This is a genomic window from Streptosporangium sp. NPDC005286 (genome assembly GCF_040607515.1).
GTDB lineage: Bacteria > Actinomycetota > Actinomycetes > Streptosporangiales > Streptosporangiaceae > Streptosporangium.
This window is the reverse complement of sequence record NZ_JBEXGU010000006.1, coordinates 1-57,080: the sequence shown is the minus strand read 5'-3', so window position 1 is coordinate 57,080 and position 57,080 is coordinate 1. Positions and strand designations below refer to the sequence as shown.

Here is a 57,080-nt window from a genome sequence, read left to right as displayed (position 1 = left end):
GCCAGGTCGGGGCGGCGGCCGACCCAGAACTCGCCGTAGCGGCGGTCGCGGTAGAACTCCTGCCCGGCCTGTCCCGGCGCCGACCGCACCGAGCGGGGGCGCAGGAACAGGACGGCCTCCCCGGAGGGCTCGACGACCAGCACGTCGTCGGGTTCCTGGTCACCGGTGAGGTAGGCGAACGCGCTGTGCGTCCGGAACCGGTAGTCGCTGTCGTTGCTACGCGCCTTGAGCGTGCCGGACGGGACGACCAGCCGCTCACCGGGGAAGCGGGCGGCGAGCGCGGCGCGCCGCTTGGCGGTGTAGGCGGCCTGTGGCAGCGCGGCCAGGTCGTCGCGGTGGGTGTCGGCCCAGCCGGTGTTCATGAACTCGGCGAGGGCGTCGGAGACCGGCAGGTCGTGGCTGCCGGTATTGAGCTTCTGGGTCATTTTGTCCCCGGGCGCGAAGGTCTGCGGTCCCTCCCACGCTAGCCCGGAGCGACGGGCCCCGCACCTTCGTCGCCGGGGGTGCGGGGCGCCGCCGTGAACCGCGGATCAGCCCACCGGGACCTGGTAGGTCTTGGCCAGGTCGGAGGTGGCGGCCTCCTTGAAGATCACCGCGCCGCCCAGGGCGTCCTTGTCCGGCTTGGCGACGTACGACAGCAGTGAGGCGGGCTTGTCGAACGTGGTGAAGTCCATGACGGCACCGAACTCCGCGCCCCAGGCCGACTGGCCGCGGTGCGCGGCGACCACGGCGGCCCGGGTCAGGTCCTTGCCCTCGCAGGCCTTCTTGAGCGCGTCGACGACGATCGCCGCCGCCGAGTAGCCGGCGGAGACACCGCTGTCGATGGCCGCGTCCGGATACTTCGCCGCGTAGTCGGCGGCCAGCTTCTTCATGGCCGGCTGGTCGGCGCTGATCGGGGTGCCGGCGGTGATGTAGTAGAAGTCCCTCAGCAGTGCGGGACCCGCCGGGGTGGGCAGCAGCTGCGGGGAGTAGGCCGAGTTGCTGCCGACGAACGGCACGTCCATGCCCTTGGCGAGCGAGACGCCGACGAGCGAGGCGGTCTGCCTGGGGCCGACGGAGACCAGGACGGCCTTGACGCCCTCGGCCTTGAAGGCGGCGACCTGGGCGCTCATGTCCTGGTCGGTGGCCTTGATCTTCTGCTCCACGAGCTTGAGGCCGAGCTTCTCCGCCGCGTACTTGGAGCCGTTCAGCGCGCTCTCGCCGTAGTCGCCCTCGAAGTACAGGTGGCCGATCTTGTCGCCGGACTTGATGCCCTTCTCCTTGGCGAGGAAGTCCACCCCGTTGATCATGTCGATGTCGTAGGTCGTCCCGGTGACCTGGATGGGCTTGCTGCCGAGCAGCCCGGTCGCCCACGCCTGCGGGATGGTGAGCATGTCGTCGGCCTCGATGCGCTGCTTGACCGCGTTGACCATGGGCGAGCCGACGACGTGGGCGAGGGCCACCACCTTCGGGGAGATCTCGGTGTAGGCCGCGACCGCCTTCTGCACGTCGTAGCCGTGGTCACGGACCAGAGCCTCCAGCTGCCGCCCGCACACGCCCCCCGCCGCGTTCGCCTGCTCGAAGTAGAGCTGCTGTGCCTGGGTCAGGCTCTTGCCGAAGGAGGCGTACGGGCCGGTGAGGTCGGTCATCAGGCCGATTGTGATCTTGTCGGCGGTGACGCCGGGGCCGGTCTTCACGCCGTCCCCCCCGACGGCGGAGGGGGCGGCCGCACCCCCGGTGGCCTTCTCGCTGGCGCACGCGGTGACGGCCAGGGCCAGGAGGGCGAGTACCGCGATTCGTCGGACCGGGGTTCTTGGAATTCCCATGTCAGTTCCTTGTGTCGGGGGAGGTGGAGGAGAGCGGGGTCTTCCTCGTCGCGGGGACCGGGGCGGGCCGCCGGGTCACGGCGAGGCGCAGGCGCCTGGCGAGGCCGAGCAGCCCGCCGGGCAGGAAGAGGACGATGACGACGACGGCGGCGCCGTACAGGATGCGGGACGCCTCGGCGGGTGAGACCCCGGCTGAGCCGGGCTCGGCCACCAGCGGCAGGGCGTCGCTGTAGCGGCTGAGCAGCTGGGGGAGCAGGGAGATGAAGAACGCGCCGATCACCGCGCCCGCGACGGAGCCGAGGCCGCCGATGATGATCATCGCCAGGTAGTCGAGGGAGAGCAGCAGGCCGAAGTAGTCGGGTACGGTGCGCTGGAAGACCAGCGCGATCAGGACCCCGGCCAGCCCTCCGTACATCGACGACAGCACGAACACCCCGGCGCGGTAGCGGGCCACCGGCACGCCCATCACCCCGGCCGCGATCTCGTGGTCGCGGATGGTGTTCATGGCCCGTCCCGGCCGGCCGCGTAGCACCCCGCGGGCGAACAGCGCCGCGCAGGTCAGCACGGCCAGCCCGAGGAACCACAGGCGCTCCAGCGACCCGAACGGCACCTGGGCGACCACCAGTTCGGGGGAGTCGGCGAACACGAATCCGAACAGTTCCATCGGCGGCACCGCCCGCCCGTTGTAGCCGCCCGTCACGGGTTCGGCGTTGAACAGCACGTGCTGGCCGACGAAGATCAGCGCGAGGGTGGCGATGCCGAGGTACGCGCCCTTCAGGCGTCCCGCGATGGGGCTGAACACCCCACCCGCGACACCCGCGGTGAGCACCGCGAGCAGTGCCGCGACCGGCGTGGGCAGGCCGAGGCCGCCGAGGGCGTGCGCGCCGCCCTCCGGTTCGGCGGCGAAGTAGACGTAGGCGTACGCGCCGACCGCGAGGAAGAACGCGTGGCCCATGGAGAGCTGGCCGGTGGCACCGGTCAGCAGGTTGAGGCCGATCGCCCCGATCGCCGCCGACATCGCGAAGAGCCCGGCCTGCAGCCAGAAGCCCTCCAGGTAGAACGGTACGGCGACCGCCACCGCGACCAGCACGACACAGGAGAGGATGACCTTCTTAGACACGTGCCAGCTCCCTCGTCCCGAACAGCCCCGCGGGGCGGATGAGCAGGACCACGATCATCACGAGGAACGGCGCGACGTCGCCGATACCCCGGCCGAGGAAGACCAGGTCGTTCTGGTAGCCGCTCATCATCGCCTCGGTGACACCGATGATCAGCCCGCCGGCCAGTGCCCCGGTGGTGGAGTCGAGGCCGCCGAGGATCGCCGCGGGGAACGCCTTCATCGCCGCGAAGGTGGTGCTGCGATCCAGACCCGGTGTGGGGAAGACGCACAGGAAGAGCGCGGCGACGGCGGCGAGCGCCCCGGCGACCGCCCAGGCCCCCATCGAGACCCGCCCGCGCCGCACGCCCATCAGCGCGGCGGTCTCGGTGTCCTCCGCGGTGGCGCGCATGGCGATACCCCAGTTCGTGTACTTGAACGCCAGCAGGAACGCGGAGATCAGGATCGCGGCGACGGCCAGCGCGACAAGCCGGGTCTCGGCGATGCTGACGCCTCCCAGATGCAGCACCCGGTCGCGCCACGGGTCGCCCAGGGCGAGCACGTCGGTGCCGATCTGCCTGGTGAGCTCGGTGGTCAGCACGATGTCGACACCGATCGTCACGATCGCGAGGACGCTGTGCGAGATGACATTCGCCCTGCGGATGATCAGGAATTCGATCAGGGCGCCCACGACCGCCGCGCCGGCGATGCCCAGCAGCAGCGCGGTCCAGAAGCCGATCAGCGGGTGCAGCCTCGCGACCACGAATCCGCCGACCAGCAGCAGCGAGGCGTGGGCGAAGTTCACCACCTCGGTCGCCTTGAAGATGATCACGAAGCCCAGGGCGATCAGCGCGTACACCGCTCCGACGGAGATGCCGTTCACCAGGAGTTCGAGAAAGGTGATCATGAGGTGACCTCCTCGGTCCCGCTCGCGGTCGTGCTCTCGGCCGCCGCGCCCAGATAGGCGCGGACGACCTCGGGATCGTTCTGCACCTCGCCGGGCGGGCCGTCCGCGATGCGCCTGCCGAAGTCCAGGACCGTCACCGCGTCGGCGAGCCGCATGACCATCCCCATGTCGTGCTCGACCAGCAGGATCGAGATGCCGAGGCTCTCCCGTACCGCGACGATCAGTTCGGCCATGTCGCGGCGCTCGCCGCCGTTCATGCCGGCGACCGGCTCGTCCAGCAGCAGCAGTCGCGGTTCCATGCACAGTGCCCGTGCCAGTTCCACGCGCTTCTGCACGCCGTACGACAGGAGTCCGACGGGCGTGGCCAGGTGCTCGGAGAGCCCGACGAACGCGGCGATCTCGGTCACCCGCCCGCCGTGCGCGGCGGCCTCGCGCCGGGCCGACGGCAGCCGCAGCCCGGCGGAGAGGAACCCGGCGCGGGTCAGCCGGTGGCGGCCGAGCATCAGGTTGTCCCGCACCGACAGCATCGGCGACAGCGCGATGTTCTGGAAGGTGCGCGCCACGCCCAGGGCGGCGATGCGGTGCGGGGCCAGGGCGGTCAGTTCCGCGTCGCCGAACCGCACGCTGCCCGAGGTGGCCCGGTAGACGCCCGACAGGACGTTGAAGCAGGTCGACTTGCCCGCCCCGTTGGGCCCGATCACAGCGTGCACACTGCCGGGCTCGACGGTGAAGCCGACCGCGTCCAGCGCGGTGAGCCCGGCGAAGCGCACCGTCACCTCGCGCACGTCGAGCCGGGGAACGGAGGTGTCCTTACCGCTCACGCGGACCACCTCGCCAGCACGGGACGGGCGTCGGCCGCCCCCGCGGGCGCGTCCGCGGGGGCGGCCTCGATGCCCAGGTAGCGGCGGCGCACCTCGTCGCTCGCGGCGAGTTCGGCGGCCGGTCCCGACAGGACCACCTCTCCGACCTCCAGCACGTAGGCGTGCGAGGCCAGGGACAGGGCCATGGCGGCGTTCTGCTCCACCAGGAGCACCGTGGTCCCCCCGGCGTTGATCTCGCGAACGGTGTCGGCGATCCGGGCGGCCATCATCGGCGCCAGGCCGAGGGTGGGCTCGTCGAGCAGGAGCATCCTCGGTCTGGCCATCAGCGCGCGGCCGATGGCGAGCATCTGCTGCTCGCCCCCGGACAGCAGTCCCGCGCGCTGCCCGGCGCGCTCGGCGAGCACGGGGAAGAGCGTGAGCACCTTCTCTCTCGCCTCGGCCGCCGACCGCCGGTCGGGCGCGCCGAGTGCACCGGCCCGCAGGTTCTCCGCCACGGTCATCCGGGCGAAGACCCGGCGGCCCTCGGGTACCTGGACGACGCCGCCGGCCACGACGGCCGAGGTGGTGGCGCCGGAGAGCCGCGTCCCGCCGAAGGTGACCTCGCCCGCGGTGATCCCGCCCCGGTGGAACCGGAGGGTGCCCGATATGGCGCGCAGCAGGGTGGACTTCCCCGCGCCGTTGCCGCCGAGCACCGCGACGACCGAACCGCGCGGGACGTCCAGCGAGACACCCCGCAGGGCCAGGACCGGGCCGTAGCTCACCGCCAGATCCCTGACGACCAGCCCGGAGTCTTCGGGCGGGCGAGGGTCGTGCACGTCCATGTGTTCCTCCTGTACAGCCGATGAACGCACCCAACCGAGGTGGTTCACCGGCGTCCAGAGGGCCAGGTGAAGTCGGGGCGGGCGCCCATGCCGGGCGGGGCGCGGTTGTGCGCGAGTACAACCCCGGATCACGAAACAGAACAGAACCTTGTTCCATTGCCTGACTTGCTGACACGATTCCCAGATGGGGACCCGGCCGGTTACGGATGACGAAGTACGCAGGATCATGCGCCTGGCCGCCCGACGGCTGCTGCTGAGACTTCCCGAGCTCACCGACGAGCTCGTCGCGAGGATCCGCGACACCGACGAGGCGTACCGCAGGATGGTGCCCACCGACGACCACTGGCAGAGCGTCTACGAGGCGATGCGGGACGGCATCGGCGCCATCCTGCTGCCCCGCCCCGAGCGGCGCGACCTGCCACAGGCCGAGAAGACCGCCCGGCGCAGGGCGGAGCAGGGCCTGCCCATGGACTCCCTGCTGCGCAGCTACCGGCTCTCCGCACAGGTGATGTGGGACGGCCTCATCGACGTGGTCACCGAGGAGGAGTCCGACAGCCTGCCGGTCCTGATCCGCAGCGCCACGAAGGTGTGGCACGCCATCGACAGGCAGGCGATCGCCGCCGCCGAGGCCTACCGACGACGGGAGGCCGAGATGTTCGGCCGCACAGCCGAGAGGGTCCAGGCCCTGCTCGACGCGCTCCTGGAGGACCGGGCGGACGCCGCCCTGGTCCGCAGTGCCGCCGCCGCGCTGGACCTGCCCGAGCTGGGCCGGTACGCCGTCGTCATCACCAGGTTGCCGGGCCGCCACGACCACGGGGACGACGCCCCACGGCCGACCGCCCTGGGCGCGATGCGGTTGCTGTGGCGGATGCGCCCCGACTACGAGGTGTCGGTGGTGCTGCTGCACGACGCGGACATGGAGCACCTGGCCGAGGAGCTGCGCCCGCACGTCACCGGCTGCGCCGGGATCAGCCCGATCGTCGAGGGACTGGCCGAGCTGGGCCGCGCCAGGCGGCTCGCCGAGCTCGCTCTGCGGACGTGCGTGGGCGACGGCCCAGAGATCGCCAGACTGGAGGACAGGCTGCCCGCCGCCCTGGTGGTCAGCCAGCCCGAGCTCGCGGGCCACCTCAGCGGAGCTGTGCTGCGGCCCATCCTCGCTCTCGACCAGGCGGACAGGGACGTGCTCCTCGGCACCCTGCAGGCGTGGCTGCGCTGCGAGGGCTCGGCCATGCGCGCCGCGGGGCAGCTGTACTGCCACCGCAACACGGTCTTCAACCGCATCCGCCGCATCGAGCAGCTCACCGGCCGTTCCCTGGCGCGCCCGCTCGACATCGTCGAGCTCACCCTGGCCCTCGACGCGGTCCGGCTGCTGCCCGTTACGTGACAGTCACACGTTTTGCCGTCTCGGTGGCTTAGCGTGAGGCCCGATTGGGCAGAGGAAAGGGATACCTGCGCCAGGCTGAACCGAGGTGGTGTCAATGCTGATCGGTACGATTCTGCAAGGCAAGGGAACAGAGGTGGCGACCGTACGCCCAGGTGCGACGGTCACCGAACTCCTGGCCATCCTGGCCGAGAAGAACATCGGCGCCGTGGTGGTGTCCGAGAACGGCTCCTCCATCGAGGGCATCGTCTCCGAGCGCGACGTGGTACGACGGCTGCACGACCGGGGCGCGCGCGTGCTGGACGACACGGTGTCGTCCATCATGACGACCGAGGTCCGCACCTGCCCCCCGGACACCGACGTCGATGACCTCCGCCAGACCATGACCACGCATCGCATCCGGCACGTGCCGGTCGTGGACGCCGGCCGGCTGGCCGGGATCGTGAGCATCGGCGACGTGGTCAAGAGCTCCATCGAGGCGCTGGAGACGGAGAAGGCCTACCTGGTCGACTACCTCCACCGCTGAGTGCCCGTTCCCCGAAGTTCCCGGTGAAGACCCGATGGGCCCGGCGCGTCGCGCCGGGCCCATCGGTCCGATATCCCCTCCCGCTACTGGACGACTATCTTGTCCACCTCGATGGTCACGCCCTTGACCTGCGGTGTCGACGTTCCCGTCGTCACCTTCCCGGTCCCGGCGCTGACACCCTTGATCTTCATCGTGTAGTTCAGGCTGCCACCCGGGGCGCCGGGCGTGCTGGTCACCCGGAGGTCCTCGGTCGGCGGGCCGGTGATCTGGCCGCCCGCGGTGCCGTCACCGTTCTCCGCTCCCACGGTCAGGCCGTAGCCCGCCGGGGGGTCGCCGGGCAGGTTGCCCGGGTCGTAGGTGTAGGTGATGTCCTCGGTCCCGTTCAGCCCGATCCACTGCTGGAACACCTTGGTGGCGGTCGTGCCGTAGAGGTTGACCCGCCACTCGATGACGAGCCAGTCGCTGACGCCGTCGGTCAGCGTCCCGGCGTAGACGCCCGGCGCGCCGGTGCCGTCCAGGTCGGTCCAGTAGGGGGCGAGCACGTTGTTCGGGGTCGAGGGGTCGGGCAGGGTCTGCGGTTCGAACGAGATGTCCGTCGACCCCGAGCTTCCTCCGGCGATCGTGTAGCCGTTGGAGACGATGCCGATCCTGGTGTAGGTCTTGCCCGCGTACTGGAACGCGGGGACCGTGAAGTTGATCGCCTGCTCGTCGCCGATCGGTGTCGGTGCGATGCCGAAGGCGTCAAGCGGCAGGTACGGGGCCGGCCCGATGCCCGGGGCGATGCCCGGCCTGTCCGGCTGCCTGGCCGCGAGGGTGGTCTTCGCCGTCGCGATCTGGGAACCGACCTTGGTGGCGCCGGTCACCGAGTTCAGGCGCAGCTTGCTGTCCAGCGTGCTGACCGCGGTGACCTCGGCGTCCTGGAGCGTGTCGTTCCGCACGGTGACGGTGCAGGTGGACTCGCCGGTGTTACGCGGGATGGTGGCCGGGGCGCAGGTCTGCTCCACCGGGACGGCGCCCTGCTTGCGGACGAACGCGACCGGCAGGTGCAGGTTGCGCGAGCCGCCCACCTGCTTGAGGTTCACCTGGCCGAAGTACTGCCCCTCGGGCAGGTCGGGCGCGGTGATCACCACGCTGAACTTGGCGGTCTTGCCCGCCTTCACGGTGAACAGCGGCGGTAGCACCGAGATGTTGGCGCCGGCCACGGTCGTGCCGGTGGCGGCGAAGGTGAGCGTCTTGTCCGTAACGTTGGTGACCGTCCGCTTGGCGGTGATGAGACCCGGCATGATCGGGGCGTTCACCGACGGCAGGTTCAGGTCGATGCGGTTCAGCGGGTCGTCGGCCGCGGCCAGGAAGTTCGCGCCCGTCTCGTCCAGGGTCAGGCCGGGGTCACCGGCCTTGGTCAGGTCGATGCGCCCGCCGCCGGTGTCGAACGGGTCGGCCGGGGTGACGCCGTCCTGCTTGGTGACCGAGGTCTTGGCCGTTGTCTCCAGTGCGGACTTCACCTGGCCGGGGGTCCAGTCCGGGTGCAGCGCGAACACCAGGGCCGCGGAGCCCGCGACATGCGGCGACGACATCGACGTGCCCGCGATAACCTGGTACAGGTTGTTCGGCGGGCCACCGGCCGGACCTTCCAGCACCGGCGTCTGTCCGGCCACGATGTGCAGGCCGGGGGCGGTGACGTCAGGCTTGAGGAAGTCGCCGCCGGGGCCGCGCGAGGAGAACGTGGTGATCCTGTCGCTCTGCCAGGTGGCCTTGGTGCCCTGGGTGAACGAGGCGGTCGCGCCGGGGTTGGCCGACAGGAACGTCAGCAGCGCGTCCGTATCGGGCTTGTCGATGTGAACCGTGGGGAGCCAGTGGTTGTCGGTCATCACGTCGAGCGGGCTGGAGTTGTACAGGATCATCCCGGCTGCGCCGCCCTGCCTGACGCTGAAGCTCTTCAGGACCCGGTTGGGACCGCGCTCACAGGCGACGATCTTCCCGACGAACAGGCCCGGGGGCGCGGGCGTGGTGCACAGAGCGTTGGAGTACGGCGGCGCCGAGGCCCGTACCACCGGCAGCGCGGAGGGCACGCCCCCCGTGATGGAGGCGCCCTTCAGCGTGGCCGTCGCGCCGCCGGAACCGGACAGCGTGATCGTCGACTGGAAGGTCCTGGGCTGGGTGGAGGCCGCCACCGTGGTCACCCACGGGGAGACGTGGTTGACCGTCGCCGCGCCGGGACCCGCGTTGCCCGCCGAGGCCGAGACGAGCACGCCGGCCGCGTAGGCGTCGAGGAAGGCCAGCTCCACCGGGTCGCTGTAGGGGGAGGTGCCGCCCGAGATCGAGAAGTTGATCACGCGGACGCCGTCGAGGATGGCCCGGCCGACCGCCTGGGCGGAGTCGGAGGGGAAGCAGCCCTCGACGCCGCAGACCTTGTAGATCGACACGTGCGCCGCCGGGGCGATGCCGTGAATCGGGCCGCGGCTGATGCCGAGCGGGTTGGCGTCGGCGACCGGACCGCCGGCCGAGGTGGTCGCCGTGTGGGTGCCGTGACCGTTGGAGTCACGGGCGCTGGTCGGGAAGTACTCGCCGGGGTAGACCGCGTTGTAGGTGTCGAGGAACGGGGCACCGCCGATGAGCTTCCGGTTGCAGACGAACGGGTCGGCCGCCGGGGTCAGCGGGTTGTCGCCGAAGTTGCAGACGCGCGGGATGCCGTCCCTGGTCGCCGGTACGGCGGGCAGCGTACCCGGGTCGGCGAACTGGGGGTGCTCGGGCCAGACACCGGAGTCGAGGATGCCGACGACGACGCCCTTACCGGAGGAGGAGCTACCGCCCAGCTTGTTGTAGATCGCGGGCGCCCCGATGAACTCGGGGCTGGAGTCGGTCAGCAGCTGCTCGGGCTTGTCCTCCTGGACGGCGGCCACCCCGGGCAGCTTCAGCACCGCGGCCGCCTTGTTGGCGGGGATGCGCAGCGCGATGCCGCCGTAGACGGTCCGCAGCTTCTGGCCCGCCGTGGCGCCCGGCACGCTTCTGGCCAGTTCGGCGAGGAAGGTGTTCTCGACGTCCTCGATGTGTTTCTGGTATTTCTTCGCGTCGCCGCTCTTTATGTCAAGAGCCTTCCCGGTCTTGGCCGGGCTCGTCGCGGGAAGCCCTTCGAGGCCGCCCTGATAGGCGGCGAAGGAGTCGTAGTCGAGCTTGACCATCACGCTGACCGTGGTGCCCGAGGTCGACTTCAGCAGCCCTTCGTCACTGCGGGCGAGCTTGCCGGTGGGGGACTTCGCGCCCTGGACCGGCTCACCCCCGGTCAGTGGGGTCGCCGTCCATTTGGCGGACGGCGCGGGGGTGGGGGTGGGATCCGCACTCGCGGGCGGCGCCATCGCCGCGACGAGCCCGAGGCCGGCGGCGACTACCGCCACGCGTCTGATCCTCGGTAAGTAGGGCTTCCTGGTCAACGAGACCTCCCTTTCGACACGCATGAACGGCTCACGTGGCAGGGAGGGGGGCCGTCCGTGCGCCCGGGGCAGGGCATGCCGGGGGAAGCCGTGACCCTCCCCGTCGGGTGACACGCGATCGGCCACCCGGTAAAGGCGGCCGATCATGACTGGCAGCCTAACTAGAGACCATTTATTTGCCTAGATCATGAAATTGACACAATCATGATTGGAATTGGTCAAATTTCATTGCAGACTGCACCGGGTGTTCTGGTTATCGCGGAGCCGCGGCTCGGCCGCTCTCCGTCCCCGAGGCACTTGTGGCCGGCGGAAGGGCACGACGGTCCACCGTGCGTAGACTGACCCCAGATGACACGCGGGAGGCCCGGTTGAAGCTCAAGCTTGATCTACACCCCATCTACAACCGGGGCGGGGAGATCGACAAGGCACTGCGGGGCATCATCGACGAGGCCATCAGGAAGAAGGCCACCGAGGTCGAGATCATCCCCGGCAAGGGCTCGGGCCAGCTCAAGAAGAAGGTCCTGCGCTTCCTGGAGCAGAAGGAGATCAAGGCCCTCTACCACCGCATCGACAAGGACGCCAAGAACCACGGCCGTCTCTTCGTCTACTTCCGCTACAAGTAAGAGGGGTAGGTCTCCGACCCGCGGATACCTCCCCTAGATCCCCTCTTTCCTTCTAGCGGTCGTCGCAACACCCCGGCTCGGGGAGTGCGATGGACTTCGAGATCCGCAAGATCTGGTCACCTCAGGGGCGCATGAAGCCGACCCGTGAGCGGGAGGAATACTTCCGGCTCATGGATCAAGGTTTCAGCAGCCAAGAGGCTTGCCGGATCGTCGGGGTCTCTCAGGTGATGTACACCTTGAAGCGGTAGCCGAATGAGGGGGAGCCCAAGCAGGGGCCGGTCGGGTCACCGTACGTGAGGACGATCTCTCGCTCCGCCAGACACTCCTCCAAGGTGGGGTAAGGGCCGAAAACAACCTCCCAGCGCTCAGAGGCGTTGGTTTGAGTGGCGGCGGAAGCGGGTGCGGCGCCGACCAGGGCGCTGATGCTCACCGCTGCCGCGAGTACGGCCGTGGTGTGGAGTCTGCGGATTTTCACTGTGGGTGGCTCCTCACGAATCCGTCGGGTGGGGAGAGCACCTCAAGGTGAGCATGGATCGCCGAAGGCGAGGAGCTACCGGTTCTCCATATTGCGGCTCGATGGTGCGTCTTCTCGCGAGTGCTTTCACGGGTTTTAACCTCGATCTGACGAACAGGACTGATCGTTCGTCATCGGATCGGTAGCCCGGAGACCTCAGGGAGGGCCGTTTGAGTTGGGGGCGAACCGGCTCCGGATGCCGGCCCTCTCACATCATCGGTGATCCTGGCCCGGCGGATGCAAGCCCCCGGCTCTAGTCCTGGCCGGCCGATTTGCGCTCTTTCAGGATCGCCACTTCGCTCGCCGGGGGCGCCTTGACTGTCACCCGGCTTCCCCATCCGGTGTAACGGGTCTCCACGCTGAGCCGCCTGTCCTCCCTCCCCGGTTCCGTCCCGCCATGGGTCCTCTGCGGATAAACGGTGACCAACCGCTGGGGGAGCCCGTTGGTGCCCAGAGTGAGCGTGAAGCGCAGCACTGCGGCCTTCTCCTCCTTGGACAGCCTGATCGGTCCGGCGTTCCGCAACCAGGGGGAGACCTTCTCCAGTGCGCCGAAGCTGATCGTGCCTGAGTAGGTGCGCCCCGTTCGCTTCCCCTTCGTGATCAATGCCTTCAAGGTCGCGGGCTCCTGTCGCACCTTGATCACGAACATGTCTCGCAAGGTGTTGCTCCACGGCCGATATGGAGCATGTAGAGGTGGCTTTCTTGAAACGCCGGGCCGCCTGTGGGCCGTCCAGGGCAGCGCCTCCGGCTTCGAACTTTATGCTCACTTTATTCGTCATATCCGGGGAAAAGGGGTTCATTTGGCGGGCAGGAGGGGGTAACGATCGACACGAGGCCGTCACTTACCGGGGGAGGGTGCGAGTTGTCGATCGACCGCGGGTCTCTGGTCGTCGACGTCTCCGGCCGATACCGTGTGCGACTGCCGCTCAGCGGCAAGGAGCGTGCGACGAGGCTCGTCCTGTACGGTCGCCCCTCCGGGAACAGGATCGTCTACGGTCTCGCGGTCCTGGACGAGGGCGGGAGGGTCATGCTCGACTCCCCGGGGTTCAGGTCCCGCCACCAGGTACAGACGTTCGCCGCCGCTGCCGGGCTGGCCTCCGAGTACCGGCGGTACGCCACGGAGCAGGAGGCGTATGCCGCGTTCGGGAACCGGGCGCGGCAGTGGTACACCACGGCGCACGAAGGGCTCCCCGCCAACCTCGCCGAAGAGGCGCCGACCGAGCTTCTGCCGTATGGCGGGGCGCTGGAGGGCACGCCCGCTCCGGCGACCGGCCTCACCTGGGACGACCGGACACTGGTCGCGACGGATTCGATCTCCGGGCGTTCGATGCGGCTCGCGCCCGCTGCCCTGTACCACTACCGGTACGAGCGCTCCGTCCTCGTCTCGGGCAAGAACTCGGGTAAGAAGGAGTCGCGTTTCCTCACCGGCCTCGCCGTGCTCGACGCCGACGGGCTGGTGCTCGCCGACCTGCCCGGCGAGTGGACGCCACCGGACGTGGCCATCTTCGCGGCGGGGAGGGGGGTGCCCGTGCGCGACGCCCTGATCGCACCGCCCCGGGCGGTGCGTGCCACCTTGGGCAGGCGAGCTCCCGGCTGGACGCGCCTCACCGGGCAGGCGCTCTCCAGAGCGTCCAGGGCGAGGACGGTCGCCACGGTCTGTGCCGGGGTGGCGGGCCTGTTGGCGATGGCCTACATCGTCTCGGCGAGCGGCTGGTTCGCGTGGCGGGGGCTGTCCGCGCTGGGAAGGGCGCTGCTGGACATCCTGGACGCCAAGTGGCTGGCGGTCTTCTTCGCTCCCCTGCTCGTCGTCCTGAACCCCGCGCGCCAGGCGTGGCACGGCCGGCGGATCCGGCGCGGCAGCGCGCTCGGGCCACCCGGCGGACCGTACCTCTCCGTCTGGCGCAAGAGTACGTTGCGCGTCTGGCTCGGCCCGCGGATGGTTCCCGACGACATCGCGATCGGGCCGGACGCGGGATGCGCGGCCGGCCTGATGACCTACCGCCATGGGAACCTGGCCGGACTCTTCGTGACGGGCGGCAGCGGCCGGATCCTCCGTCACCTGCCCGGACCCTGGTCACCGGAGGACGCGCACCGCTTCGCCACGCGGCACGGCCTCGGTTTCGAGGCCCGGACGCTGAGCCGCGAGGGGTATCTCGGCCTCACCGCCGACGCCTACGACGCCGTCCCCTGACGCGTTTTCCGAGAACGGCTCCGTCTTGGTGTTTTTGGACTGTTAAAAGCCCATATTGATGGATCGACGGCGAGCGGGTGGGTGCGGCACCATTATGTGACGCATGACAGCGATGTCCTCTCCGGCGATCGGTGGAGCCTTCGGCAGGGCGCGGATCGCGGCGGGGTGCCCGAGCGGGGGCCCGATTCCGGCTTGAACGATGTTCCGACGAGTTCAGCGCTGTCATCCGCGTACCCTCACCTTCTTCGAAAGGCCCCTCATGAGCGATATCAAGGCACTTCTCGCCCAGCGTGCCGAGCTGGACCGTCTGATCGAGGAACTCCAGTCCGGCGATCTGAAGGAGCGCGAGAACACCCTCGGTGACATCCTCGCGGCCGTCGCCAAGTGGGCGACCGCGCAGGGCCACGAGGCACTCAGGAGGGACCTCAAGAACTGGGAGTACGTCACCTTCGCCGGCATCGAGGTCGGCGTCGGCCACGACGGCGGCGAGCGCTGGGGCCTGCCGCCCAACTCGGTCACCGTGATGGACTCCGTCAGCGGGACCGATGTGGAGTTCGGGACCACGCCCCCGCCGATCCAGGCGGTCATCGGCCTCCTGGAGGGTCTGCTGGCCACGCGCTAGTCCCGCTTCGCGCATGCCCGTACGGACACCGGTCCCTCACGCGGAGCCCGGTCGCACGGCTTACCGGGACCCTCACGGAGTCCAGGCAAGCCGTGCGAACGGGCGTGGTTTCTCACGAGGGCGTCCCGCGGCGGGCCGCGGCGAGGTCACGCGCCGGGGGAGGTGGCGGCGGGTGGCGGCGCTGTAGGAGGATCTGCCCAGATCTCATCCCGTGTTGGAGGCGTCATGTCGGTGTTGCGAAACCTGGTGGAGAGCATCCGGAACGGCGGGATCGAGGTGATCGACCTGACGGCGCCGCTGTCGTCGGAGACGCCGATCCTGCGGCTGCCGGAGCCGTTCGGCAACACCGTCCCGTTCACGCTCAAGGAGATCAGCCGCTACGACGACCGCGGCCCCGCCTGGTACTGGAACGACATCGTGACGGGAGAGCACACCGGCACTCATTTCGACGCCCCCGTGCACTGGGTCACCGGAAAGGACGGCGAGGACGTCTCGCAGGTTCCGGTCGACCGGCTGATCGCCCCGGCAGTGGTCCTCGACTTCGCCGCGGAGGCGGCCGGAGACGCGGACTTCCTGCTGGAGATCGCGCACGTCAAGGCGTGGGAGGAGGCCAACGGGCCGTTGCCCGAGGGCGGATGGCTGCTCTACCGCACGGGCTGGGACGCCCGCTCCCACGACCAGGAGCACTTCCTGAACGCGAACGAGACGGGCCCGCACACGCCCGGAGTCTCGGTCGAGTGCGCCCGCTGGCTGGCCGAGGAGACCTCGATCGCCGGGCTGGGCGTGGAGACCGTGGGCACGGACGCCGGCGCCGCGCACGGCTTCGACCCGGCCTTCCCGTGCCACTCCTTCCTACTGGGCGCGGGGAAGTACGGGCTGACCCAGCTGCGCAACCTCGACCGGCTCCCGGTGACCGGCGCGGTGGTCGTCGCGTCGCCGCTGCCCATCGTGGGAGGCTCCGGCAGCCCGCTGCGGGTGCTGGCACTGGTCGAGAGGTGAACGTCGCCGAGGCCGTGGGCCACATCCTCGCCTCGCTCGGTGTGGACACCGCCTTCGGGGTGGTGGGCAGCGGCAATTTCCACGTGACCAATGCCCTGGTCGCGCACGGCGCGCGTTACGTCGCCGCGCGCCACGAGGGCGGCGCGGCGACCATGGCCGACGCCTACGCGCGTCTCAGCGGCAGGGTCGGCGTGCTCAGCGTCCACCAGGGGCCGGGGCTCACCAACGCGATGACCGGCATCGCCGAGGCCGCCAAGAGCCGTACCCCGCTCATCGTGCTGGCGGGAGAGGCGACGGAGCCCCGCTCCAACTTCTTCGTCGACCAGGCCGCGCTGGCGGAGGCGGTGGGTGCCGTCCCGCTGCGGATCTCCTCGGCGGAGACCGCCGCCACCGACACCGCCGAGGCGTTCCGCGTCGCCGGCGAAGGCCGCCGCACGGTCCTGCTCAACCTCCCGCTGGAGGTCCAGGGGCGACACGTCCCGGACGTGCCGGGAGCCTCGGTTGCGGGGGCCTCGGGTACGGGGGCCTCGGGCGGGAACGGTCCGAGGGGCGTACCGGAGGCCGGGGAGGCCGCCCGGCTGGCGGAGATCCTCGCGGCGGCACGCCGCCCCGTCTTCGTGGCCGGGCGTGGTGCCCGCGAGGCGCGGCGCGAACTTGAGGAACTCGCCGAGCGGGCCGGAGCGCTGCTGGCCACCTCCGCCGTGGCCAGGGGACTCTTCCGGGGCAGCCGGTGGGACCTGGACGTCAGCGGTGGTTTCGCCTCGCCGCTCACCGCCGAGCTCATCCGTGACGCCGACGTGCTCGTGGGCTGGGGGTGCGCGCTCAACATGTGGACGATGCGCCACGGCACGCTGATCGGCCGCGACACCACGGTCGTCCAGGTCGACCTGGAGGCCGCCGCGCTCGGCACCCACCGCCCGGTCCACCTCGGCGTGACAGGTGACGTCGCCCGCACCGCGCGGGAGGTCACCCGGCTGCTCGGCGACGACACGAGAACCGGTTACCGCTCGGCGGCACTGGCCACCAGGATCGCCGGGGAGAACCGCTGGCGGGACGTGCCCTACACCGATGAGAGCGGTGACGGCCGCATCGACCCCAGGACGTTGACGATCGAACTGGACGACCTGCTCCCCGCGGAACGCGTCCTCTCCATCGACTCCGGAAATTTCATGGGATATCCATCGATGTTCCTCGACGTTCCCGACGAGCGGGGTTTCTGCTTCACGCAGGCGTTCCAGTCGGTCGGTCTCGGCCTGGCCACCGCGATCGGTGCCGCCCTGGCCCAGCCGGACAGGCTCCCGGTGGCCGCGCTGGGCGACGGCGGCGCGCTGATGGGCGTCGCCGAACTGGAGACCGTCGTGCGGCTCGGTCTTCCGATGGTGATCGTCGTGTACGACGACGACGGCTACGGCGCCGAGGTGCACCACTTCGGCCCGGACGGCCACCCTCTGGACACGGTGACCTTCCCGCCCACGGACATCGCCGCCATCGCCCGCGGCTTCGGCTGCGAGGCCGTCACGGTAAGGGACAGGTCCGATCTCGCGGAGGTGGCCCGCTGGCTGGGCGGAGCCAGGGAACGGCCCCTGCTGATCCACGCCCACGTCAGCCGTGCGCGGGGCTCGTGGTGGCTGGAGGAGGCGTTCCGGGGACACTGAGCCTTTCGCGGGTGTGGGAGGGGGGAGCGGCTGAGGTACGGTTCAGCCATGGCTGAGATCGTGTACCCCCCGGTCATCGGGGCGGCGTTGACCCTGTTCCGCGCGCTGGACCTCAAGATCCGCATCGAGGGGGCCGAGCGCATCCCGCGGACCGGCGGAGCCGTGCTGGTCAGCAACCACATCAGCTATCTCGACTTCATCTTCGCCGGCCTGGCCGCGCGCCCCTCAAAGCGCCTGGTGCGCTTCATGGCGAAGAAGGAGGTCTTCGACCACAAGATCTCCGGCCCGCTGATGCGCGGCATGCATCACATCCCGGTCGACCGCGCGGCGGGCGCCGCCGCGTTCGGCGCGGCGCTGAAGGCGCTCAGGGAGGGAGAGGTCGTCGGCGTGTTCGCCGAGGCCACGATCAGCCGGTCCTTCACGGTCAAGGAGATCAAGAACGGCGCGGTCCGGATGGCCGTCGGCGCCAAGGTGCCGATGATCCCGGTCTCGCTGTGGGGCACCCAGCGGCTGTGGACCAAGGGCCACCCCAAGAAGCTGTTGCAGCGGCACGTGCCGATCACGATCGTGGTCGGCGAGCCCATGCACCCCAAGCGCGGCGACGACTACGACGCGGTCACCGCCGACCTGCGCGGGCGGATGAGCGAGATGCTCGACCAGGCGCAGCGGAGCTACCCGGAGATCCCGAAGGGCGTCTGGTGGCAGCCCCGTCACCTCGGCGGTACCGCCCCCACTCCCGAGGAGGCGGACAAGCTCGACGCCGAGGAGGCGGAGGAGAGGGCGGCCCGGCGCGAGTCATGAGGGCGATGGCGCACACGCGCACGTAACGGGGGGGCGGGTTCACGGCCCCGGATGCCGCGCCGAGGCCATCGCTCACCGGGACAAAGTGCGCGAATCATGAGCATCCTCTACAAGTCATGAGCAGGTAATTCACAAGTGGCATGCTCCAACCTGTTCGCATGAGCAACGCATTCGACGACGTGGCGAACGCCTTCCAGCCGGTGCCGACCCCCGGCCCCGGCCGCACGCCGGGGCGGGTCGGCATGGCGTTCCTGCTCCTCCTCTGGGTGGGGCTGGGAGTGTCGCCCTTCGTGTTCGCGGTCTCCGGCCTCAAGCTCGCGACCGGCTCCATCGGCACCCCCGGCACCCTCACGGTCATCTCGTGCGAGGAGTTGGGCAAGGGCCGCTACGACTGCAAGGGCAGCTTCGCGCCCGACGGCGGTGGCGCCGCGATCCCGGTCGACGCCTCACCCGACTCCACAGCCGGTGACGTCAGGCGGGCACAGCTCACTCCCGAGGGCGACCGTGCCGTCGCGACCGGTACCTCGGGCATCCTGGCCGCGCTGACCATGCCGTTCCTCGGTGTCGGAGTGTTCGCCTTCCTGCCGTACGTGCTCCTCTACCTCGCCAAGGCGCGGCATGGCAGGCGTGCCGCGGTCCGCTTCGGCTCCGTGCTCACCGCGCTCTCGCTCGCCGGCGTCGTCGTCGGCATGGTCGCCGCCTACTCCTGACCGGCCCCTGCCGTCCCCGCCGATGCGCGGGGCGACCCTACCTTCCGGTGTCCGCCGATCCACCCTGCTCGGCACGCCAGATCCACCATGAGTAGACCAGCGGGATGAGGCTCGCGATGACCGCCCCGACGAGCACGATCGGGAACAGTGCGGGAATCGGCAGCAGGAACGCGACGACGAGCAGGACCACGCCGAGGGCGGCGAAAAGCCGGCCGGCCAGCCGCTGGGTGCGCTGCCAGGAGCGCTCGCTCTCCATCGTCCAGGGAGTGCGTACTCCCACGGCCCAGTTGCTGCGGCTCTTGGGCAGGTAGTTGCCCAGCACCAGGAAGAGCGCCCCCGTCCCGGCGATGACGAACCGGACGACGGGGAGTTCGCCACCCGTGGCGTTGACGATGCTGACCGTGTGGATGCCGGTGAGCAGGGCGAGCGAGCCGATCCAGGCCGCGGTGTAGACGTGGGCCGAATTCGCCATGTTCCCCTGGCGGGGGAGCAGGCGCGGCAGCACGACGAACATCACGCAGAGTCCCAGCATGATCAGCGGGAGCAGGCCCAGCGCCTCGACCTTGCCCGCGAACCGGTCGGCCTCACCGGAAGGACCCCAGTGCACCGGCAGCAGGGCGTCGTCGGGAATCTGCGTCCAACCCCAGATCGAGACGCCCGCCGAGACGAGCAGCGCCACGGCGCCGCCGATCAGCCCGGGACGCGGGTTCACGGTCCTGTCGTCGGTGATGTTCTCGGTCATCGATGTCCCTCTCATTCGTGGTCGTGGCGGGGGGGCGATGAGGGCTGGACGGGATCGGGTGGCCTGGCGTCTCCGATCTTGAACAGATCGAGCAGCGCGCCCAGGGACTCCTCCAGCAGGGACACGTGCAGGTGGTAGATGATCGAGGTTCCCCTGCGCTCGCCGTAGACCAGACCGGCCTCGCGGAGCAGGCGGAGGTGGCCGGACAGGGTGGGTTTGGAAATGTCGAAGTGGTCGGCGATCTCGCCCGCCGACCGGTCGCACTGCCGGAGCAGCGCGAGAATCTGGCGGCGAGTCGGATGCGCGAGTGCCTCGTAGACCCGATTCACAGCTTATTCCCTTATTAGCTAATAACCGAAATATACCCTACGTGAGGGAAAGGTAGCGCGTCTCTGTGCTCCGTCCGCGCTCGGAGGTGCCGAGGGAGAGTCCTGGTTTGGGGTGGTATGTGAGGATTCCCCTTCGGGAGCCTCGGCGACGCCTTCCGGCGAGGCGCGGCCGCGGCCGATTTGTTTGATCCGCGAAATGCCACGGTGACCTGGTGGAATATCCGGATTCGGGCGTTGAGTGACTGTTCCGTCGGCATGGGGGGGATAGAAGCGGGCAGTCTTCCCCGCGCCCATCGACGGAGGATCACGGCCGGGCAGTGGTCCTCGGTCTCGGCGGCAGGCGGAAGCACCCCTTGGACGCCGCCGCTGGTTCCGGATCAAGCCAGATGGAGGACAAGGTGACGCTAACAAACCCTGACAGGCCCAACGGGGCCCTGCCGAGCGGAGCGGGCGGACCACACCGACGCGTTTCGCGTCCACTGGTCTTCGCCACCGCCGTCGTGCTGGCGGCCTCGGGTGGCGTCGGCGTGTCCGCGGCGTCGGCGGGACCGCCGCCGCCCGCCCCGACAGAGTCCCCGACAGGGTCCCCGACGGGATCGCCGACAGGGTCTCCGACGGGATCGCCGACAGGGTCTCCGACGAGCTCGCCGACAGGGGTGGAGACGCCGGCTCCCAGCGAGACGGTCACCCCGACTCCCACGCCCACCGCCACCACGGCGCCGCAGGTGCCCCTGATCGCATTCCCCGGCGCGCTGCACGGCGAGTTCGTCCTGCCCGCGGAGGACGGCTGCGGCTTCACGGTGTTCGCCCAGACGGGGGCGGCGATCGCCCTGACGGAGGACTCGATCACGGTGAGAAGCCAGGACGGCTTCGAGAGGGCGTACGCGATCGACGACTCCACCCGGACCCTCGCGGGCCGGCGGGGCAACGAGGTCAGGCAGGGCGACTGGGTGTCGGTGACCGCCACGACCCAGGGTGAGACGGCGACCGCCGCCTACGTCTTCGACCTGTCGCGGCCCAGTAAGAGGTTCTGGCGCGGTGACGGCTGGTGGCTCCCCAGGCAGTGGCGGCCGGATGGCAGGTGGCGCACCCCCACCCCCACCCCCACCCCCACCCCCTGCCCCACCCCGCCCGTCGAGACTCCCACCGCTCCGCCACTCCCGACGCCCACGGACGCCCCGACGGTGCCGACGGACGCTCCGACGGTGCCCACGGAGACCCCGGCCGTGCCCACGCCCGAGCCGACTCCCACGGTGACGGACACCGTGCCCCCGACCCCGACCCCCTGAGCGTTCGCTGTCGAACTCGTCAGATGAGATCGGACCGGCCGGCCGTTCCGGCTCCGCCGGGTCCGTGGTACCGGGCGCGCTCAGCCGATGCGGCTGAGCGTGCCCGACCGGGCCGGGCGCTCACGCCTCCGGCCGGAGATCTCCGGCGATTCTCCGGTGGCGGCCAGGTCGCGACGGCTTTTCGCCCCGGGCCGTACACCGGTTCATTCTTCCGGCAACGTTAACGGTGGGTAACAATCCCTTGTCGTTGACATGATCTAGATCACGCGGCTACGGTTACATCCCGACCGGTTGGAACTGAAGTCGCGTAGTGGAGAACGCTCCGCGACCCAACGTCTCCGCGAATCACGCGGTAGACGCACACGTCCTTCTCCCTCCCCCAGCGAGTCGTTCTACAGGAGCGCCATGCGATCTCTTCGGCGTTGTACACGGCAGGTACGTCTACTGTCAGTCCTGTCCATGGCGGTCATCATGTTGACCGCGTGTTCGAGTTCAGCGGGGACCAGCTCTGGTCAGGCGGCCGGCGGTTCCGCCTCCGGCGCGCACCCACTGAGAGTGGTGCTTCCGGCGGAGCCGGCTACTTTCAACCCGGCACTCGCGCTCTACAGCACCCTGCGCATCGTGGGGCCGGTATTCGACCCGTTGGTCGGTTTCGACAAGGAGACGCTGGAGCCGAACGACTCCGGTCTGCTCACCTCCTGGGAACGGGTCTCGCCGACCGAGTGGCGATTCAAGGTCCGGGAGGGGGTGAAGTTCCACAATGGTGAGGAGTGGAACGCTACAGCGGCCGCTTTCACCATCGAAAAGTATCGGGACGAGCCGAAAAGCGGTTTCGCCCCGTACTACGTGCGAGTCACGGACGTGAAGGCCGAATCGGATGGCTCGCTGCTGGTGACGACGAACGTTCCCTACATCGCGATGCCGAAGGTGCTGACCACCGCGATGGGTCTGCCGCCGAAGTACTACGCGGAGGTGACCGGGGACAATTTCGGGAACAAGCCGATCGGTACCGGGCCCTTTGAGTTCGATTCGCTCCAGGCCGGCCAGAAATTCTCGGTCAAGGCGTTCAAGGATTACTGGCGGGGTGCGCCCAAGCTGGAGGGAATCACCTACTCGTGGGCCGCGGACGCGTCCACCCGCGCCGCACTGCTGCAGAGCGGTGGCGCCGACCTGGTCTCCGACCTCCCGAACGAGCTCATCGAGGAAGTCGACAGCGCACCCGGCACCAATGTTCTCTCCGCGCCGTCCCTTTACAAGATGGCGCTCAGCATGAACTCGAATGACAGCACGCTGAAGGATCCGAACCTTCGGAAGGCCGTGCAGGCGGCGATCGACTACGACGCCATCGTCAAGACGCTCTTCGGAGACGTCGGGGCACGGAAGTCGCCCTACTTCATCGGCGACCTGCTTCCGGAGAAGCCCGAGATCGGCTACCAGAAGTACGACCAGGCCAAGGCGAAGGCACTGGTCGGCGCCAGTGGCGGGACGCCCAGGCTCCGGTATCTGTACACGACGGGTTTCTACCCGAAGGACAAGCAGGTCGGCGAGGCGGTCTCGGCGATGCTGGAGGCGGTGGGCTTCCAGGTCGAGCAGGTTCCGATGGAGAACGCCGCGCTCCGCAAGGAGCGCAACACCGGGAACTACTCGATGTACATGGTGCAGAACTTCCCCGTCTTCGCCCACCCGGACTCGTTCATCGCCTTCTTCACCGGGAAGAACGCGGCGGTGAAGTACTGCACCGACCCGGCGGGCTACGACGCTCTCACCGCGGAGGCGCTCTCGGCGAAGGAGCAGGAGGCGAGTGACCAGGTCTACGACCGGGTCGAGAAGAAGGTCCTGGACTCCGACGCCTGCAACGCGGTGCTCTACGACCAGGTGATCTCCTACGGCATGACCGACAAGGTCAAGGGGTTCAAGTCCGCGCTCGACGCGGTCCCCTCGATGTACGAGGTCACGCTTGACAGCTGATTCGGGGCACCGGGGGTCTTCCGCCGAAACGGCGGAGGACCCCCACCTTCGCGTGACGGAGCGGCCGGTGGGGGATGCTGGCTCGAACCCTGGTCTTTGACCGGTCGAGAGTGGATCCGGCCACCGCGCCTACCGGGAAGGAGATTGGCAAACTCCCGTTCGGGCGCCCAGTCGCAGACGATCCACTGTACGACTTCGTCCCACGATCGACTGATAGGTAAGTGATTGATGGGACATATGTCTTCTTGTATAAGGAATGTCTTGACCGTCCAGATCGGCTTCACTACGGTGAACATACCGACCGGCCGTTATCCATGCCGTGAGTTTGAGATCACCGACCTGAGCCGGAGTGGCGATTCCATGGCCGTCGGGAGTCGGTGCCCGCGCTCACCATCGGGTTCTCACCTCCTCGGGGAACCGTTTTCTGTCACAGGCGCTGTCCGTCAAGGGAGGTCCGGATGACTGAGGAACGACGCATACTCGACGTCGACCGCCTGTCCGTCGTGCACCGCGCTCGGGGCCGCGGAGGCCATCCCGTCGTCGCGGTCGACGACGTCTCACTCGGCGTCGGCACCGGCGAGATCGTCGGAGTCGTCGGCGAGTCGGGATCGGGGAAGACCTCGCTGGCGATGGCGGTCGCCGGCCTGGGGAAGATCTCCACCGGTAAGGTCACGGTCTCCGGCATCGAGGTCGGCAAGCGGCTCTCGCGGAGCGCCAGGGCGGAGATCCAGGTGATCCTGCAGGATCCGCACGGCTCTCTCGACCCCCGCCAGAGCGTGCGTCGTGGGCTGCGGGAGCTGCGCGGCATCCATTCCGCGCGGACCGCCTGGGTGACGGACGAGGAACTGCTCGCCAAGGTCGGGCTGACCGCCGACCTGCTCGACAGGCTGCCTCATCAGATGAGTGGTGGCCAGGCGCAGCGAGTCTCGATCGCCCGCGCTCTGCTGCTCCGCCCGAGCCTGCTGCTCGCCGACGAACCGACGTCGGCTCTCGACGTGTCGGTCCAGGCGCAGATCCTCCGGCTGCTCCTGGAACTGCGTCGCACCGAGGGACTGGCGATCCTGTTCATCAGTCACGACCTCGCCGTGGTGCGCGCCGTCTGCGATCAGGTGCACGTGATGCTGCGCGGCCAGGTCGTCGAGCACGGAGTCACCGCGGAGGTCTTCGACCATCCCGTGCACGAGTACACCCGCAGGCTACTGGCGGCGATTCCCGGCAGGCAGACGGTGAACCCGGCGGAGCAGGCCCATGTGTCAGACGAGATCCCCGGTGACGGTCATCGATCTCCCACCCCCGTTCTTTGAGAGGCCGACGTGATTAGGTTCCTCGCGGGCAAGGCGGTGCAGGGTATCGCCACCCTGATCATCGCGGTGTCCGTCGCCTTCTTCCTCGCCCGTGGTACCGGCAACCCGGTGAGGGAGATGCTCGGTGATCTCGCCAGCGCCGAGCAGGTCGCCCAGCTCAACGCCCAGCTCGGTCTTGACCGGCCGCTCTCCGTCCAGTACCTCCACTTTCTGGGGGACCTCGTGACCGGGAACCTGGGCGACTCGCTCCGATACGGTTCCAGCAACCTGGAGCTCATCCAGAGCCGGCTGCCGGCGTCGATCCAGCTGGCGGCGGCCGCGATGTTCATCGCAGTGCTCTTCGGCGTGCCCCTGGGTATCTGGGCCGCGCTGCGGGAAGGCCGGCTGGCGGACCGGCTGGCCTCGGCCGTGGCGCTGATAGGCCAGTCGATCCCGCTGTTCTGGCTCGGTCTGATGCTGATCCTGCTGTTCGCGGTGAGCCTCGGCTGGCTACCCGCCGGGCAGTCCACCGGGTTCAGCTCGCTGATCCTGCCCGCCGTGACACTGTCCACGTTACCGATGGCACAGATCGCGCGGCTCACCAGATCGAGCATGTCCGAGGTACTGGGCGAGGCGTTTCTCTCCGCCGCCCAGGCCCGTGGCATTCCCCGGTGGCGGATCGTGCTGATCCACGCCCTCCAGAACGCCTCGCTTCCGGTGATCACGATCATCGCCCTTCAGGCGGGGACCCTGCTCTCCGGGGCGATCACGGTCGAGTTCGTCTTCGCCTGGCCCGGGCTCGGCACCCTTGCCACCCAGGCGGTTCAGACGAGGGACTTCTCCCTGATCCAGGCGATCGTGGTCTTCGGAGCCGCGGTGTTCGTGGTCGTGAACCTGATCGTTGACCTCCTCTACGGAGTCCTGGACCCGCGAATTCGGGACGGTGTCGCATGACCACGATCAACACGATCCAGAAGTCCCCGCGGACCGCGCGGAAGCCCTCGGCGGTGCGGGCCCGCGGTACGGGCTCCGTGCTGGCCTTCGGGCTGCCGTTGGCGGTGATCGGTCTCATCTGCCTCGCCGCACCGCTGCTGCCGCTGCCGGACCCGGCGCTGCAGACACTCGGAGACGCGCTCCAGCCACCGGTCTGGATGGACGGCGGCAACTGGTCGCATCCGCTGGGCACCGATCACCTCGGGCGTGACGTCCTGTCCAGGATCGTCCACGGCGGCCAGCTCACCTTCGTCATCGCGATCGTCGGCATGCTGGCCGGGGCCATCCCCGGCACGCTGGCCGGACTGGTGAGCGGGTTCTACCGGGGAGCGGCCGACGCGGTGATCTCCCGGTTCGTCGAGGCGCAGCTCGCCCTGCCGTTCATCCTGCTGGCCATCGCGATCATCGCCAGCCGCGGACGTTCTCTCGCCGTCCTGATCCTCGTACTGGCTCTGATCGGCTGGGCGCAGTACGCCCGGGTGGTCCGCGCCGAGACGCTGTCGCTACGGGAGCGTCCGTTCGTACTCGGCCTGCGCTGCGCCGGTGTGCCGACCCTGCGGATCCTGCTCCGGCACATGCTGCCCAACCTCGCCGGCACCGTTCTCGTCCTCACCACCCTGCAGATAGGAACGGTGATCCTGGCGGAGAGCGCGCTCAGCTTCCTGGGCCTGGGCGTGGTGTCACCGCAGATCAGCTGGGGCGCGATGCTCGCGGACGGGCGCGACCAGCTCTCGCACGCCTGGTGGGTCGCGGCCTTCCCCGGCCTGGCGATCACGATCGTCGTACTGCTGGTGAACCTGCTCGGTGACGCCATGCGCTCCTGGCTCGACCCGAAGAAGCGGAGGTACTGACATGGGTACGGTTCTCGAACTCCGTGATCTCACCATTGAGGCGGCGACCGCCCGAGGTACGCAGGTGCTGGTGGACGCCGTGGACCTGACCCTCGAAGGGGGAGAGATCCTCGGTCTCATCGGGGAGTCGGGCAGCGGCAAGACGACCACGGTGCGGAGCGTCCTGGGCTTGCTGGACCGCAATGTCTCGGTGGCCTCAGGCGAGGTCGTCGTGCTGGGTGAGCAGGTCCAGGCGCCGGGAAGGCAGGACGTCGACAAGGTCCGCGGACGTCATGTCGGAATGGTCTTCCAGGGGGCGTCGTCCTCGCTCAACCCCCTGATGAGGGTACGGCGCCAGCTGCGTGAGGTGGTCCGCACCCACCTGCCGAAACTCTCTCCCGAGGAACGGGACGCGCGGATCGCTCATGTGATCAGCCGGATGGGCTTCACCGAGGTGGATCGGGTGCTCGACTCCTTCCCCCATCAGCTCTCCGGGGGAATGCGCCAGCGGATCGCCATCGCACTCGCGGTGGTCACGGAGCCGGAGGTGCTGATCACCGACGAGTGCACCTCGGCGCTGGATGTGACCACCCAGGCGGAGGTCGTCGACCTGCTCGGCTCGCTGACGGCCGGATCCGGGATGGGCACGGTGTTCGTGACCCACGACCTCATGCTGGCGAGCGAGATCTGTAACCGGATAGCGGTGATGTACGCCGGTCAGATCGTGGAGATGGGCACGGCGAAGGACGTCGTCCACCGTCCCCGGCACCCCTACACGCGGGCCCTGCTGGCGGCCATCCCGAGCTGGGACGGCGGCGAGATCAAGGCGATCGACGGGGCCGCTCCCAGGATCACCGAGGACTGGACGGGGTGCCGATTCGCCCCGCGCTGCCCCCGCGCCGAGCAGATCTGCACGACCGGTCAGGTCCCGTGGGTCGAGGTCCCGGGTGGTGACCACGCGCGATGTCACTTCGCGCTGGAGAACGACCGGGGCGAGGCGTTCCTGCCCGCCTCGTCCCAGGCATGAGCGCCCTGACCGCGCCCGAGGGCCGGCCCGAGAGCCGGTTCGTCGCCTCGGTGGCCGACGGCCCGGTGGCGACGGTGACCTGGTCCCGGCCCGAGCGGCGCAACGCCATCGGACAGGAGGTCTGCGACGAACTGGTCGCCGCCCTCGAATGGCTGGCATCCCGGCCGGAGATCGGCGTCGTGGTACTCCGGGCCGCGGGCCGGCCGTTCTGCGCCGGATGGGACGTCACCGACTTCGAGCGGCTGGCCGGTGCCGATCCCGAGGTGCTGGCGTCGTTCTTCCGGCATGGCCGACGGCTGCTCGCGGCGATCAGCGCACTGCCACAGGTGACCGTGGCCGCTCCGGCGGGCCTGGTTCTCGGATTCGGCTGCGCCCTGCTGACCCGCTGCGACCTGGTGATAGCGGCGGACGACAGCCGTTTCGGGCTTCCGGAGATCAGGCTCGGCATGCCGCCCGCCACCGTGATCCCGGAACTGCTCTCCGTCATGACGCGCCGCGCGGTGCTGGAGTGGGCGGTGACCGGGGAGCGGTTCGACGCGCGCCGGGCGATGGCGGACGGGCTGGTGACCTCGGTCGTCCCGGCCTCGGAGCACGACGAGGAGACGGTGCGGGTCGCCGGCCTGCTCTCCGGTCATCCGGACGGGGCGGTACGCGCCACCAAGGAACTCGTGTGGCGGCTCGCCGCGGCCGACGAGGGGGAGCGGGTGGCACTCGGGGTCGAATCGGCTCTGCGCCGTTTCGCCGGCCAGGCGCCCGCATGACACAGGCAGACGCGGCCGTGCGAACGGCACGGACCGACGAGGAGGAACGACGATGACCGAGACGAGACCCACCCGTCGCATCCGGGTCGGGATGTCACTCTCCGCGCACTACACGCCCGAGGCATCGGTCCGCGAGGGGCTGCGCGACACGATGGAGCAGGTGGCGCTGGCCGAGGAGATGGGCCTCGACACCATCCTGCTCGGGCACCATTACCTGACCCGCTCGCAGTTCCTGCAACCACTGTCGACGGTGGCCTACCTGGCCGCGCGCACCGAGCGGATCCGGCTGGGATTCGGCGTCTACCTGCTGCCGCTGCACAACCCGCTGGCGCTCGCCGAGGAGTTCGCGACCATCGACCAGCTCTCCGGAGGGCGTCTGATCCTCGGACTCGGCGCGGGCTACCGCAGCGTGGAGTTCCGCGCGTTCGGGATCCCCCTGGAGGAGCGGTTCAAACGGATGGAGGAGTACGTCGAGGTCCTCCGAGCCCTGTGGTCGGGGGAGCCGGTCACCAGGTCGGGCTCCTTCGGCGAACTGGACGGCGCCCGGGTGCTGCTGAAGCCGGTCGAGCCCTCGGGGCCGCCGCTCTGGCTGGGGGCCTTCGGCCCGGTGGGCATGCGCCGGGTGGCCAGACTCGACGCGGCCTGGGCCGTCGCCCCCAACGGAACGGTCGAGGAGGTGGCCGAGCGGATGGCGATGTTCCGGGAGGCCCTGGTCCAGCACGGACGCTCCCTCGACCGTGACTACCCGCTGCTGCGAGAGGGTTGTGTCGCCCCGACACGACAGGCCGCCGTCGACGCGGCCGGCGCCTTCCTCGCGGAGCAGTACGAGAACTACCGCGGCTGGAAGCACGGTGCCTCGCTGGACGACCTGATCAGCGGCCATGCCGTGATCGGCTCACCCGAGGACGTCATCGAGAGGCTGAGCCGCTACGCGGAGATCGGCTACACCGACGTGGTGCTCCGGCTGCAGTGGACCGGGATGCCCCAGGCCGACGTGCTGCGCTCGATCCGGCTGCTCGGCGAAGAGGTCATCCCCGCGCTGGCGGAGGTGCCGGTTGGCGAAACTTCTGAAGTCCTCCGGAAATCGATAGGAGAGGTCCGAATTTAATGACCGCGATGAACTTTGGGCGACTGGTCGATCTTCAGAGGGTACGCAGGGAGACGGAGCCCGCGCTCATCACCGATGAGGACGTCTGGACGTACGGGCGTCTCGCCGACTCGGTCCACGCCACCGCCGCGTTCCTCGCCGAACGCGGTGTCGGGAAGGGGGACCGGGTCGCCGTACTCGGCATGAACTCGCCGGAGTACGTCTGCGCGGTGCTGGCCGTTTACCGGCTCGGGGGCATCGCGGTCCCGCTGAACTACCGGCTCCAGCGGGTGGAGCTCGAGTTCCTGGTTCGCGACTCGGGAGCGGTCGCGGTGATCTGTGAGACCGAGTTCGTGGAGGTCATGCACGAGATCTGCGAGGACCTGCGCCTGCGGGCGTCGGTGCAGCTCGACGGTGACGGTTGCGGTTCTCCCGGATGGTCGCTCTTCTCCCAGGTGCTGGCGGACTACTCGGGCCGGGAGGTCCCGTCGGCGGAGGTCGCCTTCGACGACCCGCAACGGATCATGTACACCTCGGGAACCACCAGCCGTCCAAAGGGCGTGATCATCACGCACGGCATGGCCGCGCTGAACGTCATCGCCCAGACGAGCGAGCTCGGGCTCTCCTCGGCCGACCGGCTCCTCATCTCGTCCCCGCTGTACCACGTCGCGGCCTGGGACTCACCCGGCGTCGGCGCGCTCTTCAATGGCGGGGCGCTGGTGATAATGCGAAAGTTCGACGCGCCACTGGCACTCAGGCTCATCGAGGAGCACCAGGTCACCGGTGGTATCTTCGTGCAGGCGATTCTGCACAGCCTGCGGTCGGCCTCGGACGGCTCGCGGGACCTCTCCTCGCTCAAGTGGATCGTCTTCGGCGCGGCCGCCGGAGAGCTGTACCGCGAGGTCCGGGAGATGTTGCCGACGACCCGCCTGGTCCAGGCCTACGGCATGACGGAGGCGTGCAGCTCCATCGCCTACATGGACGTCGCACACGTCGTGTCGAAGCGTGGTTCCGTCGGCACGGCCGTGCCCTTCGTGGAGTATCGGGTGGTCGATGAGAACGAGAACGACGCCGGTCCGGGTGTTCAGGGTGAGGTGGTGCTCCGCGGCCCGAAGGTGACGCCCGGCTACTGGGGTGACGAGGAGCTGACCGCTCAGGCGTGGCGGGGTGGCTGGTTCCACACGGGTGACGTCGGAATGGTGGACGAGGACGGTTTCCTCTACATCACGGATCGGCTCAAGGACATGATCCGTTCCGGCGGGGAGAACGTCGCGAGCCAGGAGATCGAGCGGGTGATCTACACTCATCCTCTCGTGTCCGAGACGGCGGTGATCGGTGTGCCGCATCCGCGCTGGCAGGAGGTGCCGAAGGCGTACGTCGTGCTGAAGGCCGGCGCGACGCTGGCGGAGGACGATCTGCTCGGCTACTGCCGTGAACGTCTCGCGTCCTTCAAAACGCCGAAATCCGTGGCTTTCGTGGACAAGCTCCCTCGCAATCCCTCGGGAAAGGTGCTCAAGCGGGTGCTACGGGAATCCTCGGAGAAAACCGATTCGATGCTCCTCTCCTGACCTCGCGCACTGTGACGGCGGACGCCCTACCCTGTGTGGCAGATAACCACTGAAAAACCGTTCTAGGTAAGGGGGACGAGAACCATGGCACGTACCGCATCACGAGGTGGCCCCCGGGGCACCTATTCTCCCGCGGAGACGCGGCGGGCGCTGCTGGCAAGTGCACTGAAGCTGTTCGAGGTCGGCGGTTACCACGCGACGTCCGTGGAGGACATCGTGAAGGAGGCCAACCTGACCAAGGGGGCCTTGTATCATCACTTCTCCGGTAAGGAGGAGATCCTTCAGCAGATACAGGAGGAATACATCGACGACCGGCTCCGGAACTGCCGTCGCATTCTTGAGTCATTCGAGACCCCGGTCGAACGGTTGCGGCAGCTCATCCTTGAGTCATTGGTCGCCATCGACCAGTTCCGCGCCCATGTCACCGTGTTTACTCAGGAGCGTCGCTTCCTTACCGAGGAACGCTTCGCCGCGATAAAGAAAAAGCGCGACGAGCTCGACGCGATGTACGAGTCGGTGATCCGTCAAGGTATCGAAGAAGGGGTTTTCAACTCGGCCCTGCAGCCACGTATCGCCAGCTTCGGAGTCCTTGGCATGCTGACCTCGGCGTACAACTGGTACCGCCCTGACGGCCTGCTGGCCGTCTCCGAAGTGGCCGACCAGCTCTCCGAACTGGTCCTCGGAGGACTGATCTCGCCGACGAGCGGGGCTTCTTCCAGCCAGTAACGTCCCGACCGGTCGGTGTGAGAAAACGGGCACCGTCGCGTGCCCGGTTACTCACCGGGCCCGGGGTGTCCGTCGTAGGCGGAGAACCTGGGGGCGCGCTCGGACGACCGCGCCTCTGAGGATGCCCTGTGATGCTGCTGACCTCGGCGTTGACGCCGTTCGGTGGAGGCCGTGGAACGGCCCGCGAACGCTGATGCGTCCGCCGGGGAAGTACCGGGAGTCCAGACATCCGGCACCTTGACGATCTCAGTTTGATACCCGTACCATACCTACTGGTCGGAATGTAACGAGGGGGTTGAAGCATGAAATTTGGCGTGATGAATCTGTTTCCGGCCGAGGGTGACGGAGACGACGCGCAGGTGCTGCGAGACACCATCGAGGAAATCCAGATCGCCGACGAACTGGGATTCGACTCGTGCTGGCTGGCGGAGCACCATTTCTCGCGCTACGGGATCCTCGGTAATCCGCTGATGCTGGGCACGGCGATCGCCGAGCGGACGCGCAACATCACCATTGGCACCGCAGTGGTCGTCGTCCCACTGCACGACCCGCTTCGCATCGCCGAGGACGCCGCGCTGCTTGACATCCTGTCCGGCGGCCGTCTCGTGCTCGGCATCGGACGCGGCTACCAGCCGAGCGAGTTCCGAGGTTTCGGCAAGGACCGCAACGCCAACAAGGAGCTGTACGCGGAGATCGTCGACATCCTGAAGCTGGCGTGGACTCAGGAGAACTGGTCGTACGAGGGCAAGCACTTCCAGTACAGCGACATGAACGTCTTCCCGAAGCCGGTGACTCCGGGAGGGCCGCCGATCCTGCACGGCACGTCGTCACCGGAGACCTTCCGGCAGCGCGGGCTGGCCGGCGACCACATCATCGTGTCGTCCAGCTTCACGCCCATGCAGCGGATCAAGGAGAACTACGACTCCTACCGTGAGGCGCTCGTCGAAGGCGGGCACGAGAGCGGCGGTTTCGACCTCCCCTTCATGCAGCAGGTGTGGGTCGGCGGGAGCGCGGACGGTCTGCAGGCGGCGGCAGGGGCCGCGCTGAACTACTACCGCAGCGTCGGCAAGGTGATTCCCGGCTCCGACGAGGCGATCGAGTCGGAGCGGGCGTACTACGACAAGGTTCAGCGGAACATCGGTCTGCTCACCGTGGAGAAGACCCTGACCCACGGCGGCACCTTCGGGTCGGTGGACCGGGTGGTCGACACCCTCGGCCGGATCCGGGACGAACTGGGTGTCACCCACTACATCGGCTGGTTCCACATTCCCTCACTTGACCGCAAGCGTGCCATCGAGTCGATGGAGACCTTCGCCGCGAAGGTGATTCCCCAGCTCACCTCGGTCTGACGGTCGGCCCATTCCCAGTTCCTGGAGAGTTTGATGAAGAAGAGCGAGTACGAACTCCTGGCCTCTCAGTGGGACGCCGAAGGCATGGCGATCGACGAGAAGGCCATCGAGAACTCGGTGCTGTACGAGAAGGACCCGGAGAAGGCGGTCGCCTACATCATCTTCAACGTCCCGGAGAAGCTGAACGGCATCCCGGTGGCGGCTTTCGAGAGGGTCGGCGACCTGATCCGGGAGGCCGAGGTGGACGACGACGTGAAGACGATCGTCTTCAAGGGCAACGGCGACTGCTTCGGCTCCGGTGCGGACGCCGCAGAGCTGGGCTACTACATCGGCTACGGCAAGAACAAGAAGGGCGAGCGGGCGGGGCGTCCGGCGCAGCGCCAGCGCATCCTCCCGGATAGGAACCTCCTTTCCGAGAGCCTTGGAAACAAGGTCACGAACTGCCTGAAGGCGACGATCTGCCAGGTGCACGGTTACTGCTACGGCGGCCACATGAAGATCGCGCTGGGTGCCGACATGATCGTCGCCTCGCCGGACGCCCAGTTCACCCATCCGGCCTTCCGCTACCTCGGCTCCGCCCCGCAGGACATGTACCTGTGGATCGAGAACCTGGGGCTGAAGAAGATGAAGGAGATCATGCTGACGATGCGGCCCCTCACCGCGGAGGAGGGGGAGCGCATCGGCTTCGTCAACCAGGTGGTGCCCAGAGAGGAGCTGGACGCCGCCGTCGACGAGTACGTCACGGCCATCTCGTTCATGCCGCTGGACGGCCTGATGATCGGCAAGTCGATGATGCGCATCGCCATGGAGGCCCGCGGCAAGGGCGTCGGCGAGGTGGGCAACTGGATCGGGCACGCTTGGGCCACGAACCTTTCGCTGGCGGAGGGCGAGTACAACTTCGTCAAGGAGCGGCGGGACAAGGGCCTTGCCCAGGCGCTCAGGGACCGGGACGCCGCGGTCGCGCCGAGATTCCGGCTCGGAGGAAAGCTCGGCTGACGTCCACTATCGAGGGAGAGTTGCTGATGGTCGGCGAGATCCACCACATCGCGGTCAGTGTTCGCGATCTTGAGAAGTCCATCCCGTTCTATCGCGACGGGCTCGGACTGCGCATGACCTTGGACATGCGGGTGGGCAACGAGACGATGCACAAGCGGCTGCGGACACCTCCGGGCGCCGGTGGCAGGGCGGTGTACTTCCAGGGGCCGACGAAGATCGGGCAGCTGGAGCTGATCCAGTGGGACCTGCCGGTGCCGGAGGACTCCCACCCCAAGCGGCCGGGAGACCCGGGCGTCTTCTCCATATGTTTCCCGGTACCGGCCGACGAGATCCAGGACGTGTACGACCGTCTGGTCGGCATGGGGGTGGACTGCTACCACCCCCCGGCGACCAGCGTCCTGGACAACTACGGTCCGATCACCATGTTCATGTGCGAGGACCCGGATCAGATCCAGGTCGAGTTCGTCAGCCTGCCCACCCCGGAGCAGGTCCGTGCCTTCAGGGCCGCGCAGCGAGCGGAAACGGCGTCAGCGGGTACGCCGGAACAGGAGCGATAATGAAGTTCGGCATCTTGGCGTCGCATCAGTACCTGCCGGAGGACGACCTGCGCCAGCGGCTCTACGAGCTGTGGGACCTGACGGAGCTGGCCGCCGAGCAGGGGTTTGACTCGATCTTCGCCATCAACCACTTTCTCGCGAACCTGCAGACACCGCAGACCATCTCGGTCGTCGCGAAACTGATCCAGCACTCCGGCAACATGACCGTCGGGACCAGCCTGGTGATCCTGCCCGCCTACCACGCCGTTCACATCGCGGAGGAGTTCGCGACCCTCGACCACATGGCCGGGGGAAGGCTGGTCCTGGGGGTGGGGGCGGGCTACCGGAACAACGAGTTCGCCGCCATGAACATCGACAAGCCCAACCGTTTCCGGAAGATGCACGAGCAGATCCGGTTGATCCGCGCGCTGTGGACCGGCGAAAGGGTGGACTTCGACGGCGAGTTCTACAGCGTCCACGACAGCATCTGCGTGAAGCCGTTCCAGCAGGGAGGTCCGCCGATCTGGGTCGGGGCCGGAGGCCCGATCTCGGTGCGGAAGGCCGCGGAGCTGGGCGACGCCTGGATCATTCCGGGTAACTCGCCGAAGCCCGGCTGGCACGTGAAGGCCATGGCCAATCACGACGACGCATTGGCCAAGGCCGGCAAGTCGCGTGAGGGCCGCGAGTACCCGATGATCGTGAACGTGTTCTGCGCCCCCACCACACAGCTGGCCAGGGACACCGTGCGATCGAACGTCGAGCGGGAGTACTTCAACTACGCCGAGTACCCGCAGCTCGCCTTCCAGAAGGAAAGGTTCGAGTACATGTGGGAGAACCTGTTCATGGTGGGTGACCCCGACTTCGTGGCCGAGCGCATCGCGCGCCTGGAGGAGGCCGGTGTGAACCACATCATCGCCCGGCCGTACTGGCTCGGGACGTCGCACGAACGAACAGTCGAGTCCGTCAAGCTGTTCGCGAAAGAGGTCATGCCGCGGTTCGCCGGTCTGGCCAGCGTCTGAGGGCGGACGGTGCCTCGCAGCACGGAGACCACGTTCGCCATGGCTGCCCACCTGGTCGGTGCGGCTCTCGTTCCCCTGAGTCTCCCGCCTGCGGAACGACGGAGCCGCGCGACCCGGTCAGCCCCGGCGAGCGGGGAACCTCTCCCGGACGCCCTCTTCGGCCGGAAGAGCATACCGACCGGACGGTATTAAAATGGGGAATCCACTGATTCGAAGGAAGAGCGGAATGAGCGCTACCAAGGATGTACCGGCCGCGGCGCCGACGCGTGACCTCGGCGGTTTCTTCGCGCCACGGCGGGTGGCGTTGATCGGTGCGAGCGAGTCCTCCGGCTGGACCCGGCTCGTTCTCGCGGGCACGGACCTCTCGGTGGGACTCGACGACGTCGTCCTGGTGAACCCGCGACGCGGCACGGTGCACGGGCGACGGACCGTGCCGGGCCTGGACGCGCTGGACGAGCCGGTCGACCTCGCCTTCGTCATGGTCGGACCGGACCACGTGGCGGACCTCGTCGAGCAGGCGCTGGCGGCCGGTACCAGGGACTTCGTCGTGCTCTCGGCCGGTCTCGGTGAGGCGGGCCCCAAGGGTGCGGAACGACAGCGACGTCTGGTGGAGCTCTGCGCGGCCGGGGGCGCCCGGTTGCTCGGCCCGAACGTCAGCGGGTTCGTGAACGCCACGGACGGGGTGCGGCTGTTCGGCCTGCCGGTTCCGGACGGTCTGCCGACCGGCCGCGTGGGGGTCGTCATGCAGTCCGGAGGGTTGGCCACCCACGTGCTCAGCCTGGCGCGGAGCTGGGGCACGGGTCTGAGCCTGCTCGCCACCACCGGGAACGAGGCGGTGATCACCGCCACCGACGTGATCGACCACCTCGTCGACGACGAGGCCACGGATGTCATCGCGGTGTTCCTGGAGTCGGTGCGCGACCCCGCGGCGTTCAGGGCGACCGCGTTGCGGGCGGCGGAGCGGGGCAAGCCGATCGTCGCACTGCATGTCGGCAGCTCGTCACTGGGACGCGAGGCGGCCCTGTCGCACACCGGTGCCCTGGTGGGCGACCACGCCTCCACGGTGGCGGCCCTGGAGGACCTTGGTGTCGTCCCGGTGCGTTCGATAGAGGACCTGGTGGCGACGGCGGCACTGCTCGGCCGCCACCCCCGGGGCCTGCGTGGACGCCGGCTCGCCGTCGTCGCCGCGTCGGGGGGAGCGTGCGAACTGATCGCCGACGCGGCCGAGCCGCTGGACTTCACGCTGCCTCCCTTCGCCGGTCCCCTGGCCAAGGCGCTGGTCGAGGAGATGCCCGCCTTCGCCGACGTCCAGAACCCCCTGGATGTGACGGGGTTCGTGGTCAAGGCGGCCGACCTTCCCTTCACCGCGACACGACTGGTGGCGGAGCACGGCGCCGACGACTACGACGTGACGATCCTGCAGTCCGTGGTGCTGCCGGCGGCGCCTGGACCGGACGAGGACGTGGTTCGGGCCCGGTTCGGGCGGCTCGCCCAGGCGATCCGGGACAGTCCGGTACCGGTGGTGCTCCAGACCGGTGCGGTCTTCGCGTTGAGCCCGTTCGCGCTGGAGATCGTCCGTGAGAACGACCTGGTCATCCTGCCGGGGATCGCGGCGGGGATGACCGCGCTCGACAGGTCCGCCAGGTACGCGGAGCTGCTGCCGCGCGCGCTGCGGGACCGGAGCCCCGCCGCGCCGGTGACCGGCGGCACCGCGGGCGCCGCCGCTTTCGAGCCGGAGAGGCTTCTGGTCGAGTACGGAGTGCCGGTACCCCCCAGCCGCCTGGCCCGCACGGCCGACGAGGCCGCGGAGGCGGCCGCCGAGCTGGGCTTCCCCGTGGTGCTCAAGGTGATCAGTGAGGACGTGCTCCACAAATCCGATGTGGGGGGTGTGGTGCTCGATCTCCGCGATTCCGATGCCGTGCGGTCCGCCTTCGAGAAGATGCTGGCCGAGGTGGCGAGCCGGCTACCGGGTGCGGCGCTGGACGGAGCGCTGGTCGCCTCGATGCGTCCGGCGGGCGTGGAACTGCTGGTCAGCGTGATCAACGATCCGACCTGGGGTCCGCTGCTGACCGTGGGGTCCGGTGGGGTGCTGACCGAGTTGCTGGAGGACGTCGTGGTCAGGCCGCTTCCAGTGCCTGAGCGGGACATCCCGGGCCTGCTGTCGGAGCTGCGCGTCTCGCGGCTGCTCGGCGGCTTTCGCGGTTCGGCGCCCGCCGACCTGGCAAGGGTGGCGGCCGCCGTGCACGGAGTGCAGCGGCTCGCGACCGCCCTCGGCCCCGAGCTGCGGGCTGTCGAGGTGAACCCGCTGTGGGTCCGCGGAGACCGGGTGGAGGCGCTGGACCTGCTGGTCGAGTGGGCCCCTCGGCCGGAGGCGGAGAAGGTGGACAGCCAGTCCGGCACACAGTAATATTCCGACTAGTCGGTATCAAAATAATGGGCGTCGGAAGTGGACCGCGGCTCACCCGAAGCGCCGGAGGGGCCCGAGGGCAGGCGCGATGGGCGCGGCCGATCCGCCGGGAGAACGGAATCACGATGTTCGGCCACCGTGCCAACAGCCGAGGAGGACAGTTGAGGCGTAACCTCGTACACGACCTGGAGGCGCGGGCGAGCAGGTCGCCACACCGCATCGGACTCATTCATGAGGATGGCCGGACCTGGACGTACCGGCAGATCGACCAGGCCGCCTCGGCGGTCGCCCGCGCCCTCGTCGAGCATGGCTCGACGCCGGGCAGCCGGGTGGGCCTCTACCTCGCCAACAGCCCCGAGCTGGTCTTCGGTCTCGCCGGCTGCTGGAAGGCCGGTCTCGTTCCGGTCCCGATGAGCGGGCTCTACAACTCCGACGAGGTCCGATCGTGCATCGCCAAGACCGGGCCCGGCATGGTGGTCGCCGACCCGGCGAGGCTCCCCGAAGACGGCGTCGGCGTCCCGGTGCTCTCCCTTGACGTGGTCCGGACGGCGGGGGAGACGGCTCGTGGTTCCGCCGAGAGCGACTCGCCGCCGGTCAGGACCCCCGAGCCGGCCGACGAGGACGAGGGGCTGCTGCTGTTCACCGGTGGTTCCACCGGAATGCCGAAGGCCGTGGCCGTCACCCACTCCGGCACGTACGCCTCGATGTCGACCCTCGCCCGGGCGCAGAAGGGGGGGCGGCAGCCGGAGGAGGGGCTGTACGCGCCGGCGGACGAGTCCGTGCCGCCGAACCTGGTGCTGCTGCCGCTCTTCCACGGCGGCGGCATCCAGTCCCTGCTGTTCGGCTGGCACGTCGGCAGGGCGGTGCTGCTGGTCGAGCGATTCTCCGTCGACCGGATCGCGCGGCTGGTGCCGCGCTACCGCGTCGACAATCTGTTCCTGCTGCCGACCATGGTGTACGACCTGACGCACACCGCCGAGCAGCTGGACATCTCCTCGGTACGCAAGGTGCTCGTCGCGGGGCAGCGGCTGGACCCCGAGCTGAAGGCCCTGTTCGAGCAGAGGTTCGGCGTCATCGTGATGTCCAACTACGGTTCGGCCGAGCTCGGCCACGTCGCGGGGTGGAATGCCCGGGACGTTCGTGAGGGGCGCTGGAAGCCGGGGTCGGTCGGCCGGATCTACGACGGTGTCGAGCTTGAGATCCGGGACGAGGGCGGCGCCTCCCGGGAGGCCGGGGAACAGGGCGAGATCTGGGTCAAGTCCACGCGCACCAAGGGCTACGTCGACGCGGACGGTGACGGGGCCTCGCTCGTGGAGAACGGCTGGGTCCGGTCCGGCGACATCGGCTATGTCGACACCGACCGGGTGCTGTATCTCGTGGGGCGTAGCAGGGAGGTCATCAAGACCGGAGGTTTCCAGGTGTGGCCGGGGGAACTGGAGGCGGTCCTACGCCGGCATCCCGCGGTGGCCGACGTCGCGGTGGTCGGCGTGGCGGACGATCGCCTCGGCGAGGTGCCCAAGGCGTTCGTCGTCCCCACGGCGGGAACGGCGGTGGGAACGGCGGTGGCCGACGAGCTGATCGCCTGGTGCCGTGAGCGGCTCGCCCACTTCAAGAGCGTGCGGCAGGTGGCCTTCGTGGACGCGCTGCCCCGGAGCGAGGCAGGAAAGGTCCAGCGCGCGGCGCTTGTCGCCTCGGACGCGTCCCGGTCCTCCGGGGCGAACGACATCAAGGAGTCGGCATGACGACTGTTCCGATGACCGGATCGTCGCGCCAGGCCGGATCCTCCGGCGCGTCCGCGACGATCCCGGGAGCGCACTTCCGGCGGGTGCTGGGAAACGTGCCGACCAGTGTCGCGGTGGTCGCCGGTATCGGGCCGGACGGGCAGCCGGTCGGACTGGCGATCGGCACGTTCACCTCCGTGTCCATGAATCCCCCGCTGATAGCCTTCTGCCCCGGTGAGAGCTCCACGAGCTGGCCCAAGATCCGAATGGCGAGGCGTTTCTGCGTGAACGTCCTCGCGGCCGGCCAGGAGGACGTCTGCGCGGCCTTCGCGAGCAAGCAGCCCGACAAGTTCCGCGGACTCTCCTGGGCGGCGGCGGGCAACGGCGCGCCGCGGTTGGAGAACGTGGTCGCCTGGGTGGAATGCGACCTGGAGGCCGAGTACCAGGCGGGCGACCACAGCATCGCCGTCGGCAGGGTGACGCACCTTGAGACGGGGACCGGGGAGATGCCGCTGGTCTTTCTCGGTGGGCGGTACCTCGGTGTCGACTGAGGCCGATCTGGCCTCGGCGGCTCGGCGGCCGATCGACTGGCGACCGGTTGAGATCCGTCCCGGCCTGTGGTCGATACCGGTCGCGATACCGATCGCCTCGCTCCAGGCGGTCAACGTCTATGTCCTCGAACTGGCGGGCGGTGGCATCGCGCTCGTGGACGCGGGCTGGGACAGCGAGGAGTCCTGGCGGAGCCTGCGAGACGGACTGACCTTCCTGGGACGGCGTCTTGACGAGGTGCGCAAGGTGGTCGTCACCCATGCCCATCCCGACCATCTCGGCCTCGCCTACCGGGTGGCGGGCGCGTCGGGGGCCGGCGTGCTGGTGCACGAGCTGGAGGCGGGACGGCTGCGGGGCGGCAGGAGCGGCCCGCTGAACTTCCGGCGAGCGCTCGAGGCCACCTATCCCCGCTGGGGCGTGCCTTCGGCGCGGGTCGAGGAGATGCTGGCCGCCGGCGCCCCCTCATCCGAGGAGTCCTGGACCGCTCCGGTCACGGGGGTGCCCGACGGGGCGATGCTGGATCTGCCCGGGTGGTCGGTGCGGGCGGTGTGGACCCCCGGTCACACGCAGGGGCATCTCTGCCTGTACGACACCGGGCACCGGCTGCTGTTCTCCGGTGATCACGTGCTGCCGCGGATCACGCCGGGTGTCGGTGTGCACCCGGCCGAGGAGTCGGACGTCCTGGGGGACTTCCTGGCCTCCCTGCGAAAGGTGGCCGCGCTCGACGTCGAGGAGGTGCTGCCGGGGCACGAGAACCGGTTCTCCGGACTGCGCGAGAGGACCGACTTCCTGGCCGGCCACCACGACCTGCGCCTCGACGAGGTGGAGTCGGTGGTCCGCGCGGACCCCGGGGTGTCCGGTTGGCAGGTGACGCGGCGCATCGGCTGGTCGCGGCCCCTGGAGCGGTTCGGTTCCGCGATGGTCCGGGCCGCCGTCGCGGAGACCATGTCGCACCTCGTCCATCTCGAGACGCTCGGCCGCCTGGCGCGACTCGACCGGAACGGGGTGTCCACCGAGAGCTGGGTGCCTCGGGACTCCTGAGGCCGAGGCCGGTGCGGGCCGGGAGCGACCCGGCCCCGGGCCCGCCGGTCAGGCCTGCCGGGGGAGCGACCGGTAGATCGAGAGCACCACTGAGTCACCGAGCCGGACCGCGGCCCGTTCCTCGTGCGCGGTCAGGGCCGGCGCCATGACGGACAGCGCGCCGGCGGCGATCAGCAGGTCGTGCGCGGCCGCGACATCGGCGACCTTGACGTTGAGGCTCACCGTCGCGCCGCCGGGCAACTCCTCGGCCACGGTCAGGGCCACGGTGACCCCACCCGCGTCCAGTGCGGTCCAGCGGGCGCCGTCCCTGACGGTGACCGGGAGGTCCGTCACGCGGCCCAGCAGCCTCTCGGCGGCGGCGGTGTCCTGGACCGCGACGGCGATGCCGCGGAGCACGCCACTCTGCTGGGGGGCCACGGTCATGATGGTCTCCTTCTCGGCCTGACGGCCGCCCGGCCGCTCACGACCCGGACGTTGACGGGGATGTGCACCCGATCATACCATCTGGTCGGTATCTAAGGGCAGGTGATGATGTTCCAAGACTTCGGCTCCTTCCGTGACCGCCTTCATGAGATCGCCGTGGACGCGGTCCGACCACGGGCCGCCGAGATCGACGCCGACGGCCTTTACCCCGAGGACGTCTACCGGAGATTCGCCGCGGAAGGGCTGCTGGCTCTCAGCCTGCCGCCCGAGCTCGGCGGTCCCGACGGCCACGCCCCCCGGGGGGTCGCCGCGCTCACTCACGCCACCGAGGTGATGGCGCAGTACTCGAGCGCGGCGGGCCTGATGCTGCTGCTGTCCCGGTTGCCCGCGGCGCCCCTGCTCCTTGGGGGGACGCCGGAGCAGCGACGGGAACGGTTGATCCCCCTGGGGCGGGGCCGGAGCAGAGGCTCGTTCTGCATGTCCGAGCCGCAGGCCGGTAGCGATGTGCTTGGTGTGTCCACCCGCGCCGAGCCGGACGGCGACGGCTGGCTGCTCTCGGGTCACAAGAGCTGGGTCTCCGGCGCGGACGAGGCCGACTGGTACGTGGTGGTCGCGACCACGGCCGACCCCGCCGAACGACGGCCGGATGCGCTGCGCGCCTTCATCGTGGACCGGGACGTCCCGGGGCTGAGCCTCCGGCTCCATCCCCGCTCGTCGGTCCGGGGAATGAGCCTGGGGGACATCGGACTCGACCGCGTGCGCGTCCCCGGCGACGCCATGCTGCCGGGTATCACCGGGCTCGGCCCTTTGCTGCGCTCGCTGGCGACCATGCGCCCCGTCGTCGCCGCGCGCGGGCTCGGCCTCGCCGAGGCGGCCCTGATGCACGCGGTGCGCTACGCGGAAACGCGCCAGGTCAACGGGGTGGCGCTGATCCGGCAACAGGGGATCCAGTGGGAACTGGCCCGGGCGGCCGCCGATGTCGAGGCGGCCAGGCTGCTGACCTACCGGGCCGCGGCCCTGGTGGAGAGCGGCGACAGCGGGCCGGATTCGGCCGGGCAACTGGCCGTGGCGAAACTGCACGCCACCGAGTGCGCGGTACGGGTGTCCGGGTTGGCCACGCAGATCTTCGGTGCCGCGGGAAGCGTCGCCGGACACCCGGCGGAACGGTTCTACCGCGACGCGCGGAACCTGACCGTGGTGGAGGGGACGTCGGAGATCCAGCTCGGCATCATCGCCCGCGGTCTCCAGGACCGGCATATGTGGTGGGGATCAGCGGAGAAGAGGACGGTGCGTCAGTGAGCATGTGCGCGGGCCGGGTGGCCGTCATCAGCGGTGCCGGACGAGGCCTGGGAAGGTGCCACGCCGTCGCGCCGGTCGCCTGCACGCGGATGCCCTCGGATCTGGTGACGGACCCGCGCGCGGTCGGCGAGCCGGCGCCCGAGCAGGTCTCGCCGGTGGTCACCTGGCTCGCCGGCGACCCTGACGGCGCGGTACGGTGCGTGCCGTCGTGGCGCCGGGCGTCGTGATGGCCGAACGCAGGTCCCCTTTCCAGGCACTCGCCGTGGTGAGCTATCGCTGGTTCGCCCTCGCCCAGGTGCTGGGCAACGGCGCGATGTGGATGCACCGCACCGCCCACGTGTGGCTCGTCGTCCAGATCTCCGGTGGTGACGGCGTGGCGGTCGGCGTGGTGACCGGCCTGCAGTACATCTCGATGATCCTGCTGGGGCTGAGCGGCGGCGCGCTCGGCGACCGGTTCGACAAGCGCCGGATCATGCTGATGACGCAGAGCGTCGTCGTGCTGGCCAGTGTCGTCCTCGCGGTGCTGATCGCCGGTGACGCCGTGACGCTGCCGATCGCCTACCTCTTCGCCGTCCTGCTGGGCGTCCCGGGAGCGCTGGACGCGCCCGTGCGGCTGGCCTACCCCCGGCAGCTTGTCCCGTACCGGTTCCTGGCCGCGGCGGTCGGGCTGAACGGCGCCGTCTTCCAGCTCGCGCGCGTCGCCGGGCCCGCCCTGGCCGGCGGTGTCATCGCCTTCTCCGGCACCGCCGCGGTTTTCGCCGTCGTCGCGCTGTTCGGCCTGGTCTCCTGCCTCGCGCTGGTGAGGGTGCGCCCGCTGCCCGGCGGCGAGAAGGCGGAGGCGGAGGAGCCCGCGGGCGGTCGCCGGGGTCTCGCGGACCTGCGCGCGCCGGCCTATCTCGTGCCGCTGCTGGGCGGGCTGATGCTCGGCATCGGCATGACCCACCTGCAACTGGCCATCCCGCTGCTGGTGGACTCCACGGAGAAGGACGCGGCGGGGAGCTTCGGCGCGTTGACGGCGATGATCGGGGCCGGCGGCATCGTGGGGGCGGGGCTGGCGGCGTCGCTGAGGTCCGAGCCGACCAACCGGATCCTGCTCGCCTGGTCGGCGGTCTTCGCCGCGGTGACGGTGCTGGTGTCCACGCTCCCGTCAGGGCTCATCCTGGCCGCCGGGCTGTTCGTCGCGGGTGCGACGATGCAGGTGTTCGGCACCTCGGCCATCTCGGCGCTGCAACTGCGCTCACCCGCGAACGTCCAGGGGCGCATGATGGCGCTGTACGTGATCGCCTTCTTCGTCTGGGTCCCGGTGGGGGCGCCGATCTTCGGCTGGTTCGCCAACCTGGTCGGGGCACGGCAGGCCCTGGGTGTCTCCGGACTCGTCTGCCTTGCCGTGGTCGGGCTGCTCGCGCTGTCCTTTCTGACCGGCCGCGCCGTGACGCGCGAGCAGCACCGGGAGTGACCGCGCCCCGGCCGCTCAGCGACGGATCGTTACGGCTCCGGGGTCGCCGTGGCCGGTGAAGTGCCGCTGGAAGTGTGCCCACTCGGTTTGGAGCGCCTCCGGCGGTGTCTGCCGGCGGACCGACCGGATGAGCGCGGTCATCTCCGCCACGGCGGTCCGGTCGTATCCGGCCAGCACCCGTGCCGCCTCGTCGACGGTCTCCACCAGCAGGCTTCCCTGAACCGTCCGGCTCACCAGGCCGAACTCGGTCATCTCGGCGGCGCTGAACCGTTCGCCGAGGAGCAGCATCCGGGTCGCGCGCGCGGCTCCCACCGCGCGGACCAGCCGCGCGGAACCGCCCCAGGCCGGGATTCGCCCGTGTGGCAGGTGCAGGTCCCCGAAGACCGCGTCCTGTGACGCGATCACGAGGTCGCACGCGAGGACCAACTCCAGCCCGCCGGCGAACGCGGCCCCGTTCACCGCGGCGATCACCGGCAGCGGTGACTCCTCGATCGCCGCCATCAGATCGCGTCCGCTCTCCAGGAAGGCCAGGCGGGAGTCCGCGTCCCGCAGGGCGGCGGAGGCCCGGACGTCGGCCCCGGGGCAGAACGCCCTGCCGGTTCCGGTGACGACCAGGGTCCGCACCGCCGGGTCGGCCGCTCCGTCGGCGAGCCACCGGGTCAGCCCGGCGACGATCTCAGGGCCGAGGGCGTTCGCCCGCTCCGGCCGGTCCAGGCGTGCCCACAACGCCGAACCCCGGCGGCTGACCTGAACGTAGCTCATGGCTCGACCACGACCTTGCCGAACACCTGGCCGGAGAGCAGCCGGGAGAACTGCTCACGAGCCGAGTCGAGCGGCGCCACCGAGTCCACCAGCGGCCGGACGCCGCCGGCGACGAGGAACCCGATGAGGTCCTCGAGTTCGGTCCGGGTGCCCATCGTCGAGCCGAGCACGTTGATCTGCCGGGAGAAGAGCCGGGCCAGGTTGGTCGGCGCGTCGAAGCCGGTGGTCGCGCCGGAGAGCACCACGGTGCCGCCCGGGCGTACCGCGGCGAGAGAGGACTTCCAGGTGGCCTGCCCCACGGTGTCGAGGACGACGTCGCAGTCGGACGGCAGCCGCGCCCCGGACATGACGACCTCGTGCGCGCCGAGCTCGGCGGCTCGTCCGGCCTTGGCGGGGTCCCGCGTGACCACGCGCACCCACAGTCCCGCGGCGCGGGCCAGCAGGATCGCGGCCGTGGCCACCCCGCCTCCGGCGCCCTGCACCAGCACCCGGTCACCGGGCCGCGCCCGAGCCTTGGTGAACAGCATGCGGTAGGCGGTCAGCCACGCGGTGGGCAGGCAGGCCGCCTCGGCCCAGGAGAGCGCGGCGGGTTTCGGGACCAGGTTGCGGCGCGGGACGACGATCCGCGCGGCCAGGGTCCCGTGCCCCGCGTCCGAGAGCACGGACCGTTCCGGGTCGAGGGTCTCGTCACCACGGCCGCGCGCGGGGTCGCCGAGGACTGCGTGGATCACGTACTCGTTGCCGTCGTCGTCCACCCCGGCCGCGTCGGTGCCCAGCACGCAGGGAAGGCCGCCTGCCGGAGTGACGGCACCGCGCAGCGTCCACACGTCGTGGTGGTTGAGCGAGGCGGCCCGCACCGTGATCGGCACCCAGCCGTCCGGCGGTACCGGTTCGGGGCGCTCTCCGACGGACAGGGCACTGACGGGGTCGTCGGCCGACGTGGCGTGCGCGAATGCGGCGAGCATCGGGGGGCTCCCTGGGCGGTCGAGGAGAAAGTCCTCGACATCATACCAACTGGCCGGTACGATTCTGGATATTCAACGCCTCGAATGTTCGAGGGATTCCACACCATCGTTGTGTGAGCGTCTGTGCTGAGGAGGATTGGATGACGACCGACTTCGGCGATAAACGGCTCGAGGACTTTCGCGCTGAACTGCGACAGTGGTTGAGTGAGCATCGGCGGCCGGCACTCGCGTCGAAGGGCGAGTACGAGCTGGAGCGCGAAGCCTGGCGGAACCCTGAGTCGCCGCTCTACGAGGACTTCCTCGCCTGGGAGAAGGCGTCGCTGGAAGCCGGGTTGGTCTGTCCGCACTGGCCCGTGGAGTACGGCGGCCGTGGACTGGACGACCTGGAGATGGCCGTCCTCGCCGAGGAGTTCGCACGCGCGGACATGCCGCGAGTGACCCGGGGGATGGGGGAGCGCCTCGCCGGTCCGGCCATCCTCGCGCACGGCACCCCCGAGCAGAAGGCGTACTTCCTGCCGCGTGTCGTCAGCGGCGAGGACAGGTACTGCCAGGGTTTCTCCGAGCCCGATGCCGGCTCGGACCTGGCCGCCGTCGCCACCCAGGGGGTCGTGGAGGGTGACGAGATCGTCATCACCGGGCAGAAGATCTGGACATCCCGGGCGCATCTCGCCGACACGCTGTTCCTGCTGTGCCGGACCGACCCGCACGCCCCCAAGCACAAGGGCATCTCCTACGTGCTCGTCCCCATGAAGGACAACGGGATCACGGTGCGGCCGCTGATCACCATGTCGGGTGAGGACGCGTTCTCCCAGGAGTACATCGACGGCGCCCGAGCTCCCTTGTTCAACGTCATCGGGGGCCTCAACAACGGGTGGCGGTCCGCGATGACCACCCTCGGCAGCGAGCGTGGCGCGGTGGCCGCCGTCCAGCACCTGGAGTACGAGAAGGAGTGGGAGGCCCTGGTCGAGCGGGCCAGGGAACTCGGCAGGGACGCCGATCCGCTCATCCGCCAGAAGCTGGCCTGGGCCTACTGCCAGGTGCACGTCATGAAGGCCACCGGCCAGCGGGTTCTCGCCACCCTCGCCTCCGGCGGGGAACTGGGCGCCGAGGCGTCGCTGACCAAGCTGGTCTGGAGCGAGTACCACCGGAAACTGGGCGAGATCGCCATCGACATCGAGGGCGCGGAGGCGCTGGTGCGTCCCTCGGGCGACGGCTACCGGGTGGGGCGCTGGCAGAAGACGTTCCTCACCAGCCGCGCTGAGACGATCTTCGCGGGAACGAGCGAGGTCCAGCGCCGGATCGTCGCCGAACGGGTACTCGGCCTGCCGAGGTCGTCCTAGCGTGGCGATCCTCGACAACGTGACCGGTGGCGCGCGGTCGGAGGCGGCGCGGGTGACGTCGGACCTGAGCACGCTCTTCCGGCCGCGCTCGGTCGCCCTCGTCGGCGCGACGGAACGTTCCATGTGGTCGGTCAACGCCTTCGAGAACCTGCGTCGCTACTCGCCGCGGATCGCGGTGCACTGCGTCAGCCCTTCGCGGGCGACCGTGCACGGTGTCACGGCGGCGGCCTCCCTCAGCGCGCTGGGAGAGGCGGTCGACCTGGCCTACATCATGTCCCCGCGCGACACCGTTCCCGACATCCTGCGTGAGGCGGCCGCGAACGGGATCGGCGGTGCCATCGTGCTCACCGCGGGATTCGGGGAGACGGACGACGGCCGAGCGCTACAGCGCGAGCTCGTCGCGGCGGTGGAGGAGACCGGCATCCACCTGCTGGGGCCGAACGGCAGCGGGTACGTGGACGTGCGGCACCAGGTCGTACCGTTCGGCCTCGCGCTGCCGGACCTGCCCGACCCCGGCGGTGCCTCGTTCGTCCTGCAGTCGGGCGGCCTGATGAAGCCGTTGCTCTCCCTCGCCAGAGCCTGGGGCGTGGGGGTCGGCATGCTGGCGGGCACCGGGAACGAGGCCACGCTCTCGTCCACCGATGTGGCGCGGTATCTCATCGAGAGCGAGGAGACCGGGGCGATCGGCCTGTTCCTCGAGGCGTTCAGGGACGCCGAGGGCTTCCGGTCGCTGGCGGAGCGCGCGCTCGAACTCGACCGGCCGGTCGTGGTGCTCCCGGTCGGGCGCAGTGAGGTGGCCCGGCGAACGGCGATGTCGCACACCGGGGCGCTGGCGGGAGACTCCGCGGTGACGTCCGCGGTGCTGCGGGAGCTCGGCGTGGTCGAGGTCTCCTCGATGGAGGAGTTCGTCGCGACGACCGAGCTGCTCTCTCGCGGGGTGCGGCCGCGCGGTGGCCGCCTCGGCGTGGTCTCGGCGTCCGGCGGAAGCTGTGAGCTGGTGGCGGACAAGGCCGCCGACGAGGGGATGACCCTGCCGCGGCTGCCACCCGCGGCGCTGGAGGAGCTCCGCTCCCTGCTGCCGGCCTTCTCCCACGTGCAGAACCCTCTCGATGTCACCGGTTACGCGACGGTGAACCCGAGACTGCCGGTGGACGCGGCCGCCATCATGGGCAGGACCGGGGCGGAGCACTACGACCTGCTGCTGTTCCAGGCGTTCGTCGCGCCCCCCGGGCGACCCGCCGACCCCGACTTCACCCGCGCCCACTTCGCGGCGATCGCGGACACCGTCAAGGGGCTCGACGTCCCGGTGCTGCTGCAGGACGAGGTGGGTGTCGGGCTCAGCGACTTCGCCCGGGAGCTGTTCGCGGAACTCGGCCTCGTCAGGTTGCCGGGAGTCGAGGTCGGGTTGCGCGCCGTCGCCAACGCGATGCGCTACACGGGCAGCAGAGAGTGGCTGCGCGGGGCGGAGCGGACCGGCGCCGCCCGGCCGACGTCGTCCGCACCTCTGCCGGAGGGCCCGCTGTCGGAGGCGCGGGCACTGGAGTTGCTGGGTGGCCACGGCGTCCCGGTGATGCCCCACCGCCTGGTCTCGGACGCGGCGGGCGCGGTGGAGGCCGCACGGCTGCTCGGTGGCCGGGTGGTGTTGAAGATCTGCTCGCCGGACATCGCCCACAAGTCCGATGTCGGTGGCGTCGTCCTCGACGTCGAGGGTGACGACGCGGTGGCCGAGGCGTACACCGGCCTGATGGCCACGGTCACCGCCCGGGTACCGGAGGCGCGCCTGGACGGCGTGCTCGTCGCGCCCTTCCGCCCCGGTGGCGTCGAGCTGATCGTCGGCATCAACCGCGACCCCGTCTGGGGGCCCGTTCTCGTCCTCGGGTTCGGCGGTGTGCTGGTGGAGGTACTGGCGGACGTGGCGATACGGCCGCTGCCGGTCAGCGCGCGAGAGGTCACCGAGATGCTCGACGGGCTCAGGGGGGCGGCACTCCTACGGGGAGCACGAGGCCGTGCGGCCGGCGATGTCGACGCCGTGGTCGCGGCGGTCCTGGCATTGGCGGACGCGGCACTCGGCTGGGGTGACGGCTGGGATTCAGTGGAGGTCAACCCGATGCGGGTCGACGGGACGGTGGTCGAGGCCCTCGACGCCCTCGTGGTCGGTAAGTCGGCGTGACACTCACCAGGAAGCGTAAGGAGACGGCAATGAGGCTTGGATTCACGGCTGAGCAGGAGGAACTGCGCACCGGCGTGCGTCGCCTGCTCACCGAGCACGCGAGCACCGACAGGCTGCGGGCGGAGTTGGAGTCCGAGGAGCCCTACGACGCGGGGCTCTGGAAGCTGATGGCGGAGAGCCTCGGACTGCACGCGATGGCGATTCCCGAGGAGTACGGCGGCGCGGGCTACGGCTTCCGCGAGCAGTCGGTGGTGCTGGAGGAGATGGGCCGGGTGCTGCTGCGCTCGCCCTACCTGTCCACCGTGGTCGTGGCGGCCAACGCCCTGCTGCTCGGCGACGACGAGGAAGTGCGCCGCGAGTGGCTGCCCCGCATCGCCGCCGGCGACGCGATCGCGAGCCTGGCCCACGTCGAGGCGGACGGGGACTGGCGGGCCACCCGCCCCCGGGTGAGCGCGGTACGCGACGGCGAGGGCTGGCGCGTCACCGGGACCAAGTCGTTCGTGATGGACGGCGTCCAGGCGGACCTGCTCCTCGTCCTGGCCTCGGTCGCGGGCGGCGAGGAGGGCGAGACCGTGCTGCTCGCCGTGGACACCCGCGAGGCGGGCGTCGTCGCCGAGGACGTACCCGTGCTGGACATGACACGGCGGCTGGCGACGGTGACGTTCGCCGACGCCCGCGGCCGGGCGGTCGCCCTGGGAGCCCGCGCCCGGCGGGTGCTGGACGCGACCCTCGGCATCGCGGCCGCCGGCCTGGCGTGCGAGCAGGTGGGCGGTGCCGCGCGGTCCCTGGAGGTGGCCGTGGAGTACGCCAAGGTCCGCGAGCAGTTCGGCGTCCCCATCGGCAGCTTCCAGGCCATCAAGTTCAAGTGCGCCGACATGCTGCTCGACCTGGAGGCGGCGCGCTCCGCGGCGTACTACGCGGCGGCCGCGGTCGCCGACGACGCGGAGGACCTGTCCATCGCGACCTCCGTGGCGAAGGCGGTCTGCTCGGACGCCTACACGGCCATCACCGGAGAGATGATCCAGGTACTCGGCGGGATCGGCTACACCTGGGAGCACGACGCCCACCTCTACTTCAAGAGGGCGAAGGCCTCCCAGCACCTTTTCGGAGACTCCGACCTGCACCGCGAGCAGCTCGCCGTCCGGGTGGGGGTCTGACGTGGCCCGCAACGAGGGGAAGCAGGCGCCGAAGCCCACCCCCGACACCCGGCCCTACTGGGACGGCGCCGCGGCCGGTGAGCTGCGGCTGCCGCGGTGCGTCCCGTGCGGCAGGGCGTTCCTCTACCCGCGCTCGGTCTGCCCCTTCTGCTCGTCGTCGGACATCGAGTGGTTCACCGCCACCGGCAGGGGAAAGCTGCACTCCTACCTGATCGCCCACCGGCCGTCGCCCGGCTTCGAGAACGAGGGACCGTACGCCGTGGCGGTGGTGGAGCTTGAGGAGGGTCCAAGACTCATGTCCAACATCGTCGGGGTTCCCAACGACCCGGAGCACCTTGTCCTCGACATGGATCTCGAGGTCGTCTTCGACAAGCACGGTGACGTCGCCGTTCCGAAGTTCCAGCCGGCGGGCGGTGGCCGATGAGCATCCGAGGCAGGGTCGCGATCGTCGGAGCCGCCGAGTCCGAGCAGCTCGGGCGCATCCCCGACAAGTCCGCGCTGCAGCTGCACGCCGAGTCCGGGCTGGCCGCGCTGCGCGACGCGGGGCTCACCGTCGCGGACGTCGACGGGGTGGCCTGCGCGGGGGAGAGCCCGCTGGACGTCGCCAACTACCTGGGTATCAACCCCTCCTACCTGGACGGGACGATGGTCGGCGGGACGTCGTTCATGCTGCACGTCCGGCACGCCGCCGCCGCGATCATGGCCGGGCTCTGCGAGACGGTCCTGATCACCCACGGCGAGTCCGGCAGGTCCCGGGTCGGCATGCAGCCGTGGGCCCCCGCGCCGCAGTCGATGCGCGGGCAGTTCGAGGTGCCCTACGGCGGGGTCTTCGCGCCGTCGACGTTCCCCATCGGGGTACTGCGCTACATGAAGCAGTACGGCATGACGCCGGAACAGCTGGCGATGGTGCCGGTCGTCCAGCGGAAGTGGGCCGCCCTCAACCCGCGGGCGAAGCTGCGGGACGAGATCACCGTCGACGACGTGCTGTCCTCCAAGATGATCTCCTACCCGCTCCACCTGCTGGAGTGCTGCCTGGTCACCGATGGCGGCGCCGCGGTGGTGGTCACCTCCGCCCGGCGGGCCGCCGACGGGCCGAAACCTCCCGTGTACCTGCTGGGGGCCGGTGAGGCGGGAGAGTCGTCGGCCATCTCGCAGATGGCGGACCTGACGTCGTCCCGCGCGTTCCGGGATGCCGGCCGCGCGGCGTTCGCGGAGGCCGGGGTCTCGCACTCCGAGGTGGACCACCTGATGATCTACGACGCCTTCGCGCACGTCCCGCTGTACGGGCTGGAGGATCTGGGCTTCGTGGGCCGCGGGGAGTCCTTCGGATTCGTCGGGGAGGGTCACACGGCCCCCGGCGGGCGACTTCCGATGAACACCAACGGCGGCGGTCTGGCGTACACGCACACCGGGATGTACGGCATGTTCGCCATCTGCGAGTCCGTACGCCAGGTACGCGGGGAGGCCGCGGCCCAGGTGGACGGGGTGCGGACCAGCGTCGTGCTGGGGAACGGCGGCTCGTTCATGAGCGCGGGCGTCCTGGTGCTCGGCGCGGAAGAGGTCGCCGCCGCCTGAGGCGCCACCCCGTTGTCGAAACATGATTGTCGAAACATGTGAACAGGAGGACGGATGTCGCGGTTGTGTGAGGGACGCGTGGTGATCGTGACCGGTGCGGGAAACGGCATCGGCCGCTTCCACGCGCTGGAGTTCGCCCGCCAGGGGGCCAAGGTGGTCGTCAACGACCGGGGCGTCGAGCGTGGCGGCGCGGGTGGCTCGCGCACGCCGGCCGACGCGGTCGTCGCGGAGATCGAGGCGATGGGAGGCGAGGCCGTCGCCGACCACGGCGACATCGCCGACATGGCCTCGGCCGAGGCCATGGTGCAGACCGCCGTCGACCGGTTCGGCACCCTGGACGTGCTGGTGAACAACGCCGGCATCGTGCGTGACCGCACGCTGACCAACATGACGGAGGAGGAGTGGGACGACGTCATCAGGGTCCACCTGAAGGGAACCTTCGCGCCGTCCCGCGCCGCCGCCCGGTACTGGAAGGCGCGTGCCAAGGCGGGCGAGAAGCTGTCCGCGCGCCTGGTCAACACCTCGTCCTCGTCCGGCCTGCTCGGTAACATCGGCCAGACCAACTACGGGGCGGCCAAGGCGGGCATCGCCGGCTTCACCGTGATCGCGGCCATGGAACTCGCTCCGTACGGGATCACCGTCAACGCGGTCGCTCCCGGAGCGCGAACCCGGATGACCGAGGGGCTGATGGCCGAGCCCGAGGGGGACTTCGACCCCTACGACCCGGCCGCCATCTCGCCGCTGGTCGCCTGGCTGGGCAGCGAGCGGTCCGCCGGCGTCACCGGACAGGTCTTCGGGTCCAGCGGAGGACTGCTCAGCGTGTACGAGGGCTGGAACGTCGGCCCCACCGCGGAGCTGCCCCGGCTGTGGCGCGCCGAGGAGATCGACGGAGCGGTCCGCAAGCTGCTGGCCCAGTCCGTGCAAAACCCCCGGCTGCCCCAGCTGGACGGGGCCTGACATGGCCCTCGACCTCGACGCGGTCGGCCGGATCAGCGAGCCGGTGGACATCTCGTGGGGATCCGACGAGGCGCTGCTCTACGCCGTCTCGGTCGGCGCCGGGCAGGATCCGGGCGCCGAGCTGTCGGTGACCACGGAGAACAGCGAGAACCTGCGCCAGCGGGTGCTGCCGACCTTCGGCGCGCTGCTCAGCCAGCGGGTGTCCAGGCCGGACATCGGTTCGTACGACAGGAGCCGGCTGCTCCACGCCGAGCAGCACCTGGAGCTGGCGGCCCCGCCGGCGGTCTCCGGCCGGGCGAGACTGACCGCCGAAGTGCTGGCGATCCATGACAAGGGCAGCGGGGCGATCGTGTGGACCGGCGTCCGCGCGGTCGATCCCATCTCCGGCGCGCCGATGTTCTCCACCCGGTCGGCCGCCTTCATCCGGGGTGCGGGAGGCTTCGGCGGCCCCCGGGGGGCCGCCGACGACTGGAAGCGGCCGGCGCGTTCTCCGGACGAGATCGTGCGCTACCAGACCCGTCCGGAACAGGCGCTGCTCTACCGCCTGACCGGTGACCGCAACCCCCTGCACTCGGATCCCGCGTTCGCGGCCCGTGGCGGGTTCGACCGGCCGATCCTGCACGGGATGTGCACGTACGGCTTCACCGGCAGGGCCGTCGTGGCGGCCGCCTGCGGCGGCGATCCGGATCTGCTCACCGCCATCGGCGGCCGGTTCCGCGGCATCGTCGTCCCCGGGGAGGCTCTGGAGGTCCGCCTGTGGCTGGACGGGGCCGACGTGCTGTTCCAGACCGTCCGGGCGGACGGGACCGTGGTGATCGACCGAGGTGTCGCGCGGATCGACGCGTCCCGTCGCTCCTGGTAGATGACACCTCCCGACTTGGCAATATGTGAGGCACGAAGTGAACAAACGTTCCGCCGGACTTGATCCGTACGACTTCCTCGACATCGACTCGCTGCTCGGCACCGAGGAGAGGGAGATCCGCGACACGGTCCGCCGTTTCGTCAGGGAGCGGGTGTTGCCGGAGATCGGCGACTGGTACGAGAGGGGGGTGTTCCCGCGCGAGATCACCAAGGAACTCGGCTCCCTGGGGCTGCTCGGCATGCACCTGGACGGCTACGGCTGTGCCGGTACCAACGCGGTCTCCTACGGCCTGGCCTGCCTGGAGGTGGAGGCGGGTGACAGCGGCCTGCGCAGTTTCGTGTCCGTGCAGGGTTCCCTGGCGATGTTCCCGATTCGCGCCTACGGATCGGAGGAGCAGCGGGAGACCTGGTTGCCGCGGATGGCGGCGGGGGAGGCCATCGGGTGCTTCGGGCTGACCGAGCCGGACTCCGGCAGCGACCCCGGCAGCATGCGGACGACGGCCCGCCGGGACGGTTCCGACTGGGTTCTCAACGGGACCAAGATGTGGATCACCAACGGTGGCATCGCGGATGTGGCCGTGGTGTGGGCCCGAGCCGAGGAAGGCGTGCGGGGCTTCGTGGTCCCCACCGACACGCCGGGGTTCAGCACCAGGGACGTTCACGGGAAGCTCTCCATGCGGGCCTCGGTGACCTCCGAACTGGTGCTGGAGGACGTGCGGCTGCCGCAGGACGCGGTGCTGCCCGGCGTCGTGGGGCTGAAGGGCCCGCTGTCCTGCCTGAACGAGGCGAGGTTCGGGATCCTGTTCGGCGCGGTCGGCGCGGCACGGGCGTGCTACGAGGCGGCGGTGGAGTACAGCGTCTCCCGCACGCAGTTCGGCAAGCCGGTGGCCGGTTTCCAGCTGGTGCAGCGGAAGCTGGCCGAGATGGCGGTCAGCGTCAACCGGTCGAGCCTGCTGGCGATTCACCTGGGGCGGCTCAAGGACGCGGGGAGGCTGGTGCCGGCTCAGGTGAGCTTCGGCAAGCTGGACAACGTCCGGCAGGCCCTCGACGTCGCGCGCGAGGCGCGCGGCTGTCTCGGCGCGAACGGGATCACGCTGGAGTACCCGGTGATCCGGCACATGACCAACCTGGAGTCGGTCTCCACCTACGAGGGCACGCACGAGATCCACACCCTGGTACTCGGTGAGGCGATCACCGGGATGCCCGCGTACCGATGACCGGCACACCGGCGGGGTACCGGGACCGGTTCCCGGTGCCCCCGCCGGCGGCGACGCGGGCCGGTTGTTCCGTTCAACGAAGGCAGGGAGGTGGCCGGCGGGTACGGGTAACCATCATCGGGGTGAACGTCTGAGGGGCGGGCACGATCTTCCGGGACAGGGCCGCTGTCTGGAAGGTCAGCCCATGTGCGGGTAGCGGTGGTCGGTCGGCGGGTAGGAGGACCGCTGTCGGGTTCACCTCGTGAGACCAGCTGATCAGTCTCCTGGGAGACGAATCCGCCCAGCGCCGCCACCGGCACGTGTAGCCGCTCCAGCACATCCGGGGCCCGCGCCACCACTTTCCCCCGGCCCCGGTGGCTTTCCCGGTCGGTTGCAAGCCGGTTCCCAGCTCCGTCCGGCACCGTGGTGCGCACGTGCGACGGCGAGGACCGCCGCCATTCATGGCATTTCGCCGACCAGGAAACGAAGGTGCTTGTGAGGCGCGTCATGCCCCTGCTCGTTCTCGGCCCGCCGGCCACGCCGTTACCGGGACCCGCCCATGCGGCCGAGTACGGCCATCTGGTCGTCCAGAGCATCCAGGCGGACAGGACCACCCGCACCGGGCTGTGCCGACGAGACGAAGGGCAGCTGCCATGACAAGGATCTCGATCGACGACATGCCCACCGGGGATCTCCTGGCGGGCACGTCGCTGGGGGAGTTGTTCGCGGCCTCGGTGGCTCGGAACCCTGATGCGGTGGCCATCGTCTCCGACGGCCGCTCGGTGTCGTACCGGGAGCTTGACGAGTGGTCGGACCGGCTCGCGCAGTGGCTGAGCGAGCGGGGGGTGCGGCCGGAGTCGCGGGTGGCGCTGGTGCTGCCACGCTCGGTGGAACTGGTGGTCGCGGTGCTGGCCGTGACCAAGGCCGGCGGCGTGTTCGTGCCGGTGGATCCGGCCTATCCGCTACGACGGCAGGAGTTCATGCTGGCCGACGCAGCTCCGGCGCTGGTGCTGCGGGACACCCTTCCGGACGTGTCGGCACATCCGGCGGTGCCGCGCGCGGCCGGCGGGCCGTTGACCCGGGCGGCGTACGTGATCTACACCTCCGGGTCGACCGGCACACCCAAGGGCGTGGTGGTCTCGCATCAGGGGCTGGCGGCATTGGCGTTGGCGCAGGCGCAGCGGCTGGGTGTGGGCAGGGGGGCGCGGGTGTTGCAGTTCTCGTCTCCGAGCTTCGACGCGTGGGTGTGGGAGGTCATGGCGCTGGCCTCCGGGGCGGTGCTGGTGGTGCCGCCGCCGGGTCGGTTGGCGGGTGCGGAGCTGGCCGATCTACTGGTGCGGGAGCGGGTCAGTCATGCGACGTTGCCGCCGGCGGTGCTGGCGACGGTTCCGGTGGTGGAGTTGGCGGATCTGGTGACGTTGGTGGTCGCGGGTGAGGCGTGCGGTCCGGAGTTGGTGGAGCGGTGGGCGCCGGGCCGGCGGATGGTGAACGCCTACGGGCCGACGGAGTCGACGGTGTGCGTGTCGATGTCGGTGCCGCTGCAGCCGGGTGGTGGGGTGCCGATCGGTCGTCCGGTGCGCGGCACCCGGGTGTATGTGCTGGATGAGCGGCTTCGTCCGGTGCCGCCGGGCGTGGTGGGGGAGTTGTACGCGGCCGGTGCGGGGGTGGCCCGGGGGTATCTCAACCGGCCCGGTCTCACCGGTGAGCGGTTCGTCGCCGACCCCTACGGCCCCGCCGGGTCGCGGATGTATCGCACGGGGGATCTGGCCCGGTGGAACGCCGATGGTGAGCTGGAGTT

54 protein-coding genes (1 of these 54 running past the window's edge) are annotated in these 57,080 nt (G+C 69.7%); 41 read left to right on the top strand and 13 right to left on the bottom strand.

The window, feature by feature from the left end:
- The 6 genes from ABZU75_RS04145 to ABZU75_RS04120 form a co-directional block, all read right to left on the bottom strand.
- A protein-coding gene (locus ABZU75_RS04145; protein ID WP_355549301.1) for an aminopeptidase P family protein crosses the window boundary here: on the bottom strand, positions 1-425 show its beginning. Its footprint begins 1,000 nt before the window's first position; 425 of the gene's 1,425 nt are visible here — the first part of the coding sequence; its start codon is at positions 423-425; its stop codon lies off the left edge, out of view.
- A 105-nt stretch (positions 426-530) separates the two neighbouring features.
- Positions 531-1,805: an ABC transporter substrate-binding protein gene (locus ABZU75_RS04140; protein ID WP_355549299.1), complete on the bottom strand. Its 1,275-nt coding sequence runs from the start codon at positions 1,803-1,805 to the stop codon at positions 531-533.
- 1 nt (position 1,806) lies between these two features.
- Positions 1,807-2,925: a branched-chain amino acid ABC transporter permease gene (locus ABZU75_RS04135; protein ID WP_355549297.1), complete on the bottom strand. Its 1,119-nt coding sequence runs from the start codon at positions 2,923-2,925 to the stop codon at positions 1,807-1,809.
- On the bottom strand, positions 2,918-3,808 hold the full coding sequence (locus ABZU75_RS04130; protein WP_355549295.1) for a branched-chain amino acid ABC transporter permease: 891 nt from the start codon (positions 3,806-3,808) through the stop codon (positions 2,918-2,920). Before ABZU75_RS04130 ends, ABZU75_RS04135 begins: the two co-directional genes overlap by 8 nt.
- The gene (locus tag ABZU75_RS04125; RefSeq protein WP_355549293.1) at positions 3,805-4,629 is read right to left on the bottom strand and encodes an ABC transporter ATP-binding protein; all 825 of its coding nucleotides are present in this window, start codon (positions 4,627-4,629) and stop codon (positions 3,805-3,807) included. Before ABZU75_RS04125 ends, ABZU75_RS04130 begins: the two co-directional genes overlap by 4 nt.
- On the bottom strand, positions 4,626-5,450 hold the full coding sequence (locus ABZU75_RS04120) for an ABC transporter ATP-binding protein (RefSeq protein ID WP_355549291.1): 825 nt from the start codon (positions 5,448-5,450) through the stop codon (positions 4,626-4,628). Before ABZU75_RS04120 ends, ABZU75_RS04125 begins: the two co-directional genes overlap by 4 nt.
- A gap of 184 nt (positions 5,451-5,634) precedes the next feature.
- Here ABZU75_RS04120 and ABZU75_RS04115 point away from each other — a divergent pair, with 184 nt between their 5' ends.
- Together ABZU75_RS04115 and ABZU75_RS04110 are read left to right on the top strand one after the other, a co-directional pair.
- Positions 5,635-6,834, top strand: coding sequence for a helix-turn-helix domain-containing protein (locus tag ABZU75_RS04115; RefSeq protein WP_355549289.1), 1,200 nt, complete (start codon positions 5,635-5,637; stop codon positions 6,832-6,834).
- Between the two features lie 94 nt (positions 6,835-6,928).
- Entirely contained in the window at positions 6,929-7,357 is a 429-nt protein-coding gene (locus ABZU75_RS04110; RefSeq protein WP_350922535.1) for a CBS domain-containing protein, read from the top strand.
- A gap of 83 nt (positions 7,358-7,440) precedes the next feature.
- On the opposite strand, the gene ABZU75_RS04105 is transcribed toward ABZU75_RS04110, so the two are convergent.
- Positions 7,441-10,749, bottom strand: coding sequence for a S8 family serine peptidase (locus tag ABZU75_RS04105; protein ID WP_355549286.1), 3,309 nt, complete (start codon positions 10,747-10,749; stop codon positions 7,441-7,443).
- Between the two features lie 404 nt (positions 10,750-11,153).
- Between ABZU75_RS04105 and ABZU75_RS04100 the strand changes: the two genes are divergently transcribed.
- Entirely contained in the window at positions 11,154-11,408 is a 255-nt protein-coding gene (locus ABZU75_RS04100) for a Smr/MutS family protein (protein WP_030919034.1), read from the top strand.
- 89 nt (positions 11,409-11,497) lie between these two features.
- On the top strand, positions 11,498-11,656 hold the full coding sequence (locus ABZU75_RS04095) for a hypothetical protein (RefSeq protein ID WP_355549284.1): 159 nt from the start codon (positions 11,498-11,500) through the stop codon (positions 11,654-11,656).
- Between the two features lie 519 nt (positions 11,657-12,175).
- On the opposite strand, the gene ABZU75_RS04090 is transcribed toward ABZU75_RS04095, so the two are convergent.
- Positions 12,176-12,571, bottom strand: coding sequence for a hypothetical protein (locus ABZU75_RS04090; RefSeq protein WP_355549282.1), 396 nt, complete (start codon positions 12,569-12,571; stop codon positions 12,176-12,178).
- Between the two features lie 213 nt (positions 12,572-12,784).
- Between ABZU75_RS04090 and ABZU75_RS04085 the strand changes: the two genes are divergently transcribed.
- From ABZU75_RS04085 to ABZU75_RS04060, 6 genes are all read left to right on the top strand, one after another.
- The gene (locus ABZU75_RS04085) at positions 12,785-14,113 is read left to right on the top strand and encodes a hypothetical protein (RefSeq protein WP_355549280.1); all 1,329 of its coding nucleotides are present in this window, start codon (positions 12,785-12,787) and stop codon (positions 14,111-14,113) included.
- Positions 14,114-14,372: 259 nt separating this feature from the next.
- Complete coding sequence (locus ABZU75_RS04080) at positions 14,373-14,735, top strand: hypothetical protein (RefSeq protein WP_350922516.1); 363 nt, start codon at positions 14,373-14,375, stop codon at positions 14,733-14,735.
- Between the two features lie 225 nt (positions 14,736-14,960).
- Positions 14,961-15,734: a cyclase family protein gene (locus ABZU75_RS04075; protein ID WP_355549277.1), complete on the top strand. Its 774-nt coding sequence runs from the start codon at positions 14,961-14,963 to the stop codon at positions 15,732-15,734.
- Complete coding sequence (locus ABZU75_RS04070) at positions 15,731-17,389, top strand: thiamine pyrophosphate-binding protein (protein WP_355549275.1); 1,659 nt, start codon at positions 15,731-15,733, stop codon at positions 17,387-17,389. Before ABZU75_RS04075 ends, ABZU75_RS04070 begins: the two co-directional genes overlap by 4 nt.
- Before the next feature lie 48 nt (positions 17,390-17,437).
- Positions 17,438-18,190: a lysophospholipid acyltransferase family protein gene (locus tag ABZU75_RS04065; protein WP_355549273.1), complete on the top strand. Its 753-nt coding sequence runs from the start codon at positions 17,438-17,440 to the stop codon at positions 18,188-18,190.
- A 158-nt stretch (positions 18,191-18,348) separates the two neighbouring features.
- Positions 18,349-18,900 carry a hypothetical protein gene (locus ABZU75_RS04060; protein ID WP_355549271.1) on the top strand — a complete coding sequence of 184 codons (552 nt, stop codon included), beginning with the start codon at positions 18,349-18,351 and terminating at the stop codon, positions 18,898-18,900.
- A gap of 37 nt (positions 18,901-18,937) precedes the next feature.
- Here ABZU75_RS04060 and ABZU75_RS04055 read toward each other — a convergent pair whose 3' ends face one another.
- On the bottom strand, positions 18,938-19,642 hold the full coding sequence (locus tag ABZU75_RS04055) for an SdpI family protein (protein ID WP_355549269.1): 705 nt from the start codon (positions 19,640-19,642) through the stop codon (positions 18,938-18,940).
- 11 nt (positions 19,643-19,653) lie between these two features.
- On the bottom strand, positions 19,654-19,971 hold the full coding sequence (locus tag ABZU75_RS04050) for an autorepressor SdpR family transcription factor (protein WP_355549267.1): 318 nt from the start codon (positions 19,969-19,971) through the stop codon (positions 19,654-19,656).
- A gap of 656 nt (positions 19,972-20,627) precedes the next feature.
- Between ABZU75_RS04050 and ABZU75_RS04045 the strand changes: the two genes are divergently transcribed.
- From ABZU75_RS04045 to ABZU75_RS03960, 18 genes are all read left to right on the top strand, one after another.
- Positions 20,628-21,260, top strand: a complete 633-nt coding sequence (locus tag ABZU75_RS04045) for a hypothetical protein (protein ID WP_355549265.1) — start codon at positions 20,628-20,630, stop codon at positions 21,258-21,260.
- 558 nt (positions 21,261-21,818) lie between these two features.
- Positions 21,819-23,228, top strand: coding sequence for an ABC transporter substrate-binding protein (locus tag ABZU75_RS04040; protein ID WP_355549263.1), 1,410 nt, complete (start codon positions 21,819-21,821; stop codon positions 23,226-23,228).
- A 458-nt stretch (positions 23,229-23,686) separates the two neighbouring features.
- Positions 23,687-24,532, top strand: coding sequence for an ATP-binding cassette domain-containing protein (locus ABZU75_RS04035; RefSeq protein ID WP_355549261.1), 846 nt, complete (start codon positions 23,687-23,689; stop codon positions 24,530-24,532).
- Positions 24,533-24,541: 9 nt separating this feature from the next.
- A complete protein-coding gene (locus ABZU75_RS04030) occupies positions 24,542-25,465 on the top strand; it encodes an ABC transporter permease (RefSeq protein ID WP_350929866.1) in 924 nt (307 codons plus the stop codon).
- A complete protein-coding gene (locus tag ABZU75_RS04025) occupies positions 25,462-26,355 on the top strand; it encodes an ABC transporter permease (RefSeq protein ID WP_355549258.1) in 894 nt (297 codons plus the stop codon). Before ABZU75_RS04030 ends, ABZU75_RS04025 begins: the two co-directional genes overlap by 4 nt.
- A 1-nt stretch (position 26,356) precedes the next feature.
- Positions 26,357-27,361 (top strand): ABC transporter ATP-binding protein, encoded by a 1,005-nt coding sequence (locus tag ABZU75_RS04020; RefSeq protein ID WP_355549256.1) that lies wholly within the window; start codon positions 26,357-26,359, stop codon positions 27,359-27,361.
- Positions 27,358-28,122, top strand: a complete 765-nt coding sequence (locus tag ABZU75_RS04015) for an enoyl-CoA hydratase/isomerase family protein (protein ID WP_355549254.1) — start codon at positions 27,358-27,360, stop codon at positions 28,120-28,122. Before ABZU75_RS04020 ends, ABZU75_RS04015 begins: the two co-directional genes overlap by 4 nt.
- Positions 28,123-28,174: 52 nt before the next feature.
- The gene (locus tag ABZU75_RS04010; RefSeq protein WP_350929870.1) at positions 28,175-29,230 is read left to right on the top strand and encodes an LLM class flavin-dependent oxidoreductase; all 1,056 of its coding nucleotides are present in this window, start codon (positions 28,175-28,177) and stop codon (positions 29,228-29,230) included.
- An 8-nt stretch (positions 29,231-29,238) separates the two neighbouring features.
- Positions 29,239-30,777, top strand: a complete 1,539-nt coding sequence (locus tag ABZU75_RS04005) for a long-chain-fatty-acid--CoA ligase (protein ID WP_355549252.1) — start codon at positions 29,239-29,241, stop codon at positions 30,775-30,777.
- Between the two features lie 84 nt (positions 30,778-30,861).
- Entirely contained in the window at positions 30,862-31,503 is a 642-nt protein-coding gene (locus ABZU75_RS04000) for a TetR/AcrR family transcriptional regulator (RefSeq protein WP_355549250.1), read from the top strand.
- 302 nt (positions 31,504-31,805) lie between these two features.
- Positions 31,806-32,852 (top strand): LLM class flavin-dependent oxidoreductase, encoded by a 1,047-nt coding sequence (locus ABZU75_RS03995; RefSeq protein ID WP_355549248.1) that lies wholly within the window; start codon positions 31,806-31,808, stop codon positions 32,850-32,852.
- A 33-nt stretch (positions 32,853-32,885) separates the two neighbouring features.
- Complete coding sequence (locus ABZU75_RS03990; RefSeq protein ID WP_350929874.1) at positions 32,886-33,848, top strand: enoyl-CoA hydratase-related protein; 963 nt, start codon at positions 32,886-32,888, stop codon at positions 33,846-33,848.
- Between the two features lie 26 nt (positions 33,849-33,874).
- On the top strand, positions 33,875-34,405 hold the full coding sequence (locus ABZU75_RS03985) for a VOC family protein (protein ID WP_350962305.1): 531 nt from the start codon (positions 33,875-33,877) through the stop codon (positions 34,403-34,405).
- On the top strand, positions 34,405-35,403 hold the full coding sequence (locus tag ABZU75_RS03980; protein ID WP_355549244.1) for an LLM class flavin-dependent oxidoreductase: 999 nt from the start codon (positions 34,405-34,407) through the stop codon (positions 35,401-35,403). Before ABZU75_RS03985 ends, ABZU75_RS03980 begins: the two co-directional genes overlap by 1 nt.
- A gap of 226 nt (positions 35,404-35,629) precedes the next feature.
- A complete protein-coding gene (locus ABZU75_RS03975) occupies positions 35,630-37,810 on the top strand; it encodes an acetate--CoA ligase family protein (RefSeq protein WP_355549242.1) in 2,181 nt (726 codons plus the stop codon).
- Between the two features lie 161 nt (positions 37,811-37,971).
- Positions 37,972-39,552, top strand: a complete 1,581-nt coding sequence (locus tag ABZU75_RS03970; RefSeq protein ID WP_355549239.1) for a class I adenylate-forming enzyme family protein — start codon at positions 37,972-37,974, stop codon at positions 39,550-39,552.
- A complete protein-coding gene (locus ABZU75_RS03965) occupies positions 39,549-40,082 on the top strand; it encodes a flavin reductase family protein (protein WP_355549237.1) in 534 nt (177 codons plus the stop codon). Before ABZU75_RS03970 ends, ABZU75_RS03965 begins: the two co-directional genes overlap by 4 nt.
- On the top strand, positions 40,072-41,121 hold the full coding sequence (locus ABZU75_RS03960) for an MBL fold metallo-hydrolase (protein WP_355549235.1): 1,050 nt from the start codon (positions 40,072-40,074) through the stop codon (positions 41,119-41,121). The genes ABZU75_RS03965 and ABZU75_RS03960 overlap by 11 nt, the downstream gene beginning before the upstream one ends.
- 48 nt (positions 41,122-41,169) lie before the next feature.
- On the opposite strand, the gene ABZU75_RS03955 is transcribed toward ABZU75_RS03960, so the two are convergent.
- Positions 41,170-41,544 (bottom strand): VOC family protein, encoded by a 375-nt coding sequence (locus tag ABZU75_RS03955; protein WP_350962291.1) that lies wholly within the window; start codon positions 41,542-41,544, stop codon positions 41,170-41,172.
- A gap of 105 nt (positions 41,545-41,649) precedes the next feature.
- On the opposite strand from ABZU75_RS03955, the gene ABZU75_RS03950 reads away from it, so the two are divergent.
- Genes ABZU75_RS03950 through ABZU75_RS03940 form a run of 3 tightly spaced genes read left to right on the top strand, consistent with a single transcriptional unit; the run spans position 41,650 to position 44,299 of the window.
- Positions 41,650-42,843, top strand: a complete 1,194-nt coding sequence (locus tag ABZU75_RS03950) for an acyl-CoA dehydrogenase family protein (protein WP_355549413.1) — start codon at positions 41,650-41,652, stop codon at positions 42,841-42,843.
- Entirely contained in the window at positions 42,840-43,070 is a 231-nt protein-coding gene (locus tag ABZU75_RS03945; RefSeq protein ID WP_355549232.1) for a hypothetical protein, read from the top strand. Before ABZU75_RS03950 ends, ABZU75_RS03945 begins: the two co-directional genes overlap by 4 nt.
- Entirely contained in the window at positions 43,040-44,299 is a 1,260-nt protein-coding gene (locus ABZU75_RS03940; RefSeq protein WP_355549230.1) for an MFS transporter, read from the top strand. Before ABZU75_RS03945 ends, ABZU75_RS03940 begins: the two co-directional genes overlap by 31 nt.
- A 15-nt stretch (positions 44,300-44,314) precedes the next feature.
- Here the strand turns inward: ABZU75_RS03940 and ABZU75_RS03935 are convergent, their stop codons facing one another.
- Both ABZU75_RS03935 and ABZU75_RS03930 read right to left on the bottom strand, forming a co-directional pair.
- Positions 44,315-45,061, bottom strand: a complete 747-nt coding sequence (locus tag ABZU75_RS03935) for an enoyl-CoA hydratase/isomerase family protein (RefSeq protein WP_355549228.1) — start codon at positions 45,059-45,061, stop codon at positions 44,315-44,317.
- Entirely contained in the window at positions 45,058-46,026 is a 969-nt protein-coding gene (locus ABZU75_RS03930; protein ID WP_355549226.1) for a zinc-binding dehydrogenase, read from the bottom strand. Before ABZU75_RS03930 ends, ABZU75_RS03935 begins: the two co-directional genes overlap by 4 nt.
- A 140-nt stretch (positions 46,027-46,166) precedes the next feature.
- Here ABZU75_RS03930 and ABZU75_RS03925 point away from each other — a divergent pair, with 140 nt between their 5' ends.
- From ABZU75_RS03925 to ABZU75_RS03880, 10 genes are all read left to right on the top strand, one after another.
- A complete protein-coding gene (locus tag ABZU75_RS03925) occupies positions 46,167-47,366 on the top strand; it encodes an acyl-CoA dehydrogenase family protein (protein WP_355549224.1) in 1,200 nt (399 codons plus the stop codon).
- A 1-nt stretch (position 47,367) separates the two neighbouring features.
- On the top strand, positions 47,368-49,536 hold the full coding sequence (locus ABZU75_RS03920) for an acetate--CoA ligase family protein (RefSeq protein WP_355549222.1): 2,169 nt from the start codon (positions 47,368-47,370) through the stop codon (positions 49,534-49,536).
- A 29-nt stretch (positions 49,537-49,565) separates the two neighbouring features.
- Complete coding sequence (locus ABZU75_RS03915) at positions 49,566-50,693, top strand: acyl-CoA dehydrogenase family protein (RefSeq protein WP_355549220.1); 1,128 nt, start codon at positions 49,566-49,568, stop codon at positions 50,691-50,693.
- 1 nt (position 50,694) lies between these two features.
- Complete coding sequence (locus tag ABZU75_RS03910; protein ID WP_355549218.1) at positions 50,695-51,117, top strand: Zn-ribbon domain-containing OB-fold protein; 423 nt, start codon at positions 50,695-50,697, stop codon at positions 51,115-51,117.
- Positions 51,114-52,268 (top strand): thiolase, encoded by a 1,155-nt coding sequence (locus ABZU75_RS03905; protein WP_355549216.1) that lies wholly within the window; start codon positions 51,114-51,116, stop codon positions 52,266-52,268. The genes ABZU75_RS03910 and ABZU75_RS03905 overlap by 4 nt, the downstream gene beginning before the upstream one ends.
- Positions 52,269-52,322: 54 nt before the next feature.
- A complete protein-coding gene (locus ABZU75_RS03900) occupies positions 52,323-53,225 on the top strand; it encodes an SDR family oxidoreductase (RefSeq protein WP_355549214.1) in 903 nt (300 codons plus the stop codon).
- 1 nt (position 53,226) lies between these two features.
- Complete coding sequence (locus ABZU75_RS03895) at positions 53,227-54,087, top strand: MaoC/PaaZ C-terminal domain-containing protein (protein WP_355549212.1); 861 nt, start codon at positions 53,227-53,229, stop codon at positions 54,085-54,087.
- A 37-nt stretch (positions 54,088-54,124) separates the two neighbouring features.
- A complete protein-coding gene (locus ABZU75_RS03890; RefSeq protein ID WP_355549210.1) occupies positions 54,125-55,303 on the top strand; it encodes an acyl-CoA dehydrogenase family protein in 1,179 nt (392 codons plus the stop codon).
- Positions 55,304-55,789: 486 nt separating this feature from the next.
- Positions 55,790-55,939: a hypothetical protein gene (locus tag ABZU75_RS03885; protein WP_355549208.1), complete on the top strand. Its 150-nt coding sequence runs from the start codon at positions 55,790-55,792 to the stop codon at positions 55,937-55,939.
- Positions 55,936-57,080 (top strand): amino acid adenylation domain-containing protein (locus ABZU75_RS03880; RefSeq protein WP_355549206.1); only part of this gene is annotated, 1,145 nt, incomplete at its 3' end. The genes ABZU75_RS03885 and ABZU75_RS03880, both read left to right, overlap by 4 nt.

Excerpts from the sequence above, each read along its gene's own strand:
- ABZU75_RS04010 (WP_350929870.1), top strand. The coding sequence starts at position 28,175 with ATGACCGAGACGAGACCCACCCGTCGCATCCGGGTCGGGATGTCACTC.
- ABZU75_RS03990 (WP_350929874.1), top strand. The coding sequence starts at position 32,886 with ATGAAGAAGAGCGAGTACGAACTCCTGGCCTCTCAGTGGGACGCCGAA.
- ABZU75_RS04060 (WP_355549271.1), top strand. The coding sequence starts at position 18,349 with ATGAGCAACGCATTCGACGACGTGGCGAACGCCTTCCAGCCGGTGCCG.
- ABZU75_RS04035 (WP_355549261.1), top strand. The coding sequence starts at position 23,687 with ATGACTGAGGAACGACGCATACTCGACGTCGACCGCCTGTCCGTCGTG.
- ABZU75_RS04000 (WP_355549250.1), top strand. The coding sequence starts at position 30,862 with ATGGCACGTACCGCATCACGAGGTGGCCCCCGGGGCACCTATTCTCCC.
- ABZU75_RS04025 (WP_355549258.1), top strand. The coding sequence starts at position 25,462 with ATGACCACGATCAACACGATCCAGAAGTCCCCGCGGACCGCGCGGAAG.
- ABZU75_RS04005 (WP_355549252.1), top strand. The coding sequence starts at position 29,239 with ATGAACTTTGGGCGACTGGTCGATCTTCAGAGGGTACGCAGGGAGACG.
- ABZU75_RS04120 (WP_355549291.1), bottom strand. The coding sequence starts at position 5,450 with ATGGACGTGCACGACCCTCGCCCGCCCGAAGACTCCGGGCTGGTCGTC.
- ABZU75_RS03925 (WP_355549224.1), top strand. The coding sequence starts at position 46,167 with ATGACGACCGACTTCGGCGATAAACGGCTCGAGGACTTTCGCGCTGAA.
- ABZU75_RS04015 (WP_355549254.1), top strand. The coding sequence starts at position 27,358 with ATGAGCGCCCTGACCGCGCCCGAGGGCCGGCCCGAGAGCCGGTTCGTC.
- ABZU75_RS03915 (WP_355549220.1), top strand. The coding sequence starts at position 49,566 with ATGAGGCTTGGATTCACGGCTGAGCAGGAGGAACTGCGCACCGGCGTG.
- ABZU75_RS04065 (WP_355549273.1), top strand. The coding sequence starts at position 17,438 with ATGGCTGAGATCGTGTACCCCCCGGTCATCGGGGCGGCGTTGACCCTG.
- ABZU75_RS04130 (WP_355549295.1), bottom strand. The coding sequence starts at position 3,808 with ATGATCACCTTTCTCGAACTCCTGGTGAACGGCATCTCCGTCGGAGCG.
- ABZU75_RS03900 (WP_355549214.1), top strand. The coding sequence starts at position 52,323 with ATGTCGCGGTTGTGTGAGGGACGCGTGGTGATCGTGACCGGTGCGGGA.
- ABZU75_RS03980 (WP_355549244.1), top strand. The coding sequence starts at position 34,405 with ATGAAGTTCGGCATCTTGGCGTCGCATCAGTACCTGCCGGAGGACGAC.
- ABZU75_RS03895 (WP_355549212.1), top strand. The coding sequence starts at position 53,227 with ATGGCCCTCGACCTCGACGCGGTCGGCCGGATCAGCGAGCCGGTGGAC.
- ABZU75_RS03985 (WP_350962305.1), top strand. The coding sequence starts at position 33,875 with ATGGTCGGCGAGATCCACCACATCGCGGTCAGTGTTCGCGATCTTGAG.
- ABZU75_RS04090 (WP_355549282.1), bottom strand. The coding sequence starts at position 12,571 with ATGTTCGTGATCAAGGTGCGACAGGAGCCCGCGACCTTGAAGGCATTG.
- ABZU75_RS04110 (WP_350922535.1), top strand. The coding sequence starts at position 6,929 with ATGCTGATCGGTACGATTCTGCAAGGCAAGGGAACAGAGGTGGCGACC.
- ABZU75_RS04115 (WP_355549289.1), top strand. The coding sequence starts at position 5,635 with ATGGGGACCCGGCCGGTTACGGATGACGAAGTACGCAGGATCATGCGC.
- ABZU75_RS03995 (WP_355549248.1), top strand. The coding sequence starts at position 31,806 with ATGAAATTTGGCGTGATGAATCTGTTTCCGGCCGAGGGTGACGGAGAC.
- ABZU75_RS04075 (WP_355549277.1), top strand. The coding sequence starts at position 14,961 with ATGTCGGTGTTGCGAAACCTGGTGGAGAGCATCCGGAACGGCGGGATC.
- ABZU75_RS04095 (WP_355549284.1), top strand. The coding sequence starts at position 11,498 with ATGGACTTCGAGATCCGCAAGATCTGGTCACCTCAGGGGCGCATGAAG.
- ABZU75_RS03905 (WP_355549216.1), top strand. The coding sequence starts at position 51,114 with ATGAGCATCCGAGGCAGGGTCGCGATCGTCGGAGCCGCCGAGTCCGAG.
- ABZU75_RS04055 (WP_355549269.1), bottom strand. The coding sequence starts at position 19,642 with ATGACCGAGAACATCACCGACGACAGGACCGTGAACCCGCGTCCCGGG.
- ABZU75_RS03930 (WP_355549226.1), bottom strand. The coding sequence starts at position 46,026 with ATGCTCGCCGCATTCGCGCACGCCACGTCGGCCGACGACCCCGTCAGT.
- ABZU75_RS04080 (WP_350922516.1), top strand. The coding sequence starts at position 14,373 with ATGAGCGATATCAAGGCACTTCTCGCCCAGCGTGCCGAGCTGGACCGT.
- ABZU75_RS03955 (WP_350962291.1), bottom strand. The coding sequence starts at position 41,544 with ATGACCGTGGCCCCCCAGCAGAGTGGCGTGCTCCGCGGCATCGCCGTC.
- ABZU75_RS03950 (WP_355549413.1), top strand. The coding sequence starts at position 41,650 with ATGATGTTCCAAGACTTCGGCTCCTTCCGTGACCGCCTTCATGAGATC.
- ABZU75_RS03935 (WP_355549228.1), bottom strand. The coding sequence starts at position 45,061 with ATGAGCTACGTTCAGGTCAGCCGCCGGGGTTCGGCGTTGTGGGCACGC.
- ABZU75_RS03885 (WP_355549208.1), top strand. The coding sequence starts at position 55,790 with ATGCCCCTGCTCGTTCTCGGCCCGCCGGCCACGCCGTTACCGGGACCC.
- ABZU75_RS03975 (WP_355549242.1), top strand. The coding sequence starts at position 35,630 with ATGAGCGCTACCAAGGATGTACCGGCCGCGGCGCCGACGCGTGACCTC.
- ABZU75_RS03965 (WP_355549237.1), top strand. The coding sequence starts at position 39,549 with ATGACGACTGTTCCGATGACCGGATCGTCGCGCCAGGCCGGATCCTCC.
- ABZU75_RS04020 (WP_355549256.1), top strand. The coding sequence starts at position 26,357 with ATGGGTACGGTTCTCGAACTCCGTGATCTCACCATTGAGGCGGCGACC.
- ABZU75_RS04140 (WP_355549299.1), bottom strand. The coding sequence starts at position 1,805 with ATGGGAATTCCAAGAACCCCGGTCCGACGAATCGCGGTACTCGCCCTC.